The sequence below is a fragment of the Enterovibrio baiacu genome (genome assembly GCF_004120195.1).
Taxonomy (GTDB): domain Bacteria; phylum Pseudomonadota; class Gammaproteobacteria; order Enterobacterales; family Vibrionaceae; genus Enterovibrio; species Enterovibrio baiacui.
This window is the reverse complement of sequence record NZ_SCHN01000008.1, coordinates 288,357-346,027: the sequence shown is the minus strand read 5'-3', so window position 1 is coordinate 346,027 and position 57,671 is coordinate 288,357. Positions and strand designations below refer to the sequence as shown.

Below are 57,671 nucleotides of genomic sequence, written 5' to 3'. Positions count from 1 at the left end.
ATGAACAATGAAGGCAATGTGGAAATGTTCTGGCCGGAGCATTTCTCTACGCGTTCACAAGATTTAGAACCTGCATTCCACGATGCAGGGATGTTCTATTGGGGCAAGCCAAGCGCCTTTGTCTCTGGGTTACCCATTTTTGCTCCGCACTCAAAATCAGTTCAGATCCCACACTTTCGTGTTCAAGATATCGACGAGCCCGACGATTGGGTGCGCGCCGAAATGCTTTATGAAATTCTCTCTCAGCGAGGCGAGCTGTGAACGTCGTTATCCGTGTTGATGCCTCAAACCAAATTGGTACAGGCCATGTGATGCGCTGCTTGGTGTTGGCGAAAAAGCTCCTTGAACGCCACCACACCGTCACCCTGCTGAGTCGCGAGTTAACGGGTAACCTGATTGATTATTGTCGTCAGCAAGGCATCACAGTGATTGCCTTGCCCGCGATAGAAGACGTGGTTAGCCTTGACCGTAATGACTACCAACACTGGCTGGGCGTAAGCCAAGAGGAAGATGCGAATCAGTGTCTTGCTGCTCTAAAAGACACACCTTTTGATTGGGTGGTGTTCGATCACTATGCGCTGGATACCCAGTGGCAATCGTTGGTGAAACGCCAAGGCGCAAACATCTTCGCCATCGATGATCTCGCCAATCGTCAACATAACTGCGATATTCTTTTTGACCACAACCCTTGGCCTGATTTCGAAAATCGCTATCACGCTTTGGTGCCTTCATCGAGCCAGCAATTACTTGGCCCAAAGTTCGCGTTACTGCGCGATAGCTTTGCCTCTCTCAGAGAAACACGCTTAGAAGACATCAAGAACCAAGTTATCGCATTTTTTAGCGGCACGGATCCCACTGGCGAGTGTTTGAAACTTCTCTCGGCTTGCCAACAGATCCCGAGCTTGCCCTTTCGAGTGGTGCTGGTTTACGGCATGTCGAACCCAAGGGAAGCAGAGTTGCTAGAGAAGCCATTACCCGCCTTTGTCACCCTGGTAAAGAGCCTGCCCGACTTTGAAACCGAACTGGCGCATTCTCGCTATGCGTTTGGTGGTGCCGGGGTCAGTGCTATCGAACGCACCTGCTTACGCTTACCAAGTACATTGGTTTCCGTGGCAGAGAACCAGCGTGAAATGGCTGAACACCTTGCGAAATCCGGGCTTTACCGTTACCTCGGTGTCAGCGACGCAACCACAGCTGCGTACTACACCAATGAGCTTGCATGGCTTGCAGAGCATTGGGGAACCTTACCTTGGCGATTGCCCGAATCGGACATTGATGGCGAAGGCGCAAACCGCGTGGTTGATGCCATGGAGGCCACCTCCTCGTGCAGCTAAATACCTCAGCGGCGGTGTCGCTACGCCCCATGACCAAAACCGACCTAGATGTGGTTCGTCAATGGCGAAACGCCCCGGAAACACGCGAGAAGATGTTTACCACTCACGAGATCAAGCCCGATGAGCACGCCGCATGGTTTGAACGCGTGCAGCGTGATGATACGAAGCGCTTTTATGTGGTGAGTATTGACGGTACAGATATCGGCATGGTGTCGTTCACAGACATAAACCAAGAAAACAGGCGCGCAGAATGGGGGTTCTATAAAGCCCCCAATGCGCCTGCAGGCGTTGGGTTTGTCATGCTGCATGCTGCCTTGAACCATGCTTTTGACTCCTTGGGTCTAAAGCAAGTTGATAGTCGCGTGTTAACCATCAATCCGAAAGTGCTCCACTTGCACAACAAACTCGGTTTTAGCAAGATTGGCGAAGCCATTGCATATGACCCAGACGAGAACGCCATTCCCTACGTCGATTTCGCATTAACCATCGATGTGTGGCGTTTACGCGAGCCAAACATCAGACAACAACGCCCATCTAACTCGCAGCAGAGCAAGATACTATGACCCAATTCATTACGATTGATGGACGCAAGATTGGCCCCGACCACAAGCCTTACATCATTGCTGAAATGTCTGCGAACCATAATGGTTCGTTGGAACGCGCCTTTCAAACCCTCGCCATGGCGAAACGCGCTGGGGCGGATGCAGTGAAAATGCAGTCTTACACTGCCGACACCATTACCTTGAATTGCGACGCAGAGGCATTTCAGATTCACGGCGGGCTCTGGGATGGGCGCTCACTGTATGATTTGTACCAAGAAGCCCATACTCCATTTGATTGGCACAAACCGTTGTTTGATAAAGCACGCGAACTGGACATTACGCTGTTTTCCTCGCCGTTCGATTTCACTGCCGTTGATCTGCTCGAAGATCTCAACGCACCTGCCTATAAAATTGCCTCGTTCGAAGCCATCGATTTACCGCTGATCCGTTACGTGGCACAAACGGGCAAGCCCATGATCATTTCAACGGGCATGGCAAACGATCAAGAAATAGCGGAAGCCGTAGCTACAGCAAAGGACAACGGCTGCCAAGAATTGGTGTTGCTGCATTGCATCAGCGCCTACCCTGCGCCAGCATCGCAAAGCCATTTGCGTACCATTCCTGATTTAGCAGAACGCTTTGGTGTAATAACAGGCCTTTCCGATCATACCCTCGGCACAACCGTATCTGTCACTGCCGTTGCGCTAGGGGCTTCGGTGATAGAAAAGCATGTCACCTTGAGCCGCAATGACCCTGGGCCAGACTCAACCTTCTCGTTAGAGCCTGACGAACTCGCAACGTTATGCCGAGATACTGACACCGCTTGGCAAGCGTTAGGCCAAGCAGGTTATCAGCTCAAAGACGCTGAAAAAGGGAATAAGCAGTTTCGCCGCTCTCTGTATGTCAGTCAGCCAATGAAAGCAGGCGACACCTTCACCGCACATAACGTGCGAAGTGTCAGGCCGGGCTTTGGCTTAGCGCCCAAATTCTATGATGACGTTCTTGGCAAGACCGCCAAAACGGACATTCCGTTCGGTACCGCGCTGAACTGGGATTTGATTGATAAGGTGTAATTTGCGTTTAAATGCCAACATCAGCGCGGGCGAAAACCCGCGCTTTTTTGTGCTTACAGCGTATTCATCATCTTTAACGTAATCGCCACAGAATTATCCGCCGTCACTTGCTTCGCCTCTGCATACACCATGTGTGCTGAGCCATCAGCCTTGTCGGAGATGGTGCGGATAACCACCAACGGAACATCAAACATGTCCGTGACCTGAGCAACGGCCGCCCCTTCCATTTCTACCGCCATGGCATCAAACTCTTCGCGTAGCATTTTCACTGCGCCTTTGTCGGCAATGAATTGATCACCTGTTGCAATCACACCAAGGTGCACGCGCTTCTCACCGATCGACGCTTTCGCCGCCTCTAGTGCCAACTTCTGAAGCGTTTCGTCGGCATAAAAGAATCTGTCATCGTAGCCGCTTAGCTGGCCTTTTGGCGCACCAAATACAGTAAGGTCAACGTCGTGCTGCACGAGTGCAGAAGACACCACTACATCGGCCACATTGAGCTCAGGGCTGGCTGCACCTGCAATTCCAGTAAAAATGATTCGGTCAGCGTCAAAGTGATTAATCAGCACGTACGTTGTAATGGCAGCATTCACTTTGCCCACACCCGAGCGGGTTACTACCACAGGTTTTCCTGCAATCTCGCCAGTGTAATACGTATTTGCAGACACAGTGTGTGTCTTACGGTGTTGAATTTCCGGCAATAGTTTTTCAATTTCAGCATCCATTGCGCCCATGATGGCAATAGGCTGAACCGCGAAGGCATTAAGCGAAATCAGGGACAGGAAAAGCGAACACACCAAGGAGAAATTACGCATTTTGGAACATTCCAAGCAGTTGAGAGACGCGCATCATAGCGAAAATGCGGAGAAAGAAAAGCTCAAAGCAATCGTTTGCGCAAGCCTTGTTCAGTTGCATATAGAACGTCACTTCGCATGCAAAAAGGCCCACCTAAGTAAGCCGGTTTTTTCATCTAAATCTCTGTCAGTAGGGCTTAGAGATTTGGGCCCTTCGCAAAGCTCAAAGGATGATTATCTCTGAGCTGCTGCATGCCCTGCGTTAAGCGATAAATCCAAAGCACGATCGCACCAACTGCGAACACCATTCCCACAAAAGGAATGGCATAGGCCAAGCGATCTATCATCGGACTTTGGTACCAGTAATCACTGATGCCCACCAAAATGCCATTCGATGTCGCCACGGTTACCACCAGCACAACGAAGAAGGTAAAGGTCAGAAAGAAGGTGCGAATCAACCCATAGTAATGGGTATTCACCACGTCTGAATCTTCCCCTTTATCTAACCGATACCCGGCATAAACAATGGCGATCACGCCCGAAATCATCAAGGTGAACGGCGTCAGCAAGCTAAGGATATAGGCTACCCATATCCCGTTATGATGCTTAGTCATTGAGCGGCGCTCCTCCAATATTCGGCTTGTGATCAGGCATTGACTTATCCTCATGTTCGGACGAGTGCGACACCTTTTCTCCCGTGAGTTCTTCATACCAAAGATCATGGTGCTCTTTGGCCCAGGTTTCATCCACTTCGCCCGTGACCATGCCTTCGAGCGCGCCTTCCATCCCGAACAAGCCAATATAGATATGGAAAACAAACCCGCAAATCAGGATCAACGCGGAGACCATGTGAACGAGGTTCGACACTTCCATGTCACTGCGCGTTTGACCGAAGATGGGGAAATCCAGAATCAATCCACTCACGGCAGCAATCGCACCAAACACAATCAACAGCCAGTAAATGGCTTTTTCACCACCATTTGAAAAACCCGCCGAAGGGTGCGTGCCTTTGTGTTTGCCCACCATGCCACCAAGCTTCATGAACCAACTCACGTCGGTTTTATTAAACAAAGATTTACGCCACCACTTGAGGAGCACAAAGATCAGCAAAATGAAGAACAATGGGCCGATGTAGTTATGGTATTGCTTCGCCAACATCACGATGCCGCCCCACAAAGCTTCTGGCACATAGGGTTTCAAAAAGTGTTTGCCATACACCAGCATCAAGCCGCTCAACGCAAGCGTGAGGAAGGTAAACGCCATGCTCCAATGCAGCGCTCTGTCCCACCGAGACCAGCGTTTGAGCTTTTTACCGGTTCTGGGTTTGCTGAGCATTAAGGGGCCAACAAACACGTACGCCATGATCACCAATGCAATACTGCCAAAAATGGCGACCGCCGCTGCTGGTGACATCCATTTTTCTTTCAAAATGAACCAGGTTTCGCCAGGGGTATTAATCAGCACACCATGTTCTGGCGATTGCGAGGTGGTATACCCTTCTTCCCCCGCGCGGATCTGACGCCACACATCGGCGCCCACCAATTGCACCATTTCTTTCGACGGCTTCACAGACTCCGCGTCGTCAGCAACACTGGCGGGAACCCAGCAAGTCGCTATCACCATCAACATGGCGAGCAATGTTTTCAACATATCTCCTCCTAAACAGCGACGCATAACGTCACTGCCATGTCGATAATCATTAGCTTTTCGTTGCGTCGTAAGCCAAGTCTTCGCCGTTGGTCCAACCTGCGCCTTTCGCGCCACGCTCAACCACGCGTTGGCGGAAAATGTCAGAGACTTTCGCTGCATCACCCGCTAGCAATGCTTTGGTGGAACAGAACTCGGCACAAAGCGGCAGCTTGCCTTCCGCAATGCGGTTCGCGCCATACAATTCACGTTCAGCTTCCGAGCCATCAGGTTCAGGGCCGCCCGCGCAGAAGGTGCATTTGTCCATTTTACCTCTCTCGCCAAACGCCTCTTCTTTGGGAAATTGAGGCGCACCAAACGGGCACGCAAACAGGCAATACCCGCAGCCTATGCACAAGTCTTTGTTGTGCAGCACAATGCCGTCTTCTGTTCGATAGAAACAGTCAGCAGGGCAAACCGCCATGCAGGGCGCATCGGTACAGTGCATGCAAGCAACCGATATCGAGTTCTCCCCCGGCACACCATCATTCAAGGTCACAACGCGTCGACGCTGCATGCCCCAACCCACCGCTTCCGAATTTGCGTTCTTACACGCAGTGACACAACCGTTACACTCTATGCAGCGCTTGGTATCACACAGAAATTTCATATTCGCCATAACGTGATCTCCTATTACGCCGCGCTGATTTTGCAAAGGGTGACTTTCGTTTCCTGCATCAAAGTAACAGGGTCGTAGCCATAGGTTGTGGCGGTGTTGGCTGCTTCGCCAATCACATACGGGTCGGCACCTTCTGGGTATATCGAGCGCAAGTCTTCACCTTCGAACTTGCCGCCAAAGTGGAATGGCATGAATGCGAGTCCTTCTTTCACGCGGCGCGTCACCATGGCTTTCACTTTCACACGGCCCTGCTCTGCCCCTTCAACCCACACATCCTTACCATCACGAATGCCTAAGTTGTTCGCATCCACGGGGTGAATTTCGACAAACATTTCTTGTTGAAGCTCAGCAAGCCAAGGGTTTGAGCGGGTTTCCTCGCCGCCCCCTTCATATTCCACCAAGCGCCCAGAGGTCAGAATGATGGGGTACTCTTTCGACACATCGTTGTCTTGAATCGACTTGTACAAGGTAGGAAGACGGTAAATATCGGCTTTGTCATTCCATGTTGCATATTCAGGCAACAAGTCACGACGCGGTGTATACAGTGGTTCACGGTGAAGCGGCACGCGATCAGGGAAGGTCCACACAATGGCTCTGGCTTTCGCATTGCCGTAAGGAATGCAGCCATGTTTAATGGCGACACGCTGAATGCCGCCTGACAGATCGGTTTTCCAGTTTTTGCCTTCCGCTGCCGCTTTCTCTTCCGCCGTGAGTTCATCCCACCAGCCAAGCTGCTTGAGCATTTTATCGGTAAACTCTGGGAAGCCATCTTCCAGCTCACAGCCTTTCGAATAGCTATCAACGGCCAGTAAGTTCTTGCCTTCGTATTCCACGCCAAAACGGGCGCGGAAATTACCGCCACCTCTCGCCACTTCTTTGGATGTGTCGTAAAGAATATGGCTGCCCGGGTGCTTCATTTCCGGCGTTCCCCAACATGGCCAAGGCAAGCCATAGGTTTCCCCGCTAACCGGTCCCCCTTCAGCCTCAAGCGTCGTGAAATTGAAGGTATGCCAATTCTGTTGGTGAGTTTTAATGCGTTCTGGGCTTTGGCCGGTATAACCGATCGTCCACATGCCTTTGTTGAATTCTCGGGTGATGTCTTCAATCACAGGCTCATTGTTTTTCACCTCGATATGCTTGAACAATTGATCCGAGAAACCCAGCTTGTTGGAGAGCAAATACATGATGGTGTGATCAGGTTTAGAATCGAACAGCGGTTCAATTACCTGATCGCGCCATTGCAGCGAGCGGTTAGATGCAGTGACAGAGCCAAAGGTCTCAAACTGCGTGGTGGATGGCAGGAGGTAAACGCCATCAGTACGATCGTTCATGACCGCTGCAACCGTTGGATACGGGTCGACAATCACCATCATGTCGAGCTTTTGCATGGCTTTGCGCATTTCAGGCCCGCGAGTCTGAGAGTTCACCGCGTGTCCCCAGTAAAACATGGCGCGAATGTTCTCTTTCTGCGCGATCTTGTCTTTGTCTTCCAGCACACCGTCAATCCATCGAGAAACCGGAATGCCGTTGCTATTAATGGGTTTTGACCCGTTGTATACCGTTGGGTCGAAGCGATCTTGAATCCAAGTTAAATCCACATCCCACACTTGTGACCAGTGCTTCCATGCGCCGTCGGAGAGACCGTAATACCCAGGCAGGGTGTGAGAGAGCACGCCTAAATCGGTCGCACCTTGCACGTTATCGTGACCACGGAAGATGTTTGCACCGCCGCCAGATTTACCCATGTTACCTAGCGCCAGTTCAAGGACGCAGTAGGCACGGGTGTTGTTGTTACCCGTCGTATGTTGCGTGCCGCCCATGCACCACACGACACAGCCCGGACGATTTTCAGAGAGAATTTTCGCGGCTTTGTACATGTCTTCGCGCCCGACACCGGACACGCGTTCGACTTCTTCTGGTGTCCACTTCGCAACTTCTTGGCGGATTTCATCCATACCAAACACGCGCTGGCGAATGAATTCTTTGTCTTCCCACTGATTGTCGAAAATGTGCCAGAGCAGCCCCCAAATGAAGGCGATGTCCGTTCCCGGACGCAATTGCACGAAGTGGTCACCTTTTGCGGCAGTGCGGGTGCGGCGCGGATCGGCGACGACAATTTTGCAGCCGCTCCTTTCTTTCGCGATGAGGATATGCTGCATGGCAACAGGGTGTGCTTCCGCGGGGTTTGAGCCAACAAACAACATGGATTTGCAGTTATGCATGTCATTAAAAGAATTGGTCATGGCGCCGTAGCCCCACGTATTGGCCACACCTGCTACCGTGGTGGAGTGACAAATCCGGGCTTGGTGATCGACATTGTTGGTGCCCCAAAGTGACGCCATTTTGCGGAATAAATATGCCTGTTCATTGCTGTGTTTCGCCGACCCGAGGAAATACACAGAATCGGGTCCCGATTCTTTGCGAATATCCATCACTTTGTCGCCGATTTCGTCGATAGCTTGATCCCACGTAATTTTCTGCCACTTACCATCGACCAGCTTCATCGGGTATTTCAGTCGGCGTTCGCCGTGTCCGTGCTCACGCAACGCTGCACCTTTGGCGCAGTGGCCTCCGGCATTGAAAGGATGATCGAATGCCGGTTCTTGCTCAGTCCATACGCCATCTTGTACGTATGCATAGACGCCACAGCCCACGGAGCAATGCGAGCATATGGTACGTTTCACTTCGACAGGTTTGTTGGGGTCAACGTCTTTGGCAGTTGCTTTTTTCATCATGCCGGGCGCAAACATGCCCGCCGCTGCGATGCCGCCTGCGGTGGCCAAGGTTGAATTGCGCATAAAGGTTCGACGAGATACCCCAAGCTGTTTTTCATCCTTGCTGACTGAGTCAGAGCGTTTGGTTAATTTCATGGTCAAACTCCATCAATCGCAGGGTTATAGGGAATCGTAGTAATCGCGTATATGTTGCGTTTCACGATAGCCAGACTTGGGCTTTTCTTCGGGGCTTACGACCTCCACATCCGCTTGCGCAGACGTACTGACCACAGATGCCGCTGCGCTTGCTGCCGCAGCAACGCCCAATCCTTTGAGGAACTCGCGCCGTTTTTCGTTGGGTTGTGCGCTCTCTTTTTTGTTCTCTGACATGACTTGCTCCTTTGTTCTTATTTCGTCCAACACTTAGCGACCACTGGGTTTTCGCGGGTTCTGCTCACCAAGGGCGTTGGGTAAAGCGTATTTTTTCTATCATCAAAAACTGCTGTGCAAGCTCAGCCACCGCGGTATAAAACACCGCGGCATCTGCGCGTTTAATGTCGGTAAAAAGCGTCTCAAACCACGGGGCGACATGACGGTTAAAGAAGGCGGCTTGTTGCGTTTCATCCCCTTCTTCCACCAACATACCCATGACTTCGAGTAACGCGGCAATGTGGTCTTCAGGCTCTTTGGTTTCTTCTTGACGCTCAAAGCCAAGCTGGCGTAAATCTTGGCGAAGCAGCACGAGCGGCAGCTCCATCAGCGAACCTGTTAAGTACCAAGACCCAAACGGCATCACTTCTCCACGCCCTACGCCAATAAACAGCAATTGATATTCATCTGCTGCTTGCACGGGTCGCGTGGTTTTCGCACTCAATTTCAGTACTGACCACGCCGCAGCCATGCCGGCAGAGTGCTCATCCCCCTCAGATTCCAACGTTGCCAGCCACGTCAAGGTGCTCTCATCGGGAGCTTGTCGCAGCAGATGCGCTAACAGGCTGTAAATGTGGTGGCGAAGCTGGTTCTCTTCATTGCTGATATCGTCGACATTAATCATCTCTTGCATTGCCATCTTCGCCTCCTACGCCTTTATTTGCTGGTCAGGGTTTTCAATCATGTCGGCGACCATGTCGCGCACACGGCAGTCTTCGCACATCGATAAACGTTTAATGGCGTCATCTTGGAAATGGCTGTGATTGCGAAGACGTTCGATCAACATGTTGACCATGGAAACGGGGGCGAAAGGCTTGCCGCAGCTGATGCACTCGGCGGCTTCCTCTTGATGAAGGGTTTGGCGTTGCTGGCGGGATACACTGTCCCAGTTATATCTTGGTGTTAACGAGATAACCGATTCAGGACAGCTTTGTTCACAGAGGCCACATTGCACGCAATCTTGCTCTCTGAATGTCATCCCGGGCGTGGTGCCAATGGATTTCAATGCATCGGTCGGACACACGGTGACACACCCCATGCACAGGGTGCAGCCTGATGTATCGATATCAATGCGACCATACGGGGCATTTTCAGGCACGGCGACAATGGGGGGCAGTATGCCGGTGTGGGCGGCGAGCAAATCTAGCGCGCTAGAGAGTTTTTCTCGTTTGCTGCCTTCTAATTTGGCGCGAGGCGCGTTGTCGCTCGACGTGTCAGATGACATCACATCGCTGTCGAACAAGGTCGCGTAGCCCAATTCAGCGATGGGAAGCATGGCGATACGGTGCGTTTCCAGCCCGAGCGCCTTTAAAAAACGCGCGGCAATGTCCAGTTCTTGCACAAGCACACGGCGTGTTTTCGCATGAAGTTGTGGTGATTCAGCTAACACCACCTGCGTGGCGCCATACACCAAGGCAGAGAACCAGGTATCAATGCCCACGGATGCAAGTTCTTCCAAACGAACAGGAATGACTCGGCTCGGCATTTGTGCGATGGCATTCGCCAATAACGTTTCACCTGCGGGCGCCATGTCGTCGTCAGCATAGAAAAGCACGATCGGTGCGACACCTTCTTTTGCGTGATAGTGCGTCAAAAGCTGGTGGAGAAAATGCTGGGTGTTGTCGGGATCAGGCAATGCATAGCTTATGGCTTCTGTCGGACACGCCGTGGCGCACGATCCCATGCCCTGACACAAATACGGGTTGATAGTGATGGCGCTCTTAACGATATCTAACGCATCGGCAGGACACGCATCAATACAGCGCGTACACCCTTCCAACCCCCGTGATGTATGCGCGCATTTCTCCGTGTCCAAACGGAAAAACTTCGGCTTGTCGAACGTTCCCGTTAAATCAGGGAGCGCCTCAATGGTCTCCTCTTCTGAGCACACACCTCGCCCAACAGCGTAATACCCCAAAGGCGGCAATTCAGCCTGATGAATACCCTGCTCTGTCAAATCCACCACCACATCGAAGTGCGGTTGCCCTGTGGTGATAACAGCAAGGTTTTGCGCGTCATGACCAAGCGAGCCTTTCTCAAGCTTTCCATCGGCTGCCAAACGCTCGCCAATCTGCACATCAAAGGCACCGAGAAACCCATCAATCGCAATATCTTTGGCGTAGAACACTGAAAATTCCGGCGGGGTCACCGCGCCACTGCTAATCCCTTCAGTACAGAGCAACACGGTATTGGTATGCAGTGAGAGTGGTAGCTTTTGCGCAAAGCGGAAAACCGCTGTCGCTGCGCCAGCCACAAGAATACGACCGTGACTTTCGAAGCTCACCGTCGGAGGAATGAGGTTTCCCAACGTCACCGTGCTCTGCAACGCATGTTGTCTTGCAACGCCATTGCGATCAGTGTGTTGTGTAAGAACCTGATTGATTGTTGTTATTGTATTTTCTGTCGACATTGTCTCGTTAGCCATAAACACCTGCTTTCCAAGCTGGTTCAACCCATCCCGCGATATCACGCGTGCTGGTCTGTACTGGCTGTTCTATGCATCCAATCTATTTTTGATTTGTCTATTATTTCAATCACATCATTGGCTGTTGCGACGTTCACTCATCTAGGTATTGCTGGCCTAGGCTGGCAGGTGACGCAGAGGAAAATTCAACAGCAATTCAATTTAAACAATGACTTGTCGCTAGTGGCTTTTTATAGAGCAAGTACTGAACCAGCTGTGAGGGAAGAAAAATAACGAATACGGAGTCAGAATCCGTCTGAATTCTTATCCATGCTTTCAGTTGGGACATTTTGACGCACGCCGTACGACAAATTGTCCCTATTTTTCTCTAGGGTACTTTTTGTCTCACTCGCTAAGGCGAGGTCAGATTCGCCTTCCTCTTCACCCTCATTTCCGTTCGCCTCAGCGTTTGCATGTGGGCGTTCTTTTGAATCAGGCGAAGACGCGGATGCTTCCTCAGCGTTCACGGATGCTTGATCATCACACTCAGTCATCTTCTCGACGTTTTCTTTCGTCCACTGACGCAGATTCGCCGCCACTTCCGCAGCCAGATTTGCGGTGTTGGAATAATCGAGGTCATAGTCATTCATGCCATCCAGCACGTTGTAGGCATCGCTTCGAAACAGCTTGCGCAGCGCTGCTTTTTTCACTTCGGATGACACGCCTTTCGCCAGAAACACGGCGGCTGAATCACCTTCCTGAAGGTTTTCAACGTCGTCCATGGTCGCAGGCGGCGGCAAAGTATCAGCATCTTCACCTTCATGGCTTTCGCCATGTTCGGTGGCATCGGAGAAAGAAGGCTCTGAGGAGAGAAGCTCGCTGTCGGATTGCGTGACGTCTTCGCGGATTTCTTCTGTTTCATCAATCCACTCGCCGCGTTTTTTCGCTGACCAGCGTTGGAGAAAAGAATCAGTTGCCACTTGCCCTCCCCGCGCCTTTGCGTTTTTTCTTGCGGGTTTCCAACAGCTCACCATGGCGACCAATATAGGCTTCCATCCACGCTTGGATCGGCAGCGGCATTGGCTCAGAAAGCACCAGATAGTCGCCATCCATAAAGCTCGCCGCCCCGGTTTGCGATGCCGTGACCTGCAGAGGTTTTAGCGATTCATCCTCTTCCACTTCAAAGATGAAAAACAGGTGAGGGTCACGAGAACTGAGGTTAAATCGGTAGTCAGTGCGTTCATCTTTAAACAGCATCAAAGGCAGCGAATACGCTGATTCTGACAGCGTTTCTTGGTCTTTAGGAAGGTGCAAATTTACCAGCGACCAGCGCGTTGTATTCCAGCGGCCAACCGTGACAATCGTTGTCTCTAAATCGAATTGCAGTAACCATTGTTGTGGGTCTTTAATTATCTCACTCACACATCACTCCTTCGTGTTTCCGCAGCGAAATACGCGCGCGCTGCAGCGGGGTTTGGCGGACCCTCAAGGTGTCTTTGTGCAAAACACATACCAGCGTGGTGCAAAACACATACCAGCGCGCCTTCACCACATTCAAAAAGTCATGCCAACGCTAAATGCTGGAACAGGTTTTGCTTTTTGCTTCCCTAGCGGGCTGGAAAAGGGCGCGCTGTTTTCATTCCCCAACGCAAAGGAAGCGGGTACATGACCCAACCAAAAATCATCAAAACGCAGTCTGATATCCCGCAAACCATTGATGTCACTGTGTTCGACGAATACGGCGAGCCCATGACAAAACAGATTGCCTGCGAGCGCGCACTCACTGTGTATCTGAACTGGCGAGAAATCGTGACCTTGATGACGCTCGGCGCGAGGCCTGACATGTTGGTGTTAGGTTATCTTCGCAACCAAGGCTTGTTGCATGACGTCAATGCCTTAGACTCAGTCATCATCGACTGGGAAACACAATCAGCGGCTGTCGTCACCAACGAGCAAAACGACGACATCGAAGAAACACTTTCCAAGAAAACGGTCACGTCGGGCTGCGGACAAGGCACTATGTTCGGCAATGTGATGAAGAAACTTGATGACTTAGTCCTCCCTACGCCCCACCTGAAACAATCGACGCTTTACGGGTTGCTTGAATCTCTGACGCATCACAATGACACCTACAAAGCGGCAGGGGCGGTGCACGGCTGCGCGGTCTGCAAAGACACTGATATTCTCTCTTTTGTTGAAGACATTGGCCGTCACAATGCGGTCGATACGCTAACCGGAGAAATGTGGCTTCAAGGCCAAACGGGGGGCGACAAAATCTTTTACACCACAGGCCGCCTCACGTCTGAAATGGTCATCAAGGTGGCGCAAATGGGGATTCCAGTGCTGCTATCGCGCTCCGGCGTCACACAGATGGGCTTTGATCTCGCCAAGCAACTTGGCATTACCATGATCGCGCGCGCCAAAGGCCATCGCTTCCAAGTGTTTAACGGCGCAGAGAATATCGACTTTGATATCAAAGGATTGCGGCATGAGTGATTTCCCTGAATTCATGAACGCCCGCCAAGTCGCAGAATACATCGACCTGAATGAAAAGAAGGTCTATAGCCTTGCCAATGATGGCGTGATCCCCGCCACCAAGGTCACTGGGAAATGGCTTTTCCCGAAAAGCTTACTCGACCGTTGGTTGTTAGCATCGAGCCATAATGGGGTGTTCAACGACAGGTTGCTCATCGCGGGCTCTGACGACCCGCTGCTACAACACATCGTGAGTAAAATGGCCGCTACACTCGGCAGCACTGCGCTGGTGGGGTATACCGCCACGGGCACCAAGCAAGGACTGGCCATGCTTGAAAAAGGCCATGTTGATATGTGCGCCATTCATTGGGGAAACGCGGAAGAAGCAAAACTTCGTCATCCCGCTTTGCTGCAACAATATTCGGGGCATAAGAATTGGGTGTTAGTCCACGGTTTCGAGCGACTTCAAGGCTTGATTGTAAGGCCTGAACAGGCAGACAAGCTCAACGACCCTTACCATTTTTCCGACAAACGGTGGCGTTGGGCTGGCCGACAAGATGGCGCAGGCAGTGCGCGCGCCATGGACGAATGGCTGTTTCGCAACGACATGACGCGAGACACGTTAAACACCGTCACCACTTGCTTGAGTGAACGCGAACTCGGTTCCGCAATTGCTCGAGGTTCTGCTGATATAGGCTTTGGCAGTAAAAGTGCGGCGGGAGAATTTGGCTTGGCTTTTCTCCCCATCGCCAACGAAGCGTTCGAACTGGTGATCCCGAAAAACATCTATTTCCGCACCTTGGTGCAGCAGGTCATTCACCATCTGGATGATGAAGAAAGCCGTCAGCAAAGCGAATTGTTTGGTGGCTATGACTTTCAACACACTGGCAAACAGATGTGGTCAGCGAGTTGATGTTTAACGATATCAGACAATAAAAAACACGCCGACGATGGCGTGTTTTTTGTTTCACGCGTCACTCGCTACTCAAGCATTTTCAATGGTGCAATGTCATCATCAGACGGGATTTTCTCTCTGAGATACAGCACGAATGTACTGCCTTTCCCCACTTCTGACTCAACCTTAATCTCGCCCCCCAAACCGCTCACAATACCTTGTGTCACAGACAAGCCTAAGCCAGTTCCTGATCGTCTGGTGGTAAAAAACGGGTCGAACACTTTGGTCAAATTTTCGTTCGCGATACCGCAGCCAAAGTCTTCGACCGCAATAACTGCGCCGATGGTGTCGCCGCGCTCGTCGATCCAATCGTCTGAGCGAACAGTCAGTTTACCTTTGTCGTTCATGGCATGAATGCCATTCATTTGCAGGTTAACCAAGACTTGCAGCAATTGATGACGGTTAATCTCTACGCTGCATTTGGCATTCAACGCCGTCACGATTTCAACGTCTTGTTTCTTGGTTCCTGAACGTACCAAGGTGACGCTTTCTTCTATGACTGGGTTTACACGCTGCCAAGTGATTTCATCTTGCACGCCGCCTTGGCGACTGTATTGCAACAGGCTGCGCGTGATGTTTCGAATACGGTCGATTTGCGCTAAGACTGCCGACATTTCCTCAGACACCAAATCGGCATGCTGTCCGAGTTCATATTCCATGAGCTCGATATTGCCAAGGATCACCGCCGCTGGGTTATTGATTTCGTGGGCAATGCCTGCGGTTAGCTCACCCAAGGCCGCCAGTTTTTCATTGAGTAAGAGTTTGTTTCGTGTCTGCTCTAACAGTTTGATGTGGTAGCCCAGCTGCTCAGTGCGTTCATGCAAGCTCGCCGTGCGCTGGCGCACTTTGTCTTCAAGCTCTAACGCGTTTTGGCGAATCGCATCGTTTTGCTGCTTTAGCTGGTCAAGCATGCTGTCGAACTGACGCGCCAAACTTGCCAGCTCGTGCTCAGGGTCAAGCCCTAGCTTGCCAATCCTGATGTCTTTTTCGAATTGGACGAGGCGTACAGCTCGGTGAATTTTTTCTATCGGGCGGAACAGATCCCGTGCGCCACGGTAGACAAATAACCCGGACACAAGGAGTGTGAGCAACACACCAATGCCCAATTCGACAATGTTGGTCAAATAGCGACTAATAAACGGCCATTCGAGATAGCCAGTGTAAAGCATACCAATCACGCTATTGTTGAAATCTCGAATTGGCATGTATGCCGAAATATACCAAGCGTCATACACATAGGCGCGGTCTACCCACTCCTCCCCTTCCACCAATACCGTTTGCTGCACTTCTTGCGACACGCGCGTACCAATGGCGCGGCCAAATTTGCTCTCACTGTTTAACGGCACATTGGTACTGACGCGAACGTCGTCCAAAAAGAGGGTAACGGTGCCCACACCTGCATCGGGCAGTTTTCCTTCGGGGAAAACAAGGTCGCGGATCCTATCCACCAGTACCGTGCTGTTATTGAGTAAGATACCGCCATCCACGATCCACTCTAGCTCGCCATTGGCATCGAAAAGCGGCAGTAAACTGCGGCTGATCAGCCCACGTTCTTCAAAGGTGTTTTCGTTCAAAAGCGGAATTTCAGCGCGGGCAGGAAGGTCGTTGGTGAGCGATGCTAACTCTATTTCTGACATGACTTGGAAGAAGGTGCGCTGCTGGCCTCTGAGTAACGGAAGACGCAAGGTTTGCGGCAGGCGATCGATATCTTCCGCTGCATACACAGCAAGAAAATCCACATCGTATTTCCCCGCCCGTGATTGCGCCCATGCAGTGAGCCCATCAGGGTCGGTTTGGATTTGCATTTGGAATTCATAGGAATCTGCGATGGCGTGAAGTTGGCGACGTTGCTCTCGCTGCAACACTTCCATGCTGTTGCTCGCCACCGCAAGATCGGCGCGAACCCCCGCCAAAGCGTTGGTCCATGAATACGCCACCGTCCAATACAACGTGAGCCCTATCAAGACGAGTAGCGTCAATAAAATCGGAACTGACGTTAATGCCAACAGACGATAACGCACCGCAGTACGAAATCGTGTTCGCCACTTCGTTAGCCACTTCATCCGCAGCCACCCCATGTAAAGCACGTGCTTGCGTGGCGGCGGGATAAGCACACCATGGTTACAGCCATTCTTTGAACTTGCGCTCTAAGGTCTTTCTCGCCACACCCAGTTGGCGCGCCGCAGCAGATTTATTCCCTTCATGCGCATCGACCACCCGCTCGATGTGCGCACGTTCAACGTCTTTCAACGGCCAACCTAACGGATAACCGTCTTCTTGTACGCCTGCTTCCTCGACGTCACGCTCAACCTCATGCACCGATACGGTCACGCCAGCGTTACCAAGCCACTGCGTGACATCGGGTTTGCCGAGTAATATCGCGCGTTCCACGGTGTTTTTGAGCTCTCGAATGTTACCCGGCCAACCATACTGTTGCATGGCCGCCACTTCGTCATTTGCCCATACCACGGGTTTCATTCCCATGTCTCTGGCGAGCATCTCGGAGAAGTGATTGAGCAAAAGGCCTATGTCTTCAACGCGCTCTCTCAGCGGCGGGATCTCTACCGACAAGACATTCAAGCGGTAGAACAAGTCTTTGCGAAAACGCCCTGCTGCAACTTCTTCATGCAGGTTGCGGTTGGTGGCGGCCACAATGCGCACATCCACATTCACTTCGCGCTCAGCCCCAACAGGACGAATGGTTTTCTGCTCCAAGGTTCGAAGGAGCGAAGCTTGCATCGACAATGGCATTTCGCCGATTTCATCAAGAAACAACGTGCCTTTGTCAGCCACGCGGAACAGGCCATCTTTGCTTTTTCTTGCACCTGTAAATGCGCCTGCCACATGACCAAAGAGCTCGCTTTCCAATAACTCCGGTGCAATCGCCCCACAGTTCAAGGGCACAAAAGGGCCACTTCGGCTGCTTACCGCATGTAACGCACGCGCCACCAACTCTTTGCCTGTGCCAGATTCACCTTCAATCAAGACAGCGGCAGGCGATGGGGCAAGGCGTGAAACCAACTCACGCATCGCCAACGTTTTGGGTGCATCGCCAATGATGTCGACAGGGAAAGATCGCGCGACATCGCGTTGCAATGCGACATTTCGTCGTTCCATCATGCGTTTATCTAAACAGCGCTGAACAGATTGCAGCATTTGTTCGAGATTGAACGGCTTAAGAATAAAATCGGATGCACCCGCTCGCAGCGCTTTGATAGCGGTTTCCAGCTCAGCATAGCCTGTCATGAAGATAATGTCGCTTCGGCGCTCATCGTCATTAAAGGCTTCATGCCAATCAATGCCAGAGCGTCCGGGAAGGTTGATGTCGACAATCAACAAGTCAAAATGGTTTCGCTTTCGCAAGGCTTCCGCTTCTTCAAGAGAAGAGGCGGTTTCTACCTGAGTGAGCTTTTTCGATAGCGCTTTGTTCAGTATCGCGCGCATGCCGGGTTCATCATCAACCACCAAGGCGGAAAACCCAAACTGCTGTAATGCATCTTTCATTTCTTGAATGCCTTTCCTCTCTCAGGTGCCCATATGATACATGGGACATTTTGACTCAGTCCGATAGCAGCATCACTTTTTCATGCACGAACATGACTTACCAATATCCGCATATGAACATTTAACCTCTTATATTTCATAACGATAAGGCAATTCCACCACAAATAGCAAGGTTGGCATTTTTGTTGCTAAGTCTAGGGTCACCAGAGGCTAATTTTCACTGCCAAACGATAAGAAGTGTCGTCAACAACGTCAGGAAGACAAATGACAATCATAAGAAAAACCAAAACCATTGCACTAACAGGCTTACTCCTTTCAATCTGCTTCACCGCCAATGCGGCGGAGGTGATTCGCCTTGCGACCACCACCAGTACTTACCATTCAGGGTTGCTCGATTTTCTTCTTCCAGAATTTAAAAAAGACACGGGGTATGACGTGCAAGTCCTAGCAGCAGGGACAGGTAAAGCCCTAAAGATGGGAGAAAATGGCGATGTGGATGTGGTGATGACCCACGCACCAAACGCCGAAGCCACCTTTGTCGATAAAGGGTTTGGCGTGTTACCCCGCGCCCTGATGTACAACGATTTCGTGCTTGTTGGCCCACAGAGTGACCCTGCCAACATCAAGGGCAGCAAAAGCGTCACACAAGCATTGAGCAAGGTGGCTGAAATGAATCAGACGTTTATTTCTCGTGGTGATGATTCTGGCACCCACAAAAAAGAACGACTGCTTTGGGAAGCGGCGAGCGTACAACCGACATTTTCTGGTTACAAGGCTGTGGGCCAAGGAATGGGCCCTACACTGACGATGGCGAATGAATTACAAGGTTATGCCCTTACCGACAGAGGTACCTGGCTGGCATACCAAAGCAAACTCGACATGGCCGTGTTAGTCGAAGGCGATGACCGTCTGTTTAACCCTTATCAGGTTATCTTGATCAACCCGACTCGCTACCCTGATTTGAACTACCAAGGCGCGAAAAAGTTCAGCGATTGGCTGGTAAACGAAAAAGCCCAACACTTGATTGATAACTTCAAGGTCAGCGGCCAGCAACTCTTTGTGGCGGACGCAAGCTAATGAACTTACTCGACACCACCCAACAAGCGGTTTCCCTGCTGTTTAGCGGCGATACAACGCTATGGGGCATTGTTGGTGTGTCGTTTTCAGTGTCTCTTATCGCTATCGGGCTGGTCTTAATTCCAGCTCTTCTCATCAGCTTCGCCCTTGCGTATTGGCAGGTGCCGGGCAAATGGTTTGTGCTGTCTCTCGTCAATACGCTTCAATCTGTGCCGACCGTGGTGGTGGGATTACTGCTTTATATGATGCTGTCTCGCGCCGGCCCGCTGGGTGATTGGAAGATGCTGTTTACGCAAAAGGCGATGATATTGGGACAGATCCTGATCAGCTTCCCGATCTTGATTTCCATGATGCACGCAGCATTCCAAAACAGTGACCGACGCGCGTGGGAGACGGCCTATACGCTCGGTGCATCCATTCCTCGCGCCATGATGACCTTGATGTGGGAAATCCGTTTCCCTTTGCTTGCCGCTGTGATCACTGCATTCAGCCGCATCATCACAGAGGTTGGGTGCTCCATGATGGTCGGCGGCAACATCCTGTATTACACACGAAATATTCCTACCGCGATTGCGCTAGAAACGTCTAAGGGTGCCTTCGCGCAAGGCATCGCACTCGGCATGGTGTTGCTGTTGTTGGCACTCACCATGAACTTCTTCATTAGCTTTGCCCATGGCAATGGCCACTTGAGAACCTAACTTGAGCGAGAATATGAGTCAGATAATCTTAGAAGCTGTTGATCTCTCAGTGAAATACAAACACCGTTTGTTGTTTCATATTCCCTCATTGAAGCTGTGTCCAGGTGATGCCGTGTACCTCTCAGGTCAAAACGGCATTGGCAAAACAACCCTGCTAAAGGTGCTCGCGGGTATTCAGCGCCCTTCCAGTGGTTCTCTCAACCTTGCTCGCGCCTCTTGGCTACAACGTTTAGCGGGTTTTACGGGGCAAAGTGGTGTGATTTACATGCACCAATCGCCGTATTTGTTCGATGGTTCAGTGATTGAAAACATCGCTTATGGCCTGAAAGGAAAGCATGTCTGTCAAAGAAAACAGCGACAGCTTACAATGCAGGCATTACGTATGATTGGGCTAGAATCGCTGAGTCGCGAGCATATTTCTGTGCTCTCTGGCGGTGAAAAACAGAAAGTGGCCATGGCACGTGCTTGGGCGATTAATCCTTCGATTTTGTTGATGGACGAATCCTGCGCTAACCTCGATGTAGAAGCGATCAACGCACAAAAAATCATGGTCGATGATTTGCGTGACCGCGGCGCGAGTTTAGTGCTGACCAGCCACCACCCAAACACGCTCACCGACGGCTGTAATCAGCAATGGTTACTGGAAAACCAACGCCTCATACACAAACCAAAACTCAATATCATTAACAAGGATAACCATGCCTTCGCATCCTGAAACTACGTGGGTCATTCTTGCCGGCGGACAAGCACGCCGCATGGGCGGCCAAGACAAAGGGCTTGTGACACTCAACGGTAAACCGTTTATTGAATTCGTCCATGAGCGCCTGACAGAGCAAGGCGCAACCATTGCGATTAACGCCAACCGAAACCAAGAAAGGTACGAACAGTACGGCCCGGTTTTTGGTGATGTGTTGGAGGGCTTTCCCGGCCCATTAGGCGGCATGCATGCGGCGATGTCGAACATCGACAGTGAGTGGCTTGGCTTCGTCCCTTGCGATTGCCCTAACCTGCCCCACACCTTGCTGGAAAAGATGTATCACGCCATCAGCGCAGACGCTGAAATCGTGGTTGCTCATGATGGTGAATCGGTACAGCCGGTTGTGACCATGATGAAGCGCAGCATTTTCGAAAGACTGAACACGTTTCTCGCGAACGGTGACCGCAAAATTGTCCTGCTCTACGACCTCTGCAATACCGTCTTTGTGGATTTCAGCGCCGAGCATGATGCCTTCATCAACCTCAACACGCCCGACGAGCTGGTGCGTTACGGAGAGTTGTCATGAGCCTGACCCATTGCTCACTGCCCGTGTTAGGGTTTGCAGCATTTAGTGGAACAGGTAAAACGACCCTGCTGGAAAAACTCATTCCAGCCTTGGTCGAAAAAGGCATTCGCATTGCCATGGTCAAACACGCGCATCATGATTTTGATGTCGATCAACCGGGTAAAGACAGTTATCGCCTGCGCAAAGCGGGGGCGACACAAATGTTGATCAGCTCTCGCTATCGTCACGCATTGATGACAGAAACCCCCGATCACGAATGCACGCTCAATCAATTGCTCGGGCAACTCGATCAGAACAACGCGGATTTGGTGTTAGTGGAAGGCTTTAAACACAACGCTTTCCCCAAAATAGAGCTTCATCGCGCAGCACTCAACAAGCCTTGGCTTCACCCAGATGATCCCAACATTGTGGCGGTCGCCAGCGATGACTCCTCTTCTTCTGCCTCTTCTGCCGAACTTCCATCAACATCCCTGCCTCGTTTAGATATCAATGACATTGCGAGCTTGGTGGCGTTTATTCAACGTTGGATCGAAAGCCATCACGCACAAACTGCGACGTGCGATTCACTGTCGCCAACCATGTTGTCGGTGGACGACGGCCGAGCAAAAATCCTGGAAGCGATTGCGGTGTCCGAACACACCGAAACATGCGATCTGAACGCATTACCTCATCGAGTGTTGGCAATGGATATCATTGCGCCCGTGAACGTGCCCTCTTCGACCAATTCAGCAATGGACGGCTATGCCATCCGCAGTGACGACATTGAGCGCGAAAGCTATCGCCTCGTGGGTGAGGTGTTTGCTGGTCACCACTACGCGGAAACCCTTACGGCGGGAGAATGCGTGCGCATTATGACGGGCGCACCCGTTCCTGAGGGCGCGGATACGGTGATCATGCGCGAACAAGCAAGCGACGATAACGGCACCGTGTCTTTCGACACGACCAAAGGCGGTATCCGAGCAGGGCAAAATGTCCGTCAATCAGGTGAAGACCTTCGAAAAGGCACGACGGTCTTTCATACCGGAAAGCGCATTGGCGCAGCGGAACTCGGGATGATGGCATCGCTCGGTTTTGACAGCGCTGAAGTGTTCAAACCCATCAAGGTAGCCTTGTTCTCAACCGGCGATGAGGTACAAGCGCCAGGCACTGCCGCAAAATCTCACTGCATTTATGATGCGAACCGATACACGCTACGCGCCATGCTCACCAAACTCGGTTGCGAGATCCTCGATTTCGGCATTATTGAAGACACCGAAGCGGCATTACACGCCACGCTCAGTGCTGCAACTGAACAAGCCGACATGGTGATTTCGTCCGGTGGTGTCTCTGTGGGCGATGCTGACTACATCAAAACCGTGTTAGACCAGCTGGGTGACATTAATTTTTGGCGCGTAAACATGCGCCCCGGCAGACCGCTCGCTTTCGGCAAGCTGGGCGATGTTCCGTTCTTTGGGCTGCCAGGCAACCCTGTCGCCGTGATGGTGACGTTCCTACAATTTGTTGAGCCTGCAGTACGAAAAATGCAGGGAGACGTTTATTGGCAGCCTGAAACGCTATCGGCGATGACACAAGAACGTATTCGCTCGCGCCGCGGACGCACTGAATATACTCGCGGTATATACAGCATCAGCGCCAATGGCCAGCTAGAAGTCAGATCAACGGGCTCACAAGGTTCAGGTATTTTACGTTCAATGAGTGAGGCCAATTGCTTAATTGAAGTCGCGCCGGACGTGGACAATGCGGAAGTGGGCGATCGTGTCACCATCATTCCACTGGCATCTCGACTGTAGCGTTTCGTCTGTCCCACACAGCCAAAGCGTATTCAGGCACAAAAAAAGCGGCGATAATCGCCGCTTTTTAGATTTATTTTGAAACGTGACTGTGCCTGTTGCTATTCGTTTCAGCCACTGTCGTTTCAGCTGCGCTTATTTACCCAGCGCTTCTTTGTAATGCACACGGCAGACCGATTCGTATCTGTCATTGCCGCCAATCACAACCTGATCACCATCAGCAATCGCGTTGCCATCAGCATCAGTACGAATAACCATGTTTGCTTTACGTCCGCAGTGACAAATGGTTTTTAGCTCAACCAATTTGTCTGCCCACGCCAACAGGTATTTCGACCCTTCGAACAATTCACCAAGAAAGTCAGTGCGAAGGCCGTAACACAGCGCAGGAATACGCAATTTATCGACCACTTCGGTAATTTGATGCACCTGTTCTTTCGTCAAAAACTGGCACTCGTCCACCAACAAACAATCGACTTTTTGATTGCTGTTGATGTCGCTCACCGCAGCAAAAATGTTGTCTTCAGGTGAGAATAATTGCGCGTCGGCTTGAAGGCCAATACGTGAACTGACTTTGCCCAACCCATAGCGATCATCAATGGCAGCGGTGAAGATAAGCGGATTCATGCCGCGCTCTTGGTAATTGAATGACGATTGAAGCAGTGTCGTCGACTTACCCGCATTCATTGCAGAGTAATAGAAGTACAGCTGGGCCATTAAGCTCTCCCGAGGAAAAAATACGGTGGCATGCTACCGAAAAACGAGGATCGGTAAAAGCGGTGCTGGCCGCGAAAATACAATTAAGAAAAATAAACAAAGCGTTAAAGAAACAAAAAAGCCTCCCAAGGGGAGGCTCCTCTCATTAAGCCAGTTTACCGGGACGTCGCGACAACCACATGAGGAACATGCACACCAAGGTAAACACAAAGAAACCCGTCACCAGAGATAACGTCAGTGAATCTGTGAAACCCAATACAAGGTAAGAGAATGCCGCAACCACAGCGCCCGCTAACGCATAAGGCAGCTGGCTTGATACGTGATCAATGTGCCCACATCGTGCACCCGTCGCAGACAAGATTGTGGTATCTGAAATCGGTGAACAATGGTCACCAAATACCGCGCCGGCTAGCACAGCAGAAAGCATAGGCAACATCAGTGCAATTTCAGTTGCTGCTGACAGGTCACCTGCAATTGGCAGCATGATGCCGAACGTACCCCAAGAAGTACCGGTGGAGAACGCCATTGCTGCTGACAATACGAACAAAATCACAGGTAATAGTTGAGGTGGCAAATTCCCTTGAATCAAGGTGGACAGGAATTTACCCGTCTCCATGTCACTAATAACGCTACCGATGGTCCATGCGAAGAAAAGAATTAAGATTGCGCCGAACATCGACTTTGCACCGATCCACATGGTGCGACCAATTTCAGGCACTGGCATACGTTGTTTGAACACAGTGAACAATGCCGAAATTAAGCCCATGCCACTACCATAAAGCAGTGATGTACCCACATCAGTATTTTCAAATGCACCCAGCACAGAGAAAGCTTTACCGCTTTCTTCCAACGTTTGCGCGCCGGTGAAAATCATCAGAGAAATGGTCGCAACGATCAGCACAATGATCGGCACAACAAGGTCAGAGACATTGCCTTTGCTGCTTTCTTCAATGCCTAGCTCATCGTCTAACGATGGACCACCACATTCTTCGTCGCCCAAACGGCTGCCCGTTGACGCTTGGTATTCGAAGCGACGCATTGGGCCAACATCCATTTGGAACCAAGCAACCGCAAATACCATCAGCAATGCAAAGATTGCGTAGAAGTTCATTGGGATCATGTGTGCAAACGCACTCAGCGGGCTGTATTCCGTCACGCCATGGCTCACCAAAATGCCGCCAATCACAGTAATGATGTAAGCACCCCAGCTTGACGCTGGCATGATCACACACATAGGTGCTGCCGTTGAATCAAGAATGTAAGCGAGTTTTGCTCGAGATACGTGGAAACGATCGGTCACTGGACGGCTGATTGCACCAACAGCCAAACTGTTGAAGTAATCATCAATAAAGATGAACACACCTAAAAAGGCAGCCAGTAGCTTCGCACCACGTTTACTTTTAACGCGTGATTGCGCCCATTCTGCAAATGCGCGGGTACCACCGGATAAAGTAATCAGTGCGGTAATCATACCGACAAGAATAAGGAACGCGACGATACTCATCTTGCCAAAGTTAATGGCCCCCTCTTCAACAAATAAGCTCAATGCCAAAGAAGAAAGATAAGAAGTGGATGCAGACAAGGAGAAATCGTTCAGCAGCAACGCGCCGGAAACAATACCTAAACCTAATGAAAGCAAAACGCGACGCGTAATAATGGCGAGGCCCAGCGCCAAGATGGCGGGCAACACCGATAAAGAAGAAGAAGAAAAATCGACTAAATTCATGATCTCTATATCAACCTGTTAGGTTGGAGATCTACTGCAGAAATGGAAAACCAGATATTTCGAAACAATGGTTATACACATTGATAGAAACTACAGTAGCGCTCCATAGCTAAATCCCAATACTATGGCAGTGTTGTGTCTATTCGAGCACAACCCCAGCAGAAGGGTTTGATTAACCGATTTCTACTTCGGCGCTATTTCCTTTCACATATCCTCAACGGAATCACCCTAAGACATGTTACTGATAAACCGCGCACCTCTACGTGCATAAAGCCATCGTATTGTATGTAACCTTGGAAACTTTGCAATAAGCAGACAAATGGTTTTACACAGCACACCACAAGCGTTAACAAACACAAAACATTTACTTGGATTTTGGCACCGGAGTAGCATAGCTTATCGAGCATCCATGACAGATTTGCCAGACAGCGCTAAAGAAATTGAACCTATAAGTATGAAAAACGTCTTTATTTATTATTTTGAATTTGCACTTTCAATAAAATAGTTATCTAATAATGGAGAAATTAATTCAGCTGACATTGCAAAGATTTAATTATTCTTGCTACTCTTATTTCAGCTATTAATTATTACATAACGAGAGAATAGGATAGGCATAATGTCTGATGCACTAAAAGTATTGCTAAACCTGCGCAGCCTTCGTGCCGTGGCGCGTGAACTTACCCTTGAACAACTACAAGAAGCCCTAGAAAAACTTCAAGCAGTTGTGACCGAGCGTGAAGAATCGGAAGCAGAAGCACACGAAGCTGAAAAAGAACGCCTTGAGAAAATGGAAAAATACCGCGAAATGCTGATTCAAGACGGTATCGATCCAGAAGAACTATTGGCATCACTAAGCGGTGCTAAACCAAAATCAAAGCGTGCTGCTCGCCCTGCGAAATACAAGTACACCGATGTTGATGGTTCAGAAAAAACATGGACTGGCCAAGGTCGTACTCCTAAAGCAATCAAAGACGCCCTAGACGGCGGCGCGAAAATCGAAGATTTCCTTCTTTAATTGCTAATGGCTTTAATGTTCAGTATCGCTTGAATCGACATAAAGATTCGCCCTTATTTGATACCTATAGAGCACAAAAAAGAGACGGTTTACCGTCTCTTTTTTTATGCCTGAAAAACAGTCTCGCTGTTTCTCTTGTCGGCTAATTTACGCGCAAGTGCGTGTGTTTGCATCTGGCCCTCTTTCTACAGCGCGCCTCATGCAAACAGTAGAAATAGAAAAGCCGAGCGAGAGGCAATTCTCACTCGGCTTTAGCAGACAATCCGGTATTTTAATTAACCAAATTTAATACGGTCTGCGAGATGGCTGACAGCGATTGCAAAGTAATGCGAACGGTTCCATCTCATCAAACTTTGGTAATTCCCATACACCAGGTAGGCACGACCAAATTCATCGTCAGGCTGAATTAACCACGCATTTATATCAACATCAGGCAATGCACTCTTATTCATCGTTCGCACGCCTAATGATTGCCATTCCGCTAAAGATTTAGCTTTATCCTGACCTAACCCTAACAATTGAGAATTAAGACCTTTTGGTAAAACAACTTGTCTGCCCCAAGTATAACCATCATCCCACCCTGCATTTTTCAAATAATTGGCGGATGACGCGAAAACATCAGGCTTCGAATTCCAAATGTCTTTCTTTCCATCATTATTCCCATCAGCGGCAAATGATAAGAAAGAGCTTGGCATAAATTGGCATTGTCCCATTGCACCAGCCCAAGAGCCTTTCATGGAATCAACATCAATATGGCCTTCTTGCAAAATACTTAGAGCAGAAAATACTTCGCCTCTAAAAAAGGCTTCACGCCGTCCGTCGTACGCCAATGTGGTGAGCGCTTCCACGACATCGTATTTTCCGGTAAACGCGCCGAAATTACTTTCTACGCCCCAAAGCGCGACAAGGAACCTTGGCTGCACACCATAAATATCGCCGATGCGTTTTAAATCATCGTAATGCTCATCATATAAGCGGCGTGCTTTTTTCACTTTCCAATCAGGCACGGCGCGTGGAATATACTCATCCAGCGTTAATCTTTTTTCCGGCTGATTGCGGTCCGCTTTTACTGCCCTTTCACGATAACGAATACCGTCAAACGCACTATCGAGAAGCGCAGCATCTATGCCTTTATTTAGTCCTTCCTGTTTAAGCCCGGCAACATAGCTTTCAAAACTTGGCTTTTCCGCCATCGCTGGCACTGACAGAGACAGCGCAGCACCGATGAAGATACCAACTAATCCTTTACGCATAGCGCTCCTTTACAATTTCGTGTTTTTATTTCGAATGTGTTGCAGTGCAGCATCGGGTTGTGGCGGCATCTGCAAGAAAAAACCATCTGTTTTCAGACTATCACGAACCTTAGAGATATCTGCTAATGCTAACTTATCTCTCTTCTCTAAGTTGACCATCATGACGAACTGAGGGTTCCCGAAAGTTGCTAATAATTGTTCAGGAACATCAGAAAAATCGTCCTTTCGATTAATATATAGATAAGTTGCCGCTTTTTTACCGCTCTTATAAATCGCGCAATGCATGTTGTACCTCTTCGTCATGCTTTTAAGATCACTGACTCAATGACCTTATCACCTCTATCCCAATTTAGAGAAATGGCTTAGAAAAATGTCACGAAATAGACGATTAATCCGTCACATTTCGTGTTGGCGCTTGCCGCAATGTTTTCAGGAATATACCATGCAGAGCACTGTCTGATAATGCACGAATGCCGCTTTATTCTTGGAGTGTGTTAATGACAATGTTAGCGACAACACGATGAACTTTTCTTTGCGCCCCTTGCTCTAAAACGAGAGAGAAACGCAAGCAAGAGGTGTACTCGAATCCGCTTTAGAAAGTCACGACACACTTTGCTCTATTTCCCAAAAGAAGCCTGTGCCAGCTGGATTACCCTTAATGACTAAAAATGCTGAACTCAAAGGCAGTTCATTTACACTTTCTGTGCTTCATTTGCTCGACGACGATCTTGATGGCGCAATGAATGTTTTATTGGAAAAGGTGAACCAAGCGCCTGCCTTTTTCGATGGTGCGCCGGTGGTTGTCGATATTTCCCGACTTCACCGCCAACCTGATTTTAATGCGCTAAAAGCAACCATCGCCTACATGGGCATGTTGGTGGTCGGTATTACGGGCTGTAAGTTGAATTCAACCCGAGAAGCGGCAAAGCTCGCTGGACTTGCCATCATGGCACCTGCCAAGCAAAGCCGTATCAACGACCCCATTCAAACCCCGACCAAAGTGGTTACCACGCCAATTCGCTCGGGTCAGCAAGTGTATGCGAAAAATGCTGACTTGGTGATCTTGAATCACGTGAGTGCTGGCGCTGAAATCATAGCCGACGGCAGTATCCATATCTATGGCGTACTTCGTGGTCGAGCGATTGCGGGCGCGAGTGGACAAAAAGAAGCCCATATCTTTTGCCAAAACCTGCAATCAGAACTCGTCTCTATCGCGGGCACTTATTGGCTCAGTGAAACCATTCCTGACGAATATGCATCTCGTCCTGTGAAGGTATCACTGCAAAATGACTCATTAAATATTGAACCCCTCACACTCTAACTATCCAAAGGATTGAGGAATGACACGAATTATCGTTATTACGTCCGGCAAAGGCGGTGTTGGTAAAACCACATCGAGTGCTGCGATTGCGACTGGCCTTGCTCAGTCAGGAAAGAAAACTGCAGTTATCGACTTCGATATCGGCTTGCGTAACCTTGACCTGATCATGGGTTGTGAACGTCGCGTTGTTTATGATTTCGTTAACGTGATCAACGGTGAAGCGAACCTGCACCAAGCACTGATCAAAGACAAACGCATCGAGAACCTTTTCGTACTGCCAGCCTCACAAACACGCGACAAAGACGCACTGACGAAAGACGGTGTTGCACGTGTGCTTGACGATTTGAAAGCGATGGATTTCGACTTCATCATTTGTGATTCACCCGCAGGCATCGAAGCAGGCGCTCTGATGGCCCTTTACTTCGCCGATGAAGCCATCGTTACCACGAACCCAGAAGTCTCTTCAGTACGCGATTCAGACCGTATTTTGGGCATCTTGGATTCAAAATCTCGTCGCGCGGAAAATGGAGAAGAGCCTGTTAAAACTCACCTTCTTTTGACCCGTTACAACCCTGCGCGCGTAACCCGTGGTGAAATGCTAAGTGTGGCGGATGTCGAAGAAATTCTTCGTATACCGCTGTTGAGTGTGATCCCTGAAAGCCCTTCCGTACTGCACGCTTCAAACAAAGGTGAACCTGTTATCCTTGATGAAGAGTCTGATGCAGGCCAAGCCTATGGTGATGCGATTCGCCGTCTGCTTGGTGAAGAATGCCCTTACCGCTTCCTTGAGGAAGAGAAAAAAGGGTTCCTAAAACGCTTGTTTGGAGGATAAGTTATGGCACTGCTGGAGTTTTTCCGTCCGAGCAAGAAATCGTCTGCGTCATTGGCGAAGGAACGTCTGCAAATTATTGTTGCAGAGCGCCGTCGCGCAGGGAGTCCTGAGCCTACGTACCTACCCCAGCTTAAGCAGGATATCCTGAACGTTATCCGCAAGTACGTAGATATCTCGCCAGAACAAGTGTCTGTGGGTCTTGAGCAGCGTGATGACGACATTTCAGTCCTAGAACTGAATGTCACCCTTCCTGAGGAAGACAAATAAGCTGACGCCCGATTCTGAGCGTTAATAAAAAACCGGCCATGAAAGCCGGTTTTTTTGTTTCTACTTACTGATTGATGAAGCCCTAGGTCACCCAAAGATTCATCGCTGCAGCGGCGTTATTTACGCAGTAGCGGTAGGACTTTTTCTTCCAGGTAAGGCTTGCGCCAGCCCGACAGCAAGTCAGGCATTTTTTCTGGATTGCACGCGTTGATCCACGCCCATTTCAGCATTTGGTGAATCTGCTTTTTAGACCCAACAAACTCAGGTACCACACCGAGTTGTTCTGCCACCGCATTGGTTTGGTCTTTAATGTTCTTCACTGTCTGCTTGTAACTCGGCATATCAACCAAGCGCGCAATCGGTTCTGGGTAATGCGCTTCCGGTGTTTTGTCCGCTTCTAACGCCATGGCGATCAGGCGTTTACCGTGACGCTCCAGTTCAAAGCGATCAAAGCCTTCATCCGCCATTTTTTCGAGCGAACGAATCTCAAAGCGTGCCACTTTCCAAAGGTTTAACTCTTTCACGACAAAGTTTAACGCAAGGTCACGACGCTGCGCTTCTTTCAAACGCCAGCTGGCTAACTTCTGCAGCACCGCCAGTTGTTTAGGGCGAAGTTGCCATGCATTTTTGATGTCTAAGTATGCTTTGTCAGGATCAGGCGTTTTTCCACGCTTACTCATCATCAAGGCACACTCTTGCTTCACTGCCTCACCCCAACCTGTTTGCTCAACGCGTTCCGCCAAAATTTCGTAAAGAGGAAGCAAGTAGTGAACATCGGCTGCGGCGTATTCAAGCTGCTTGTCACTCAATGGACGTGCACACCAATCGGTACGTGCTTCGCCTTTGTCGAGTGCGACACCAAGGTACTCATCCACCAGCGCAGCAAAGCCTGTAGACAAGCCGTGACCTAAAAATGCCGCCATGATTTGGGTATCAATCATCGGGGTTGGCATCACACCTGCGTAGTGGTGAAACACCTCAAGGTCTTCACTGCACGCGTGCAATACCTTGATGACAGATTCGTCCGACAGCACCGCCCAAAGTGGCGAAAGATCATCAAGCTCAATCGGGTCAATCAGCGACAGCGTCTCGCCATCAAACATTTGAATCAGACCCAATCTTGGGTACAAGGTGCGTGTACGGACAAATTCGGTATCCAGCATCACGGCAGGAACGTTTCGCGCTTGCTGGCAAACACGTTCAAGGTGGGATAGTTCAGTTACAATTTCAAAATTCACACTATCTTCCATTTTTTGGTTTTTGCCGCGATGAGCGACGCGCCCATCAATCTACAGGGCAATAAAAACAAACATGCCGGCCTAAGCCAGCATGTTTTTAATTGGCGATTCGCCTCTATTGTACGCGCTACTTATTCAGTTAGCACGAGACCTGAGACTCATTCCGCGCTTGCAGCTTTTGCTTCTTGCTCTTCACGCAGTGCGCGACGCAGGATTTTACCCACGTTGGTTTTCGGCAATTCTTCGCGGAATTCGACAATTTTTGGCACTTTGTAGCCAGTGAGGTGTTCACGGCAGTGCGCCAGTAGCTCGTCTTTGGTCAGGCTTGGATCGCGTTTCACGACACACACCTTCACGATTTCGCCAGACGTTTCGTGTGGCTGACCAATCGCGGCCACTTCCAACACTTTGCCGTGTAACGCGACGACGTCTTCAATTTCGTTCGGGTAAACGTTAAAGCCAGACACCAAAATCATGTCTTTCTTACGGTCAACGATGTGCAGGAAGCCATCTTCATCAAACTTCACAACATCGCCCGTTGAGAGCCAACCGTCATCAGTCAGCACTTCTTTTGTCGCTTCAGGACGCTGCCAGTAACCTTGCATCACCTGCGGCCCCTTCACTTGAAGCTCACCGATTTGGTCGTTTGGCAGCACGTTACCTTCGTCATCAACAATGCGAACATCGGTAGATGGTACTGGCAAGCCGATGGAACCGTTGTACTCAACAAGGTCATACGGATAAGCCGCAACAAGCGGTGAACACTCTGTCAGGCCATAACCTTCCAATAGGTGTTTACCTGTCAGCTTCACCCAGCCTTCCGCAACTGCGCGTTGCACGGCCATGCCGCCACCCACGGTTAGGCTAAGGTTTGAGAAATCCAACTCGTGGAAATCTTCGTTATTCAACAAGGCATTAAACAAGGTATTCACGCCGGTGATCGCCGTGAATGGGTGCTGTTTAAGCTCTTTGATGAAGGCTGGAATATCACGCGGGTTGGTGATCAACAGGTTTTGGCCGCCAAGCTCAATGAACAACAGGCAGTTAACCGTTAGTGCAAAGACGTGATACAGCGGTAACGCAGTAACCACCAATTCACGGCCTTCAACCAAGACAGGCGAATACGTGCCTTTGGCTTGGTAAACGTTAGCGAGCATGTTGCGGTGTGAGAGCACGGCACCTTTTGCTACGCCTGTTGTACCGCCCGTATATTGCAGGAAGGCAATATCATCGCCCGTCATGAACGGTTTCACGTACTGCATACGACGGCCTTTCTTCAGAGCAAGGCGCATAGATGTCGCATGTGGCAGGCTGTACTTAGGCACCATCTTCTTGATGTATTTCACCACGAAATTAACAATAGTACCTTTGGCTCGTGGAAGCTGATCGCCCAAGCTCGTCAAAATCACGTGACGTACGCCGGTATTATCGACCACTTTCTCAAGGGTATGCGCAAAATTCGACACAATAACGATGGCTTTCGCGCCAGAATCGTTCAATTGGTGCTCAAGCTCACGTGGTGTGTAAAGTGGGTTTACGTTCACCACCACACAACCTGCACGCAGAATACCGAACAGCGCAATCGGGTATTGCAGCAAGTTAGGCATCATCACGGCAACGCGGTCGCCTTTCTTAAGCTTTAGATCGTTTTGCAAGTAAGCGGCAAATGCACGGCTGCGTTCTTCCAGCTTACGGAAGGTCATCACCTGCCCCATATTGATGAAGGCAGTCTGATCGGCATACTTTTGTACCGACTTCTCGAACATTTCTACCAATGACGGGTATTTATCCGGTGAGATTTCCGCTGGTACATCTGATGGGTAGCGGTTAAGCCAAACCTTATCCACTTGAACTCTCCTATTATTATTCGCGGGTATTTTTCACGGGTATATCCCCGTGCCAGACGCAAAAAAGTTAAACGAGCGTTTTAATACTCAATTAGACCATGAGTAACAATCAATTAACATCCTCATACTCAATGAGGTGTAGCTTGGTCACAAAATCGTTAATCAACGCCGCGGTATCTGCCTGACTTTGTAGGTGACAATGATGGGTTCCTGTCACCGTTTCGATGGTCAGATCGTTAAACCATGCCGCACGTTGTTGGGCCATAGGGCCCCGTAATTCTGGGTAGCCGTCATCACCAATAATGGCGAGCACCGGACAACGAATGCCACGAATCAAATGCTCGGCATGATGCGTTGACATTCGATACACGGATTCGGTTTTTAATTTCGCGTCGTGTCGCCACTGCCACACACCGCCTCGTTGTTCTATGCCACGTCGCACCAAAGGCGCGAGATCATCCATCGGCACTTTGTTGATGCCTCGACGCAGTTTTAACGCCGCTTCAAACGACGGTAAATCACGAGGTTGCTTGAGTGTTTCTCGGCTTAACACGCCACTTCTCAATCGCTCAACCACTTTATCGTCTCGCTCGGACATGGGCCCAAGCGCTTCAATCATGATGAGTCCCTTTGCCCTTTCAGGAAACGCCGCGCACCAACAAGACGCCACTAAGCCACCCAGTGAGTGCCCAACCAAGTACAGAGCGCGATCACCCAACTGCAAGATAAGCTGGTGAAGATCATCAACATAGTCAAAGAAAGGATAGAAGCTATCGGGACCTTTGTGATCAGACAAACCGTGTCCCGGCCAATCGGGTAACACGAGGTCAAATCGTTCGGTAAGCAGTGGCACAAGTGGTTCGAAGCTACCACTGTTATCTTGCCAGCCGTGCAACATGAGAAGCACTGGCTTATTGCTGTCAGTAAGACAGACTTGCGCCGCGAGATCACCATGCCTCACGGCGAATTTTCCTTCTTGTAATGTCATCATGCGCAGAAAACCAACGAGCAATTGAACAGCGTGAGCGCCGCGCTGGGGACGAGCGCGCGCAGCCTAACACAGTAATGTGCAGGGAAGAATATACGGCTTAAGTGGTACGAGGAGTTAAAACGAACCGATTTAGACAAAGATATCAACACCGAATAAGGCCGCCAACTCTTCGCGTCTTGCTTGGTTCTTTATGTCCATGTAAGACGCGAGGGCATGTCGACTTTTGCCATCCGGCAAATCGTAATGAATTTGCTGATGGGCTTCTTGTGCCAGTTCAGGGTTTCGAATACCAAGAGAGACTGCAGTAGCAACAACCGACGGCTTGGCCGTATTCTCACTGGGTGAGGCGTTATCACTTTTCTTGCGCCGCGTGGTGGACGGGCGCTGAATGGGCTGCGGTAATCCTTGAATCGAAACCATGGCTGACCTTATTGATGGTAATTAGGCGTTATTCGCGACCTGGCAGCTTTTTCCACGCTACCGTGTCTCGCAAATACACAGGGCTGGCGTGCTCCGCATCCACAGCTTCACCACGCAACAACGCATGATGAGCAAGCACTAACATGTCTTCTGATTCTGGATACAGAACGCCACTTTCCGTTACGGATAAGTGTAGTTGGCTTGCCAAATCTGGGTAGGCTGGCCAACCTGTTCCCGCGATCGCCCATGCATTTTCTGTGCTGACCGCAGCATTTTCACTGAGCTGCGCTGCGAGCATTTCAGGTGGAAGCACGGCTTCTTCATGGACGGTTTCCCAATCGCCGTTTTCAAGGCGCTGGTAACCACCGAAGTAAATTTCATTCATACGCGCATCAATCGCTGACAATACCTGTGTTGATTGATTACGGCGGTAAGCCTGTTGCGCCATGGCTGCCATGGTGGAAACGCCCACCATAGGAATGTCTGCACCAAACGCCAATCCTTGCGCAATACCAATACCGATACGTACTCCAGTGAAACTGCCCGGTCCACGGCCAAAAGCCAGCGCATCGAGTTCTCGCAAGGTCAAACCCGCTTCCGCCAAAACGCTATCAACCATTGGCAGAATTTTAACCGTGTGCTCGCGGGGTGCCATTTCACAGCGCGCAATCGTGTCGTTGCCGATTTTTAGCGCTACAGAGCAGTTTTCAGTCGCCGTGTCGACGGCAAGAATTTTAGATGTCATTTACACCTCAGGCGTTGCTGGAACTTCAGCATCATCGTTGTTATGTGTGTCTATAGCGGCGAGAAACTCGCTCACTTTCTCTAAATCCCGTGTACGTGGGATTGGAGGTAAACTGCGAAGGAATGTTTCCCCATAGCGTCTGCTCACCAAGCGATTATCACAAATGATCAATGCGCCGTGGTCTCGTCCGTCTCGAATAAGACGTCCTACCCCTTGCTTGAGCGTGATAACAGCATCTGGAATTTGGACTTGGGAAAACGGATCGCCCCCTTGCAGTCTGCAATCTTCGATTCGCGCTTTTAAAAGCGGATCGTCCGGTGCAGTAAAAGGCAATTTATCAATAATAACACAGCTCAGGGCTTGGCCTCTAACGTCAATCCCTTCCCAGAAAGCCCCCGTCGCCACCAATAACGCATTTCCAAGCTCAAGGAATTCCGCCAACAATTTCTGTTTCGACATTTCGCCCTGCACAAGCACGGGCAAATCAAAACGCTCTCGAAAGCCCTCCGATAAATCACGCACCATTTGGTGAGACGTGCAAAGGAAAAAACAGCGGCCGCCATTTTGCTCAATCACAGGCGCGAGCATGTCTACCAGTTTGTCCGCCAACCCGTAGCTATTCGGTTCAGGTAGAAAACGGGGTACGCACAAAATCGCTTGAGACGCATAGTCAAACGGGCTTGGTAACGTAAATTGCTCTGCAGGCTCTAAGCCTAAACGGTGGCTGAAATGGCTGAAGTCGTCGTTTACCGCCAACGTCGCAGACGTGAAGATCCACGCGCCTTGCTGCATCTGAATTTGTTCACGGAATTTTTCTGCGACAGAAAGCGGCGTGATGTTCAAACTGAAATGGTGACGACTGCACTCATACCAATACGAATAACCGGGAATTGACGTGTCGCTCAGTCGCTCCAATCGCGCCTTGAGTATGGTTGTGCGTTCAAACGCCGCATCTAACAATTGGCTGCGCCCTAGCGACAGTTTGATCACGTCATAGGCGAGCGTGAGTGCATCTGACAATCTCACTAATTCACGCGCCACTGCGGGTGACGCGCTGATTTCTCGCCAGTTACCGCGAAAGCCCGGCTCGCCGAGAACAATACGCAAATCCGACGCCGAATGAGACAAACGATCCGCCACTTTATCAAGCTGCTTGGTGTCTCGCAGTTCCGTTCGGTATGCAATGTGAATGTCTTTGGCGAGCTCTTGAATCTGGCGGCTAGATAAGCTTTGACCGAAGTATTGGCTGGCAATGTCTGGAATTTGGTGGGCCTCATCGAAAATGAACACTTCCGCCTCGGGGATCAACTCACCGAATCCGGTTTCCTTTATGGCCAAATCCGCCAAGAAAAGATGGTGGTTCACCACGACAAGATCAGCATCCATTGCTTTCTTGCGCGCTTTGACGACAAAGCATTCTTTATAACTTGGGCATTCTTTTCCAAGGCAATTGTCGTTCGTTGACGTGATGGTAGGAATGATGGGGCTGTCTTCTGCCAAATCATCGCACTCGCCCAAATCCCCGCTTTTGGTTTCAGATGACCAACCGCGTACTTTCACAAGTTGCGTGAGCAAGGTAGGATCGGCTTGACCGTCATGACTTTCAATCAACTGACGCCCCAAACGCTCTGGACAAAGGTAGTTGGATCGCCCTTTTAACAGCGCAACGCGCCCCGTGAAACCCAGCGTATTCATCATCAACGGCAAGTCACGATGAAAAAGCTGCTCTTGAAGGTTTTTCGACCCTGTACTGACAATGGTTTTCTTGCCACTAAGCAGCGCAGGCGCAAGATAGGCATAGGTTTTACCCGTACCCGTTCCCGCTTCTACCACCAGCTGGGAGCTGTCTTTTATCGCGCGCTCAACAGCCATCGCCATGTCCGTTTGCGGTTGACGTGGTTGAAAGCCTTTAATGGCTTTCGCGAGCGCACCTGTTGTGGAGAAAACCTTCGAAATCATTGGTCATATATACAGTGTTAGAAAGGACTGCATTATGCCAACAATCCCACCGACCTGCCATTCATCAAATGGGAAAGGTGTGATAGTGAGAGTATGACGGTGAAAAAACAGCGCTATTCAGCCCATCTATCTCGAATTTTTGACCTATTGGAAAATTCAGCGTAAAACAAATGGAAAACGTATCTGCTTTACAGCACCACTTTGACTTCGCGAGATTCACGCTTCTATGGAAAGAAAGACTCTGCTGACGGATTGTCCTGACGCGCAAGGCCTCATCGCCAAAATCACCAACATTTGTTACAAGCATCAGCTCAACATTATCCATAACAACGAATACGTTGATCACAGCACTGGGCAGTTCTTCATGCGCACAGAGCTTGAAGGCATCTTTAATGATGAAACCTTCTTGATGGATATCGACCAAGCACTGCCTGCAGGCAGCCATCGCAGCCTCGTTGATGCCAAGCGTCGCAAGCGCATAGTGATTCTCGTCACGAAGGAATCGCACTGCTTGGGTGACATTTTGATGAAAGCGTATGATGGCTCGTTGGATGTTGATATTGCTGCCGTCATTGGTAACCACAATACCCTTGCGGCATTGACGGAGAAGTTTGATATTCCATTCCACTTCGTTAGCCACGAGAACGTCGAACGCGAAGCACACGAGAATCAGGTTATTGAGATTATCGATTCTTACTCACCGGATTACATTGTGCTGGCCAAGTTCATGCGTGTGCTCACGCCAAACTTTGTTGCCCGCTTCCCGCGTCAAATCATCAACATTCACCACAGTTTCTTGCCAGCCTTCATTGGTGCGCGCCCGTACCATCAGGCATACCAACGCGGTGTGAAAATAACGGGGGCAACGGCGCACTTCGTCACCAATGATCTTGATGAAGGCCCAATCATCGACCAGAACATCAAGCATGTTGACCATACATTTAGTGCTGAAGACATGGTGAAAGCAGGGCGAGATGTCGAGAAAACAGTGCTAAGTAATGCACTCAGTTTGGTGCTTGAAGACAAGGTCTTCGTTTACGGTAACAAGACCGTGATTTTGTAGGCACAACTGCAAAAATAAACGCAAACAGGCCGAGTTAATCGGCCTGTTTTTTGTCTTTGCATTGGTTTCAATTAAAAGGAAACACTGCCCCCCACCGACCAACTGTAACCTGTATTGTCGCCATACATGCGAAATGCAGTGCCTTTGATGTAAGGCGAAACCTTCCACACTTGATTCCATCCCAACGTCAGCTCCAGTTCATTGCTTCGATAATCACTGTCGCTATCACCCCACATTTCATCGTCATACTGTCTCAATGAATGCGTATAGGTTGCCGAGGCATACCACTTTTCAAAATATCGGCTGTAGCCTGTGTAGAGCGCTTGTTTATCGCCTGCTTCAAACTCCCAGCCACTGTCATCAATCAGTTCGTATTTACCCCCAAACTTAATCGAAGACGCAGGGAAAAATTTAGTCACCGAAAGATCGATGAGATGGCTGTTTGTTCGCACACCAAAGTCACCTAGCAACACGTTATCCCATTGGGAATATTCGTAATAACCCGAGAGTCGAACATAGTTATCAAACATGTAGGCATGGCCATAACCAACCGCAAACCAGTTGGCTGAATCCGCCCCCAAATACAGATACGAATCATCCTTGATATCCACCGAGTATCCCAACTCTAAAATGTTGTCTGAATAGCTCACGTTCATATTGGCAGATGCCATTGCTGGTGACAGTAACAAGCTCATAAGCAGGATGTTTTTTATCATAGTGTGTGGGCGCGTCTCGTGGCTTTTGGGATAAGAAGAAAAAATGGCTCCGGGTAACCGGAGCCGAAAAGGAATTACTGGCTAATACGGTGACGAATTTCGCTGCGCACTCTGTCGCGGTCGATGTTTCGCGCAGGGGCATTTATCTGCATCGGCTGCGGGTTGTTTTTGATGTGATCTTCAATCTTGCCTTTTACATTGTCCCAGCCGTGACGCTGAATATTACGGATCAATGCGATGGTGTAGCGGTTCCCTTCATTGCCAGACACACCAAGGCGAGAGAGCATATCTTGTCCGTGACGATACACCCCTTCGTAAACACTTTGGATGCTGTCATGTTCAGTGCCTAGGTAATCATTGATACTGCGCAGCACCGCTTGTTTGTCTGAGTCAGCCACGTTTTTATCAATGTGCTTTAGTGCATCAACCACAATCGAGTGAGCAATCGATACATTGCCATTGAATGAGAATGCTAACGCGCCAAGTTTGTGTTGAAGATCGAGATCCGCATCTGTCGTTAGGTAGTAAGCCACCACAGTGAATGCAGCTTGCTCCATCTTGGCTTGGTCGTAATGAATACCAGATCCGTATTTAAGATACTCGCCGATCAGATCATCTTGGTTATATGCTTTGATGATTTCTTTTTGCAGATTGAGTACCGCAGTAATATCGTCTTTGGCGACGTAATCAAGATTCGAGTCAACACCAAAGTCGTAATCTGGGGTGAAAGCAAAACGGGTAATATTGAAAAAATAAACCTGCTGTTTATAAATCACACCAATGGTGCCATCTCCCATAATTCTTGCTGCGACAGCCTCACCGTCTTTATCAACAAGAGCAAATTCTTTCGTCATCTCATCATAACCAGTGATTTGGTATTCCTGCCCCTCAAAGCGCACTAGCCCATCGTTATCAACATGAATATCGCCAATTACACCGCCCCAGTCGGGTGTATCTCCAATATCCAGCCCCCAGTCCGGTGTCTCGTCAAAATCAGGGATAACAGGTGCTGCTGGAATCCCAAAATTGGGATCAGCCGGCTCAGGGCGATCAACTGTCGGTGGATCTATACCGAAGCTCGGATCTGTCGGTTCTGGGCGGTCAACAACATGATCGTTGTTACCATGGTTTGATGAAGAGCATCCTGCCACGACAAAAGTTGAGCCTAGAATGAGGGCCAATAGCGTTTTCTTCATAATCGTCACCTGTAAGTTGAGTACGCGAGTAAGGTAACGAGATTGCTGAAGATGCTCTAATTGTCAGTCCTTATGGTGATCATAAGCAGAGCTAATGAGGCAAATTTTAGCTCTGCGAAGTGAGGAGGAATGGGACTTTTGCGGTTACTGCTCGCTCTCAATCACTTGTTCTAACGTGACCGGATGGAGCTTGATACAAACACCTTTAGCCTTGAACGCGACCGTAGGGTTCGCCAACCGCTCCCCTTCTCCAGACGGTGAACTGAGTTTGACCTTCACGCCCTTCTCTTCCAATGTGTCCCATTCACTTTTTAGGGCTGGAAATAAAGCGAACACATCTTCAAGCAAGGCTTCTGGCGTGGTGGCGAGAGAAGGAATAACCCACTCCGCATGTTCCCAACCCTCTTCTGGGTAAGCTTTATCGCCAGGATAAGGCAATTCCACACAGTGTGTTTTCCAACCACCAAACATGAGCGCTGCATGTGTTTTTACCACCACGATTGGGCGCCCGTTGATCATGTTGTTTGAAATTTCATCGCCGTGTGCCAACCATGCTTGATGCAATTGTTTGGCTTGCTCTGCGTCATTCACGCGAAGGGCAATGTGGTCAGTGTCATAAGGCGAAAGATCAAGCCCGAGCGTGTCAATCAACCCTTGTAAACGCTGGCTAAACGGCAGCAGTGAGGAGAAAAGGTGCTCAACAGTAAGTGATGACATGAATATCTCTTTAATCGTCATGGAAAACACTCTTAGTATCCCATCCCAAGAACGGCATTAACAATAGCCTATCGAACGCGTGAATTTTCTCCAGAATCCTGTTGTAAAGAAATGAACAAAGCGCGGCGACAATGAAATCAAGGTATTTCACCGCATTTGGGTTTCAAACCGCAGCTATTTGTGGGTATTATTACGCCTATCTATCTGCACCCGTATTCTGTGCCGAACGCTTGGTATTAAAGCCGTCAACCATGCCCTGCAATGAACATTTATCATTGGGTATCGTTGACGGATTTTTGCTTTAGTACCATGACAAGTAAGCCCATCGTCGTGATCCAATATCACGCGGTGTCAGTCGGGTAATAAAATTAAGGTAAGCACGTGAATATTCAAGCCCTTCTCAATGACAAAGTATCGGCAGCGATGGTTGCAGCCGGTGCACCAGAAGGCAGCCCAGCTGCAGTTCGTCAATCAGCAAAACCACAATTTGGTGACTATCAAGCAAACGGCATCATGGGCATTGCTAAAAAACTTGGCGGCAACCCACGCGATTTCGCGCAAAAAGTGTTGGATGTACTGGATCTCGATGGCATTGCTTCGAAAACTGAAATTGCGGGTCCAGGCTTTATTAATATCTTCCTTGATACAGAATGGTTAGCAGCACAAGCTGATGCAGCCCTTTCTGACAGCCGCCTAGGTGTGGCAGAAGCTGACAAACAAAACATCGTTGTTGACTACTCAGCACCAAACGTAGCGAAAGAAATGCACGTTGGTCACCTGCGTTCAACCATCATTGGTGATGCCGTTGTTCGTACCCTTGAGTTCTTGGGCCACAACGTGACACGTGCTAACCACCTTGGTGATTGGGGCACGCAGTTCGGTATGCTCATCGCGAACCTTGAGCGTCACGAAGCGGAAGGCGGTGACATCTCGATGGACCTGAGCGACATCGAAGGCTTCTACCGCGAATCTAAAAAGTTGTATGACGAAGACGAAGCGTTCGCGAAAACGGCACGTAACTACGTTGTTCGCCTACAAAGCGGCGACGAGTACTGCAAAGAAAAATGGAAAACGCTGGTTAAAATCACCCTTGAGCAAAACCAACGTAACTACGATCGCCTAAACGTTTCGTTGACTGACAAAGACGTGATGGGTGAAAGCATGTACAACAGCATGCTTGCAGGCATCGTTGAAGACCTTAAAGCACAAGGCTTGGCGGTTGAAGATGACGGCGCAATGGTTGTGTTCCTTGATGAGTTCAAGAACAAAGATGGCGAAGCGATGGGTGTTATCATCCAAAAACGCGACGGCGGCTTCTTGTACACCACCACGGATATCGCGTGTGCGAAATACCGCTACGAAACCTTCAATGCAGACCGCGTGTTGTACTTCATTGATTCACGTCAGCACCAGCACCTGATGCAAGCGTGGACCATCGTACGTAAAGCAGGATACGTTCCTGAGTCTGTGAGCCTAGAACACCATGCATTCGGCATGATGCTGGGTAAAGACGGTCGTCCATTTAAAACTCGCGCAGGCGGTACGGTACGTTTGGCTGACCTGCTTGATGAAGCGGAAGTGCGTGCGAAGAAACTGATCGAAGAGAAAAACCCTGACTTGTCTGCTGAAGAGAAAGCAAACATCGCAGAAACTGTTGCCATGGCTGCGGTGAAATACTCAGATCTGTCTAAGCACCGTACCACTGACTACATCTTCGACTGGGACAACATGCTGGCATTCGAAGGTAACACTGCACCGTACATGCAGTATGCTTACACCCGTGTAGCATCTATCTTCAACAAAGCAGGTATCGATCCTAACGCTATCGACGGTAAGATCTTGATTGCAGACGACAAAGAGAAAGCACTTGTGTCTAAGCTGCTTCAATTCGAAGAAGCAGTACAGTCTGTTGCGCGTGAAGGCCAACCCCACATTATGTGTGGTTACCTCTTCGAATTGGCGGGCACTTTCTCTAGCTTCTATGAAGCTTGCCCAGTGCTAAATGCTGAAGGCGAAACGAAGCAAAGTCGTTTGAAACTGGCTGCGCTGACGTCGAAAACTATCAAACAAGGTCTTGATCTACTTGGTATTAAAACGCTAGAGCGTATGTAAACCAAAAGCTGAACCTTGTTCACAAAATGAGAGCCCCGATTGTAAAGATCGGGGCTTTTTTCGTTCTCAACTAACACAGCGTACGGTTTGTGCATATCATTACTGATAGCTTTGACATGGAAGTGAGAATCAGGAATGAATGAATATGCTTTGATTGAAGCCACAAGGGTGTTTAAACGCGCAGTGCCTTTGATGGTGAAATATAAAGTGCCAACCACACCACACTACTTTTCGCTGTGGTATGCCTATTGTGCTGGCACCCACCCAGCCCTTAACCGCGCCCTTGATGCCATCGTTAAAAAAGAGGGACTTTGCACCGTCGAACACTGTGACGATTTTATCGAAACGTATTTGCTTGACGACGCAACAAAAGAACTCGATACCTTCCGCCAGAAAGTACAAGACTTAGCCGCCGATCTTGGCAGCAGCATGGATACGACCATGTCCAACACTGAAGAGTTTCAGGACATTCTGAACTCATCCGTGACCAAGCTAGAAGACGTGAAGAACCGCGAACTTCAAGGCAAAGAAAGCAAAAAAATCACCCACGATCTTTTACAAGGTTCGCAAGATTTGCTGGCCGCGACCGAGCAGTATCAACTGCATGTTAAAGCACAACGTACCGAGATCGACCAACTCAAACAGCAGTTGGAAGACTACCGTAAACAAGCCTCCCATGACGCCTTAACAGGCTGCCTCAATAGGCGCGCCTTTGATCTGGCACTCGCTGAGCACGTTCACAATAACAATGGCGTGTGTCTTATCATGGTCGATATCGATCACTTCAAGCTGTTCAATGACGAGTTTGGCCACCAAATGGGCGACAGTGTCCTCAAGATTGTGGCGAATAAGCTCGAACAAAATATGCAGGAAGTGGCGACTGTTTATCGATATGGCGGCGAAGAGTTTTCCGTGCTGGTTACGGATGTTTCGATTAAAGGGGCTTGGTTAATTGCGGAGAAAACACGCAAAGCCTTGGAGCGACTGTCTGTCACAGACAAGCGTTCTGGCCAGAAAATAAACTCCATTACTGCATCATTTGGTATTGCTGCTTTAGGGGAAGGTGAAGAAAGCGCTTCTTTATTGGCAAGAGCAGATGAGCAGTTATATAAAGCGAAAGAAAATGGGCGAAACCGTGTCATGCCCGGTTTTCGTTAACAATTGAATGTAAATCAGATATCGAGGTTTGGCGAGCGCATCACTACTGTCCAAACCTCGCGCCACCATCTGCCAACCATTGGATTTCATCTTCTGTCGACAAACGTCCTAGCGATGCATTTCGGTGTGGGAAACGCCCAAATCGCTTCACGATGTCATGGTGAATTCGCGCGTGGCGATAGAAATGTTCGAACATTCCCTCAAGTCCAGGCCCTGCACTTTCACACAATTGGCTGTACCGAAAAAGCGCTTCTTCTTGATCTTCCAGATGCTCTGAATGCTGCAAAGGCATGTAGAAAAACGCGCGTTGAATCAACGGAAGCTGTTCATCTTGCGCACTTGCAAGCCCACGCTTACACAGCGCTAACGCAAACTCATCATAACGAAATGCAGCACTCAATCCGCGGTAAATATTGCGGCTAAACTGATCTAAAAGAATGATATTGGCTAATGAGCCCTCGGGAGAATCAAGCCACTGCGCAAAACGCCCTTCCCCTGCCATGCTCACGTAGGGTAAGAATCGCTCTCGGATAATATTGTCCGTTTCACCCTTTCCTCGGAACCACAGCGACTGGCGTTCATCATCGGATTGAGGCGCATCTGCATCCCCAAACCAAAAATCTAAAACCTCTATATAATCCATCCCCGTACCTCGTGATTATTCACGCCCAATGCCGATATTTTTAGCCTAATAGCTAATCAAACAGCTCGGTGTGTAATTGCCAACACAAGGTTACGTTTTGTGATTGTTACAAGACAATTACGCAAGATGACGTAACGCGCGACGACGATAGTTTTATCTGAGTCATCGGTTTACATTACTGGTAATCCCAAGTAGCTTTTTGAACAATCCTTCATTTAAGAGAAAACAACATGGCATTCGAATTACACCCACGTCTTGCTGCAGATACCAGTTGGATTGGCGACTTCCCTCTTTGCCGTCTTTTACTGATTAAAGAAGCTATTGGTCCTTGGTTTATCCTCGTTCCGAAAATCGCTGAACTGCGAGAAATTCACCACCTCAGTGATGCTGACCAACAGCAACTTATGCGTGAATCGAGCTTGCTGGCCAGCATCATCGAAAAAGAAACGAACCCAGAAAAAATGAACGTGGCAGCGCTTGGGAACATGGTGCCTCAGCTTCACATTCACCATATCGCACGATTCACGACAGACGCAGCGTGGCCAAGTCCTGTTTGGGGGAATACACCGGGTAACTTGCGTTCTGAGGAAGAACAATCAGCGGAAGTCGAGAAATGGCTAGCAATTTTCGCGTCTCATCCAGAGTTTACTGCCGCATAATGTGGTTATTCGCGGAACATGACGCCGCGAAGCATAAGACACAAAAAAAGCGCGGTTTCCCGCGCTTTTTTGTCATTGGATAACGGTGATCCCAAACTCGTCATTGGCTAACCAGATATACCGTCGCTCTGATTTACCTTGTCGGTCCGATACGATGGTCTTCACCCTGCCTTTTTTCACCCAAACAGACAGCATGGCATCAACACCATCCTCTGAAAGGTTAAAGGCTTTCGCCAATTCAGCTTGGCTACATTTAGGGTGTGCCTCAATGTACTGTTTAAGATCAGTCAGAATCATAGTGTTGCCCAGCGCTGTGTTTTCTCACGCTTGGCATAAACGCCTAATCCAACAATGCTCAGTAGCATCACAGCAATGCTTGCCGCTATCCACAACATGCTGGTCACCGGCGACAATGAGAAAGCAAGCACTTGGTAGCACAAGGTAGCTGCAACAACCGCTAGCAACATCGTCCAACTAGCAATGAAAGCAGAGAACGCACGACCAAATTCGCGAACATAAGCACCCATTGCGGCAACACATGGTGTGTAGAGCAGAATGAACACGAGGTAAGCGAAAGCGCCAGCCGCAGAGAAGTTCACGTTCAAGTTAGCAAAGATGCTCAAATCTACGCCTTGATCTTCCGCGACTGTCTCTTGGTCGGGCAAATCACCCACATCAATGCCCAATGGGTCTGCAAAGTTAATTCCTAACAAGTTTTCAGGAATGCTTTGCACGGCTTCTTGAAGGCTGCCCGCAAGATCATACTCAGCACTTTCTTCATCAGACGGTGAGGCATACAGGTTGTTCAACGTACCTACCACGGCTTCTTTCGCAAAAATGCCCGTGATAATACCCACCGTTGCTGGCCAGTTATCTTCTTGAATACCAATAGGTGCAAAAATAGGTGTAACGATTTTCGCGGCTTCCGACAACACTGACTGTTCTGAATCTTGGTTACCAAAGCTTCCATCTGTACCAATCGAGTTGAAGAAACTCAGAATGGTGACCACGACCACGATGGTTTTACCCGCACCAAGAACAAAGCGCTTGAGTTTGTGCCATGTTTTGAGCATCACATCTTTTAAGCGTGGTAACTCATAGCGTGGCATTTCCATGATCAAGGCTTCGCTATCACCTGGGAACAATGTACGGCGTAACACCATGCCCGTAAAAATGGCTGCTGCAATACCCATAAGGTACAGAAGGAAGACTATGTTTTGACCTTGTTCAGGGAAGAACGCGGCTGCAAACAACGCATAAACAGGAAGCCTTGCGCCGCAAGACATGAAGGGAGCCATTGCGGCTGCAAGTCGACGTTCCCTTTCTTGATCAAGGGTTCGGGTTGCCATGATGGCTGGCACATTACAGCCAAAACCCAACACCAATGGCACGAACGCTTTACCCGGAAGACCGACTTTCTGCATGAATTTGTCGAGTACAAAGGCCGCACGCGCCATGTAACCAGAGCTTTCTAGCAAAGACATGAACAGGTACAAACACGCAATGACAGGAATGAAGGTGGCGACCGTTTGAATACCGCCGCCAACACCATCAGCAATGATAGTCACCAACCAAACAGGCAGATGGTTATCGAGCAGGTAATGTCCACCATCCACCAACACTGCGCCAGTACTGATATCGAAGAAATCAATAAATGCGCTGCCGATATTAATAGAGAACATAAACATCAGGTACATCACCACAAAGAAGAGTGGCAACCCTAACCAACGGTTCAGCAATACATTGTCGATGGCATCCGTCACGCGTTCCGTTAACGGGAGATCTTGCTGTTTACACTGATGACAAATATCCGCAACGCGCGAATAACGCACGTCTGCGATGACCAAATCCGTATCTGACTTTCGGCTTGCTTCAGTGGTAATGTGCTTCACGTTTGCTTGAGCATCAGCCAAAAGCTGATTCAACAAAATAGCATCACCTGCAAGCAAACGAATCGCTGCCGCGCGCTGATACGCAATCTCGGTGTCTTTTAGAGATGCTGCAATCGCCGAGATGGCAGATTCGATATCGCCGCCATATTGAATAGACAGTGGTGAACACGCTTGGGCTGGTTGAATTTGTTTTGGTAGTGCCTGTTTGAACGATTCAACATCATCCATCGAGGTTGCCGTCACGGTAAGAACAGGGCAGCCAATCGCTTCAGATAACACATCAGTATTGATGGAGAAGCCTTGCTGCTGCACAACATCCATTTTATTCAACACCACCACCATTGGGCGGCCAAGCTCTCTCAGCTGAAGCGTTAAATAGAGGCTGCGTTCTAAACTGCTGGCATCAAGAACATTGACGATAAGATCGCTTGGGTGCGAGAAAAGTGCGGTGATCGCAATGGATTCATCAAGACTGTTTTCACCGTCAGCGTTATCTAATGTGTAGATACCTGGCAAATCGGTGATCAGAAAACTTTCTTCACCTATGTGTGCTTGCCCTGTTTTTTTATCTACTGTCACCCCAGCCCAGTTACCAATTTCTTGGCGACCACCGGTCAAGCGGTTAAACAGCGTCGTTTTACCCGAGTTAGGGTTGCCGACAGTGAGTAGTTGCTTACTTTGCATCGTTCAATACCTCAATATTCTCTGCAAGGCTTAAACGAAGCGCGATATCGCAGCCACGAACTCGAACCTGAATAGGGTCACCCATAGGGGCGATGCGCACCACGGTCACTTGTGTATCAGGCAATAACCCCATCGCCATCAGTTTTTTTCGCGGAATGACCGGCACGTTCGCAAGCGACGTTACGCGACCCGAGAATCCCGGTTTGAGCTCAGCTAGCTTCATAATCACAACCAAAATGAGAATCATATACATTTGCGACTAAAGTATTGCAAAATGTTTCTTATATAAAGTTGTTTTTGATCAACAAACGAACCGTTTAGAGAGATAAGCCAAAGACAACAAACGTTAAAATCGTCAAATTCATGTCATTCAAACCCGTAAAACTGTCAGAAAAACGGACACTTGAGTGAGATTTTGTTTCCACAATCTTTCGATGGATTACGTTGTTTTCCGTTAATTTCGTTAAAAACCAGAGAAATGCATCCATTAAGCCCCCTAAAAATTTAGAGGCGCCACAAAAAAAACTAAGCTTTTTAATCGGAATGAAATAATGGCGGGAAATTACTATCTGCGGGGAAGGGGAAACCGCTTTAATGGATTCATCTAATCGAAACAAATTCCAGACGGTGTGTGGTTACCCACACACCTCCGGCAGCAAGCGAAGGTGTCTTTGACACCCGTGGTATAGCTTGGCGGCTATACCACGCTCTTTTTTTTCTCTATCCCTTCTTTATTTTTATCTTCTTTGAACTGCGAAGGTGTGCAGTTGTATTTTGCTTTAAACGATTTGGCAAAATAAGATGGCTCATTGAAACCACATGCAACAGCAACATCAGAAATCTTATCTCCCTGGAGCAACATGCAACTTGCCTGTTCCAGTCGCGTCGCGATTAACGCTTCCTTAAACGTACACCCAAACTCTACTTTAAAGCGCCGTTGAAGACTTCGCTCTGAGATAAATAGCGCTTTTGAAAGGATAGACGGTGAATATTCGGGATCATGGAAGTGGCTGCCAATATGCTCACTCACTGATGCTCGCCATTCGCGGGACTCATCGAGCTGATCTTCATGATGTTCCGTTCCTCCCTCCTGCTCGTCCAACAACGCAGCTTCCTCAAGCGACGGCAGCATTTGCGGCAAAGGGAGATGACAATATTCTTCTCTGCGTGGCGGTGTTACCTCAACAAAGTGCTGCTGCTTTGCAATTGTCGCCACTTTCTTATGCACCGTCTCTCTGAGTTGCCTATTTTGCGCCTTAATAATCATTGTACGTTTTCGAGCAAAAAGGTAACCAACGCCCCCCATCAACAGCATAAAGCTAATGTAATACCACGGGTTATAGAACCAAGGAGAGTTGATTGAAAAGGACAACAAGGTCACTTCACGTTCAGGATCTGTGCGCGTAGGACTTTTAATAATAAGGGCATAACGCCCGGGCTCGAGAGAATCAAAGACCAAACGTTGATCTTGCGTACTGTACCAGTTACCAGCACCACGCCCGTCGAGGCGATATTGGAGCTCCTTCCGGTTTCCGAATGGCATTAGGCCAACGTCCACCATCAATGCACTTTTGCTTGAAAATGCTAAGGGTTCACTATGTTTAGACCCTAAACGCCAAGGTTTTCCATCAACAAACAACGCACCGATACTCGCTTCAAACACTTCCCGTTCAAACAAATCGCCCATTGTCTGAAGATCAAATGAAAACACCCCCCAATCACCAGCAAGCGCGAGAGTGTCATCACTGAAATAGCAATGGTGTGGCAGTGTTGACGTTTGATTGAACTGGTTTGCGTTGTAAGAAACAGCAGCAGTACCCGTTAACGTCGGCAGTTTTCGTAACCCCTTACTGGTCACCAATAGCGCTGCATCGTCGGTGAGCGAAAGACACCGTGTTCGCTCTTCAGCACTATTAAACATGACAGGTTCAATACCCACGGCAGATGGCTTATGCAAACGACGATAAACGCCTCGATTCGACAATACCCACAGATAACCATTGCCGTCAGCCTCCAAGCTTTGAACAGCACCAATTTGTTCGCGGGACACTACTTTATTAAAAGCACCATCATAGAAATGAAAAATACCGTTGGTCGTGCCTAGCCAGATTCCCTCATCATCCAAGTCAACCAATGCATGTAGACGTGTATTTTCGTCACTTGCCCATTCATTCCCGTAATTAACGATGGTTTCTGTTTTTGGCCAATAGCGATAAACACTGTTTCCCACAGTGACCCATAGCGAATGAGAATCTGCAATCACGCTATCAATTGGCTGACGAGTAAACATCGACGGCACGCGCCAACGCTCTTCTTCAAAAGTGGCTGATGAATACGCATAGAGACCCGATGATGCAGCTACCCAAAGGGTGCTATCGAGTCTATCCATACTTTCGACGACAATGTTTAATGTGGCAACACGCTGCTTTTCAAGTGTGCTAGAAGACAGCGCAATCAGTGTATTTCTTACGCTCATTAAATAACTGTCATTGTCTCTTTCTAAGCCACTTACACGGTCTTCACCCATTGCTTCACGTATATCATGGAGCGGAAACCGCGCAATGTTGATGGCAATGATAGAACGATAGTTTAGCGCCTGATCAGTCGCGACCCATAAGTCGCCATTGTCGGCGATTTCAATGTCGTAAACGTTTTGCCCAGCAAAGCCGTAAATGTCGTCCGGGTTATTCTCGATTTTTTTAAATTGAGCCGATGAGTAGTCAAGTTGTTGGCTCAGGCGTAAGCCATCTCGCCCTCCAACCCAAACGCCTTCTTCGTTTACATTGATGCTCGAAATGGCTAAATCGCTAAGCAGCTTTCCTGCCAAATGCCAAGGTTGCGATGCTTTACCCTTTGCAGCCGTTAGTTCATTGTGGTGCAAAACGAACACACCTTCACGGGTACCCACCCATATGGCGTCATCAACATTTTGTACGGCCGTCATTGACGTATGTGAAAACAAGGACGTGGACATGTTGTCAGCAAAATAGAGTTCGTGATCTTTTAGAAAATACGTGCGCGTTTGCGTGGTGAAAATTCTTGATACGGGTTGGCTAAGCATCGTTTCTGGCAATCGCTGGCCTGCTTGAAAAGCAACAACGGCGTTATCCGTGGAAACCCAAAGGCGTTGTTTAGTCGCGATGATTTGGGCAGGACCATCAATGTCATGCTTTGTTAGGGTGTTTTCATTTTGATTGTATTCGTACAATTCACCGTCTGCGACTAACCACAACCCGCCATCAAAGACTTCAATACAAGACACAGGCTTAGATAACGCTGGGACAAACGCTTCAAGTAAATGAAAGTGGACGCCATCGTAATAGCTGACCTTTCCTGCCGTATCGAGCAACCACATCCCTGAGTCGCCAACCGATTTAATGGATTCAACGGAGGTCGTATCGTTCGGTTGCTGAAAAGGAAATGCATAAAAAATAGGATCAGCGAACGATACACGCGCAGCAATCAGCAGCATGAACGCAATAAAGTACCTGAAAAAAGTTCGAGCAAGCAAAAGGCGAGGCATTGAGACTACACCACTGTAAAGACGTGATTTTGGTACGTTAGATTTTCTCAGTTTTTATTTACCGCCAATTGAAGGTGATTCATTATTGCAACAACGATCACATAAACAAAACAGCATTGACCGCTATTTAAATGACGTTGGTGTGTAAGAAGTGATGCAACGATCTAAGGATCGCTGTCGTTGAGGTAGGATGGCTAAAGTGAAAATAAAAAAGCGCCAAACTCTCGGTGTTCGGCGCCTTCATAGACAGAGCGATTTTGTGCCTCAAAGAACAAAATGAATCAGTGCTGGAAACACGCCAAATAACTCGAGCCAAGAGACAGTAGAAAGTCTTTGTAACCTTGCGTCGCCAAGTCAATGTCTTGCGCCATCGGATCAAGTTCTACCAATTTAACCCCAGTTCCTTTGGTCACACTCTTTATGAGTGAAGGATTAAACTGAGGTTCAGTAAAAACACACTGTGCTTCTTTGTTCTGCAGTGTTGTGCGAATGGTCACCAAGGTTCTTGCCCCCGGTTTACGCTCAGGATCGACGGTAAAGTGCCCTGTTGGAGAGAGACCGAACGCACTTTCAAAGTACCCATAAGCATCGTGGAAAAGAAAATAACCTTTGTTTTCAATCGATGCAAAGTCATCCGTTAATGCCTGCTGTGTTTGGGATACTTCAGCTACAAATTTGTCGTAGTTGTTTTTGTATTCAGCGGCGTTTTTCGGATCTTTTTGCGACAAATCTTCCAGAACCGCAGTTGCAATCACTTTACTTTGTTCTGGGCCCAACCAGATATGTCCATCGACACCTGAGTGATCATGGCCATGATGAGCGTCATGGTCATCATGTCCTTCTTCGTCACCATAATACATGACGGGCATGCCTTCATAATTGGTTAGCTGAAGCGCGCTCTTTTGCGTTAATAGCATTTTTTCTAGGAACAATTCGAGCTCAGGCCCCACCCAAACCACCATATCCGCCGTTTTCAGTTTTTTAATGTCGGAAGGCTTCAACGCATAGTCATGTGGCGACGCATTCGATGGCAACAGAACATCAACGTTGGCTTTATCACCAGCAATATCGTTCACGATCAAGGCTAGCGGTTTAATGGTAGTAACAATGGATAATGGGGATGCTGAAACAGCACAAGTAACAACCAAGCTAGCGATAGCGAGGAGGCGGGGAAGATTTAATCTCATAATTGTTCCGACGGTTGGTGATTTGATCGTGACGCAAAGTGTTATAATATAACACTTCCTTTTAAACATCATGTCGAATTTATGTCCGCACCTCTTGTTACACTCGATAACGTTTCCGTCGTGTTTGATGGCAGAAGCGTTCTGGACAGGGTTACGTTTTCCCTATACAGAGACAAAATCACCACGCTTATTGGTCCCAATGGTGCAGGAAAGTCGACACTGGTCAAAACGGTTATAGGCCTAAACAAACCCACGGAAGGTAGTGTTGATCGCAGCCGCAATGTGAAGATTGGTTATGTTCCTCAGAAACTTCACCTTAACGATGCGCTGCCGCTTCGCGTAGAGCGCTTTCTAAAACTAAACCCTTATGCAACATCCACGTCGATTAACGAGGCATTGTCGCTCGTGGGCGCAACCAAGTTGCTCAATGCAAACATGCACACGCTGTCCGGCGGTGAAACGCAACGCGTTTTGCTGGCGAATGCCGTGCTCAAAAAGCCTGATTTACTGGTGCTTGATGAGCCGGTACAAGGTGTTGATGTCACCGGGCAGCTCGCACTATACAGCCTGATAGCCAAGCTAAAAGCCAAACTGCATTGTGGCATTTTAATGGTCTCTCATGACCTGCATCTTGTGATGGCAAAAACCGATGAGGTTATTTGCTTGCAGCACCATATTTGCTGCTCAGGTGCGCCTGATTCAATATCATCACACCCAGAATATGTTGCAATGTTTGGTCGCCAAGAAAGCGAACAGCTCGCCTTGTATCACCACCACCATAATCACGACCACGATCTATCAGGCAACCCTGTTGGTCCTTGCCAGCACGGAGACCACTAAGATGCTTGAGTTTTTAACCATCCCGATTCTTGCGGGCATTTTGATTGCAGCCGCTGTCGGCCCGCTTGGCTCATTCGTTGTTTGGCGCAAAATGGCATACTTCGGCGATACCTTAGCGCATGCCTCTCTTTTGGGCTTATCACTGGGGTTCATTTTTCAAGTGAATTTGAATGTCGCCCTAATTGCTAGCTGCTTACTGATCGCCATGTTGCTGGTTGGCTTGCAGCGAAAAAGCAGCGTATCGACCGATACGCTCCTTGGCATTATCGCGCATACTTCTCTCTCTTTAGGCTTGGTCTCTATCAGCTTGGTCGATGATTTACGCGTCGATCTCATGGCTTATCTATTCGGTGATTTGCTGTCTGTTTCGAGCACCGATTTAGGCTGGATCGCCCTTGGCTGCGGATTGGTCACGCTTACGCTGATCAAGATGTGGCGCCCGCTTCTCGCTATTACCGTTAATGAAGAGCTTGCGCGCGTGGACGGATACAATGTGGATCGACTACGCCTAATCCTGATGCTCATGGTCGGATTGGTCATTGCCATTGCGATGAAGTTCGTGGGGGCGCTGATCATCACTTCCTTGATGATTATCCCAGCAGCGACCGCGAGGCGTTTCTCCACCAGCCCTGAAAAAATGGCGATGCTTGCCAGCGTAATCGGCGTGCTCTCCGTCCTTGGTGGTATCTCACTGTCTTGGCTTGAGGACACCCCTGCAGGGCCTTCAGTGGTGGTGTTTGCTGGTTTACTGTTTTTTCTTAGCCAATTCCGCCGACAAGTGGAATAAGCCAACACGTCCTATTAAGCACATAAAAAAACCGCTCATGAGAGCGGTTTTTTATTTCTCAGCGTATCCGAAGACAGCGCGTTAGCTGTATTACCAGCCCGTGCTCTCGCGAAGTGCTTTGCCGATGTCAGCAAGGCTCTTAACGGTTTTCACGCCAGCAGCTTCTAGTGCCGCAAATTTGTCTTCCGCAGTACCTTTACCACCAGAGATGATCGCACCTGCGTGACCCATACGCTTACCTGGAGGTGCTGTAACACCTGCAATGTAAGAAACGACAGGCTTAGTGACGTTCTCTTTGATGTATGCAGCCGCTTCTTCTTCTGCAGTACCACCGATTTCACCGATCATGACGATCGCTTCAGTCGCAGGATCTTTCTCGAACATTTCTAGAACGTCGATGAAGTTTGAACCTGGGATTGGGTCACCACCGATACCTACACAAGTAGATTGGCCGAAACCTTCGTCAGTTGTTTGCTTAACAGCTTCGTAAGTCAAGGTACCTGAACGCGATACAATACCTACTTTACCTGGCTTGTGAATGTGGCCTGGCATGATACCGATCTTACACTCGCCTGGAGTGATAACACCTGGGCAGTTAGGACCGATCATGCGAACGCCAGCTTCGTCTAGCTTCACTTTCACTTCTAGCATGTCCAGTGTTGGAATGCCTTCAGTAATGGTGACGATAAGCTCAACGCCTGCATCGATAGCTTCTAGGATTGCATCTTTACAGAATGGTGCTGGTACGTAGATAACTGATGCCGTTGCACCCGTTGCTTCTACCGCTTCAGCCACTGTGTTGAACACAGGAAGGCCGAGGTGTGTTGTGCCGCCTTTACCAGGAGAAACACCACCTACCATTTGCGTACCATACTCAAGCGCTTGCTCAGAGTGGAACGTACCTTGGCCACCGGTAAAACCTTGGCAAATAACTTTAGTATCTTTATTGATCAAAACAGACATTATTTGCCCTCCGCTGCAGCAACAACTTTATCAGCTGCTTCAGTCAGTGAGGTCGCAGCGATAATGTTCAGGCCGCTATCGGCCAATTTTTGAGTTCCAAGTTCTGCGTTGTTACCTTCTAGGCGAACAACAACAGGTACCTTAACGCCTACCTCTTCAACCGCACCAATGATGCCGTCTGCAATGAGGTCACAACGTACGATACCGCCGAAGATGTTCACCAAAACGGCTTTTACATTATCGTCAGATAGGATGATTTTGAATGCTTCGGTTACACGCTCTTTTGTCGCGCCGCCACCAACATCCAAGAAGTTTGCCGGGCTGCCACCATGCAGGTTAACGATATCCATAGTACCCATTGCAAGGCCAGCACCGTTAACCATGCAGCCAATGCTTCCGTCTAGAGCAACGTAGTTCAGTTCCCACTGAGCTGCGTGCGCTTCACGTGCATCATCTTGGCTAGGATCGTGCATTTCACGCACTTTTGGCTGACGGTAAACTGCATTGCTGTCGATAGTCAGTTTTGCATCTAGGCAGTGCAAGTTGCCTTGGTCAGTGATAACCAATGGGTTAACTTCTACAAGTGCAACATCACGCTCGATGAACAACTTAGCGATGCCCATAAAGATCTTGGTGAATTGCTTGATCTGGTCGCCTTGCAAGCCAAGTTTGAATGCAAGTTGACGACCTTGGTATGGCTGAGGGCCTACCAATGGATCAATCGCTGCTTTGTGGATCAGTTCCGGCGTTTCTTCCGCAACTTTTTCGATTTCCACACCACCTTCCGTTGATGCCATGAAGACAACGCGACGCGTGCCACGGTCAACAACCGCACCAAGGTAAAGTTCCTTCGCGATGTCAGTGCAATCTTCAACCAAGATTTTGCTTACCGGCTGACCGTTTGCATCCGTTTGGTAAGTCACCAGGTTTTTGCCCAACCAGTTTTGAGCAAACTCTTTGATTTCTTCTTTTGTGCTAACAAGCTTTACGCCGCCCGCTTTACCGCGACCACCAGCGTGTACTTGGCATTTTACAACCCACTTGTTGCCGCCAAGCTTGTCTGCAGCTTCCGCTGCTTCTTGAGGAGTGTCACAAGCATACCCTTCTGATACAGGCAGCCCGTATTCAGCAAACAGCTGTTTTGACTGATATTCGTGCAGATTCATGATGTTCTATCCGTGTCTGTTTTCCATTTTATAGGTCTAATTTGCTTTCCACACAGGGGACGTCATGCCCCCTGTTACCGACAGAAGCCGGACTACTTATACGTCAAGCAGCAAACGCGTTGGGTCTTCTAAAAGCTCTTTGATGGTAACCAAGAAACCCACAGACTCGCGTCCATCGATTAAACGGTGATCATAAGAAAGAGCAAGGTACATCATTGGTAGAATCTCAACCTTGCCATCCACTGCCATTGGACGCTCTTGGATCTTGTGCATACCAAGAATTGCAGCTTGTGGTGGGTTGATGATTGGCGTCGACATCAATGAACCAAAAACGCCGCCATTGGTGATAGTAAAGTTACCACCGGTTAGATCATCAACGGTTAACTTACCGTCACGACCTTTAAGTGCCAATTCTTTGATGCCCTTTTCAACGTCTGCCAAACCAAGACGGTCGCAGTCGCGAAGCACTGGCGTTACCAAACCACGTGGGGTTGAAACGGCCATGCTTACATCAAAGAAGTTGTGATAAACGATATCATCACCATCGATAGATGCATTCACCTCAGGATAACGTTTCAGCGCTTCTACAACGGCTTTCACGTAGAAAGACATAAAGCCCAAGCGGATACCATGACGCTCTTCAAACACATCTTTGTATTG

At 49.1% G+C, this 57,671-nt stretch carries 54 protein-coding genes, 1 pseudogene and 1 riboswitch (2 of these 56 cut by a window edge); of the genes and pseudogenes, 21 read left to right on the top strand and 34 right to left on the bottom strand.

Going from position 1 to position 57,671, the window contains the following annotated elements; all coding sequences use genetic code 11:
• The 4 genes in view from pseF to pseI are tightly spaced (each overlapping or abutting the next) and all read left to right on the top strand, a layout consistent with a single transcriptional unit that may run on beyond the window.
• On the top strand, positions 1–261 hold the final stretch of the coding sequence (pseF, locus tag EQP46_RS08470) for a pseudaminic acid cytidylyltransferase (protein WP_129493225.1). Its footprint begins 441 nt before the window's first position; the window shows 261 of its 702 coding nt (coding positions 442–702); its start codon lies off the left edge, out of view; its stop codon occupies positions 259–261.
• On the top strand, positions 258–1,334 hold the full coding sequence (gene pseG, locus EQP46_RS08465) for a UDP-2,4-diacetamido-2,4,6-trideoxy-beta-L-altropyranose hydrolase (RefSeq protein ID WP_129493224.1): 1,077 nt from the start codon (positions 258–260) through the stop codon (positions 1,332–1,334). Before pseF ends, pseG begins: the two co-directional genes overlap by 4 nt.
• Positions 1,325–1,897 carry a UDP-4-amino-4,6-dideoxy-N-acetyl-beta-L-altrosamine N-acetyltransferase gene (gene pseH, locus EQP46_RS08460; protein WP_240671686.1) on the top strand — a complete coding sequence of 191 codons (573 nt, stop codon included), beginning with the start codon at positions 1,325–1,327 and terminating at the stop codon, positions 1,895–1,897. Before pseG ends, pseH begins: the two co-directional genes overlap by 10 nt.
• Positions 1,894–2,949, top strand: a complete 1,056-nt coding sequence (gene pseI, locus EQP46_RS08455; RefSeq protein ID WP_129493223.1) for a pseudaminic acid synthase — start codon at positions 1,894–1,896, stop codon at positions 2,947–2,949. Before pseH ends, pseI begins: the two co-directional genes overlap by 4 nt.
• 53 nt (positions 2,950–3,002) lie before the next feature.
• Here the strand turns inward: pseI and EQP46_RS08450 are convergent, their stop codons facing one another.
• The 10 genes and pseudogenes from EQP46_RS08450 to EQP46_RS08405 all read right to left on the bottom strand — a co-directional run bounded on the left by EQP46_RS08450 (position 3,003) and on the right by EQP46_RS08405 (position 13,017).
• Entirely contained in the window at positions 3,003–3,764 is a 762-nt protein-coding gene (locus tag EQP46_RS08450; protein WP_129493222.1) for a 5'-methylthioadenosine/adenosylhomocysteine nucleosidase, read from the bottom strand.
• A 176-nt stretch (positions 3,765–3,940) separates the two neighbouring features.
• Positions 3,941–4,357 (bottom strand): hypothetical protein, encoded by a 417-nt coding sequence (locus EQP46_RS08445; protein ID WP_017014082.1) that lies wholly within the window; start codon positions 4,355–4,357, stop codon positions 3,941–3,943.
• Positions 4,350–5,303 (bottom strand): annotated as a pseudogene (locus EQP46_RS08440) (formate dehydrogenase subunit gamma); the annotation flags it as partial. The pseudogene EQP46_RS08440 and the gene EQP46_RS08445, both read right to left, overlap by 8 nt.
• 139 nt (positions 5,304–5,442) lie before the next feature.
• On the bottom strand, positions 5,443–6,048 hold the full coding sequence (gene fdh3B, locus EQP46_RS08435) for a formate dehydrogenase FDH3 subunit beta (RefSeq protein WP_102391883.1): 606 nt from the start codon (positions 6,046–6,048) through the stop codon (positions 5,443–5,445).
• A gap of 14 nt (positions 6,049–6,062) precedes the next feature.
• Positions 6,063–8,918, bottom strand: a complete 2,856-nt coding sequence (locus EQP46_RS08430; protein WP_129493220.1) for a formate dehydrogenase subunit alpha — start codon at positions 8,916–8,918, stop codon at positions 6,063–6,065.
• A gap of 24 nt (positions 8,919–8,942) precedes the next feature.
• Complete coding sequence (locus EQP46_RS08425; protein ID WP_129493219.1) at positions 8,943–9,152, bottom strand: twin-arginine translocation signal domain-containing protein; 210 nt, start codon at positions 9,150–9,152, stop codon at positions 8,943–8,945.
• Positions 9,153–9,216: 64 nt separating this feature from the next.
• Entirely contained in the window at positions 9,217–9,831 is a 615-nt protein-coding gene (locus EQP46_RS08420) for a TorD/DmsD family molecular chaperone (protein ID WP_129493218.1), read from the bottom strand.
• A gap of 9 nt (positions 9,832–9,840) precedes the next feature.
• Positions 9,841–11,601, bottom strand: coding sequence for a 4Fe-4S dicluster domain-containing protein (locus EQP46_RS08415; protein ID WP_129493409.1), 1,761 nt, complete (start codon positions 11,599–11,601; stop codon positions 9,841–9,843).
• 299 nt (positions 11,602–11,900) lie between these two features.
• Entirely contained in the window at positions 11,901–12,575 is a 675-nt protein-coding gene (locus tag EQP46_RS08410) for a DUF3306 domain-containing protein (RefSeq protein WP_129493217.1), read from the bottom strand.
• The gene (locus EQP46_RS08405; protein ID WP_017017805.1) at positions 12,565–13,017 is read right to left on the bottom strand and encodes a DUF3305 domain-containing protein; all 453 of its coding nucleotides are present in this window, start codon (positions 13,015–13,017) and stop codon (positions 12,565–12,567) included. Before EQP46_RS08405 ends, EQP46_RS08410 begins: the two co-directional genes overlap by 11 nt.
• 243 nt (positions 13,018–13,260) lie before the next feature.
• On the opposite strand from EQP46_RS08405, the gene EQP46_RS08400 reads away from it, so the two are divergent.
• Both EQP46_RS08400 and EQP46_RS08395 read left to right on the top strand, forming a co-directional pair.
• Entirely contained in the window at positions 13,261–14,091 is an 831-nt protein-coding gene (locus EQP46_RS08400) for a formate dehydrogenase accessory sulfurtransferase FdhD (RefSeq protein WP_129493216.1), read from the top strand.
• Complete coding sequence (locus EQP46_RS08395; RefSeq protein ID WP_129493215.1) at positions 14,084–14,983, top strand: helix-turn-helix transcriptional regulator; 900 nt, start codon at positions 14,084–14,086, stop codon at positions 14,981–14,983. Before EQP46_RS08400 ends, EQP46_RS08395 begins: the two co-directional genes overlap by 8 nt.
• 68 nt (positions 14,984–15,051) lie before the next feature.
• On the opposite strand, the gene EQP46_RS08390 is transcribed toward EQP46_RS08395, so the two are convergent.
• Together EQP46_RS08390 and EQP46_RS08385 are read right to left on the bottom strand one after the other, a co-directional pair.
• Complete coding sequence (locus tag EQP46_RS08390) at positions 15,052–17,088, bottom strand: sensor histidine kinase (RefSeq protein ID WP_129493214.1); 2,037 nt, start codon at positions 17,086–17,088, stop codon at positions 15,052–15,054.
• Between the two features lie 58 nt (positions 17,089–17,146).
• Positions 17,147–18,529 (bottom strand): sigma-54-dependent transcriptional regulator, encoded by a 1,383-nt coding sequence (locus EQP46_RS08385; RefSeq protein ID WP_129493213.1) that lies wholly within the window; start codon positions 18,527–18,529, stop codon positions 17,147–17,149.
• Positions 18,530–18,793: 264 nt separating this feature from the next.
• Between EQP46_RS08385 and EQP46_RS08380 the strand changes: the two genes are divergently transcribed.
• From EQP46_RS08380 to EQP46_RS08360, 5 genes are read left to right on the top strand one after another with little or no spacing between them, the layout of a single operon-like run.
• Positions 18,794–19,606, top strand: a complete 813-nt coding sequence (locus tag EQP46_RS08380; protein WP_129493212.1) for an ABC transporter substrate-binding protein — start codon at positions 18,794–18,796, stop codon at positions 19,604–19,606.
• Complete coding sequence (locus EQP46_RS08375; protein ID WP_129493211.1) at positions 19,606–20,304, top strand: ABC transporter permease; 699 nt, start codon at positions 19,606–19,608, stop codon at positions 20,302–20,304. Before EQP46_RS08380 ends, EQP46_RS08375 begins: the two co-directional genes overlap by 1 nt.
• A gap of 13 nt (positions 20,305–20,317) precedes the next feature.
• Positions 20,318–21,019: an ATP-binding cassette domain-containing protein gene (locus EQP46_RS08370; RefSeq protein ID WP_129493210.1), complete on the top strand. Its 702-nt coding sequence runs from the start codon at positions 20,318–20,320 to the stop codon at positions 21,017–21,019.
• Positions 21,003–21,587: a molybdenum cofactor guanylyltransferase MobA gene (mobA, locus tag EQP46_RS08365; protein WP_129493209.1), complete on the top strand. Its 585-nt coding sequence runs from the start codon at positions 21,003–21,005 to the stop codon at positions 21,585–21,587. The genes EQP46_RS08370 and mobA overlap by 17 nt, the downstream gene beginning before the upstream one ends.
• Positions 21,584–23,377, top strand: coding sequence for a bifunctional molybdopterin-guanine dinucleotide biosynthesis adaptor protein MobB/molybdopterin molybdotransferase MoeA (locus EQP46_RS08360; protein WP_129493208.1), 1,794 nt, complete (start codon positions 21,584–21,586; stop codon positions 23,375–23,377). Before mobA ends, EQP46_RS08360 begins: the two co-directional genes overlap by 4 nt.
• Positions 23,378–23,512: 135 nt before the next feature.
• Here EQP46_RS08360 and EQP46_RS08355 read toward each other — a convergent pair whose 3' ends face one another.
• Positions 23,513–24,091 (bottom strand): thymidine kinase, encoded by a 579-nt coding sequence (locus EQP46_RS08355; protein WP_017008861.1) that lies wholly within the window; start codon positions 24,089–24,091, stop codon positions 23,513–23,515.
• Positions 24,092–24,236: 145 nt separating this feature from the next.
• Entirely contained in the window at positions 24,237–25,817 is a 1,581-nt protein-coding gene (locus tag EQP46_RS08350; RefSeq protein ID WP_129493207.1) for a Na+/H+ antiporter NhaC family protein, read from the bottom strand.
• Between the two features lie 88 nt (positions 25,818–25,905).
• A riboswitch (Lysine riboswitch) is annotated at positions 25,906–26,087 on the bottom strand.
• A gap of 346 nt (positions 26,088–26,433) precedes the next feature.
• On the opposite strand from EQP46_RS08350, the gene EQP46_RS08345 reads away from it, so the two are divergent.
• A complete protein-coding gene (locus tag EQP46_RS08345) occupies positions 26,434–26,832 on the top strand; it encodes an H-NS family histone-like protein (protein WP_129493206.1) in 399 nt (132 codons plus the stop codon).
• A gap of 275 nt (positions 26,833–27,107) precedes the next feature.
• Here EQP46_RS08345 and EQP46_RS08340 read toward each other — a convergent pair whose 3' ends face one another.
• Positions 27,108–28,085, bottom strand: coding sequence for a lytic murein transglycosylase (locus EQP46_RS08340; RefSeq protein ID WP_129493205.1), 978 nt, complete (start codon positions 28,083–28,085; stop codon positions 27,108–27,110).
• Positions 28,086–28,094: 9 nt separating this feature from the next.
• Complete coding sequence (locus tag EQP46_RS08335) at positions 28,095–28,370, bottom strand: YcgL domain-containing protein (protein WP_129493204.1); 276 nt, start codon at positions 28,368–28,370, stop codon at positions 28,095–28,097.
• 373 nt (positions 28,371–28,743) lie between these two features.
• Between EQP46_RS08335 and minC the strand changes: the two genes are divergently transcribed.
• From minC to minE, 3 genes are read left to right on the top strand one after another with little or no spacing between them, the layout of a single operon-like run.
• Positions 28,744–29,406 (top strand): septum site-determining protein MinC, encoded by a 663-nt coding sequence (minC, locus tag EQP46_RS08330; RefSeq protein WP_129493203.1) that lies wholly within the window; start codon positions 28,744–28,746, stop codon positions 29,404–29,406.
• Between the two features lie 19 nt (positions 29,407–29,425).
• The gene (gene minD / locus EQP46_RS08325) at positions 29,426–30,238 is read left to right on the top strand and encodes a septum site-determining protein MinD (protein WP_129493202.1); all 813 of its coding nucleotides are present in this window, start codon (positions 29,426–29,428) and stop codon (positions 30,236–30,238) included.
• Between the two features lie 3 nt (positions 30,239–30,241).
• Complete coding sequence (gene minE, locus EQP46_RS08320; RefSeq protein ID WP_129493201.1) at positions 30,242–30,505, top strand: cell division topological specificity factor MinE; 264 nt, start codon at positions 30,242–30,244, stop codon at positions 30,503–30,505.
• Positions 30,506–30,621: 116 nt separating this feature from the next.
• Here the strand turns inward: minE and rnd are convergent, their stop codons facing one another.
• The 6 genes from rnd to EQP46_RS08290 all read right to left on the bottom strand — a co-directional run bounded on the left by rnd (position 30,622) and on the right by EQP46_RS08290 (position 37,705).
• Positions 30,622–31,743: a ribonuclease D gene (gene rnd, locus EQP46_RS08315; protein ID WP_129493200.1), complete on the bottom strand. Its 1,122-nt coding sequence runs from the start codon at positions 31,741–31,743 to the stop codon at positions 30,622–30,624.
• Between the two features lie 158 nt (positions 31,744–31,901).
• Positions 31,902–33,590 (bottom strand): long-chain-fatty-acid--CoA ligase FadD, encoded by a 1,689-nt coding sequence (fadD, locus tag EQP46_RS08310; RefSeq protein ID WP_129493199.1) that lies wholly within the window; start codon positions 33,588–33,590, stop codon positions 31,902–31,904.
• 109 nt (positions 33,591–33,699) lie between these two features.
• Positions 33,700–34,581, bottom strand: a complete 882-nt coding sequence (locus EQP46_RS08305; RefSeq protein ID WP_129493198.1) for an alpha/beta fold hydrolase — start codon at positions 34,579–34,581, stop codon at positions 33,700–33,702.
• 129 nt (positions 34,582–34,710) lie between these two features.
• Positions 34,711–35,001 (bottom strand): chromosome segregation ATPase, encoded by a 291-nt coding sequence (locus EQP46_RS08300; RefSeq protein WP_129493197.1) that lies wholly within the window; start codon positions 34,999–35,001, stop codon positions 34,711–34,713.
• 28 nt (positions 35,002–35,029) lie between these two features.
• A complete protein-coding gene (tsaB, locus tag EQP46_RS08295) occupies positions 35,030–35,746 on the bottom strand; it encodes a tRNA (adenosine(37)-N6)-threonylcarbamoyltransferase complex dimerization subunit type 1 TsaB (protein ID WP_129493196.1) in 717 nt (238 codons plus the stop codon).
• Complete coding sequence (locus tag EQP46_RS08290; protein ID WP_129493195.1) at positions 35,747–37,705, bottom strand: DNA repair helicase YoaA; 1,959 nt, start codon at positions 37,703–37,705, stop codon at positions 35,747–35,749.
• Between the two features lie 226 nt (positions 37,706–37,931).
• On the opposite strand from EQP46_RS08290, the gene purU reads away from it, so the two are divergent.
• On the top strand, positions 37,932–38,768 hold the full coding sequence (gene purU / locus EQP46_RS08285) for a formyltetrahydrofolate deformylase (RefSeq protein WP_129493194.1): 837 nt from the start codon (positions 37,932–37,934) through the stop codon (positions 38,766–38,768).
• Positions 38,769–38,839: 71 nt separating this feature from the next.
• Here the strand turns inward: purU and EQP46_RS08280 are convergent, their stop codons facing one another.
• The 3 genes from EQP46_RS08280 to EQP46_RS08270 all read right to left on the bottom strand — a co-directional run bounded on the left by EQP46_RS08280 (position 38,840) and on the right by EQP46_RS08270 (position 41,397).
• Positions 38,840–39,463, bottom strand: coding sequence for a hypothetical protein (locus tag EQP46_RS08280; RefSeq protein ID WP_240671685.1), 624 nt, complete (start codon positions 39,461–39,463; stop codon positions 38,840–38,842).
• A 95-nt stretch (positions 39,464–39,558) separates the two neighbouring features.
• Positions 39,559–40,680 carry a hypothetical protein gene (locus EQP46_RS08275; RefSeq protein WP_129493192.1) on the bottom strand — a complete coding sequence of 374 codons (1,122 nt, stop codon included), beginning with the start codon at positions 40,678–40,680 and terminating at the stop codon, positions 39,559–39,561.
• Positions 40,681–40,824: 144 nt separating this feature from the next.
• A complete protein-coding gene (locus EQP46_RS08270; protein WP_129493191.1) occupies positions 40,825–41,397 on the bottom strand; it encodes a VOC family protein in 573 nt (190 codons plus the stop codon).
• A gap of 381 nt (positions 41,398–41,778) precedes the next feature.
• Between EQP46_RS08270 and argS the strand changes: the two genes are divergently transcribed.
• Together argS and EQP46_RS08260 are read left to right on the top strand one after the other, a co-directional pair.
• On the top strand, positions 41,779–43,509 hold the full coding sequence (argS, locus tag EQP46_RS08265) for an arginine--tRNA ligase (protein WP_129493190.1): 1,731 nt from the start codon (positions 41,779–41,781) through the stop codon (positions 43,507–43,509).
• A gap of 135 nt (positions 43,510–43,644) precedes the next feature.
• Entirely contained in the window at positions 43,645–44,667 is a 1,023-nt protein-coding gene (locus tag EQP46_RS08260; protein WP_129493189.1) for a GGDEF domain-containing protein, read from the top strand.
• 43 nt (positions 44,668–44,710) lie between these two features.
• On the opposite strand, the gene EQP46_RS08255 is transcribed toward EQP46_RS08260, so the two are convergent.
• Complete coding sequence (locus tag EQP46_RS08255; RefSeq protein WP_129493188.1) at positions 44,711–45,310, bottom strand: DUF924 family protein; 600 nt, start codon at positions 45,308–45,310, stop codon at positions 44,711–44,713.
• Between the two features lie 230 nt (positions 45,311–45,540).
• Here EQP46_RS08255 and EQP46_RS08250 point away from each other — a divergent pair, with 230 nt between their 5' ends.
• The gene (locus EQP46_RS08250; RefSeq protein ID WP_129493187.1) at positions 45,541–45,969 is read left to right on the top strand and encodes an HIT domain-containing protein; all 429 of its coding nucleotides are present in this window, start codon (positions 45,541–45,543) and stop codon (positions 45,967–45,969) included.
• A gap of 72 nt (positions 45,970–46,041) precedes the next feature.
• Here the strand turns inward: EQP46_RS08250 and EQP46_RS08245 are convergent, their stop codons facing one another.
• The 5 genes from EQP46_RS08245 to znuA all read right to left on the bottom strand — a co-directional run bounded on the left by EQP46_RS08245 (position 46,042) and on the right by znuA (position 53,255).
• Positions 46,042–46,266 (bottom strand): FeoC-like transcriptional regulator, encoded by a 225-nt coding sequence (locus EQP46_RS08245; RefSeq protein ID WP_129493186.1) that lies wholly within the window; start codon positions 46,264–46,266, stop codon positions 46,042–46,044.
• Entirely contained in the window at positions 46,263–48,545 is a 2,283-nt protein-coding gene (gene feoB / locus EQP46_RS08240) for a Fe(2+) transporter permease subunit FeoB (RefSeq protein ID WP_129493185.1), read from the bottom strand. The genes EQP46_RS08245 and feoB overlap by 4 nt, the downstream gene beginning before the upstream one ends.
• Entirely contained in the window at positions 48,535–48,768 is a 234-nt protein-coding gene (locus EQP46_RS08235) for a FeoA family protein (RefSeq protein ID WP_192545488.1), read from the bottom strand. Before EQP46_RS08235 ends, feoB begins: the two co-directional genes overlap by 11 nt.
• A gap of 474 nt (positions 48,769–49,242) precedes the next feature.
• On the bottom strand, positions 49,243–52,017 hold the full coding sequence (locus EQP46_RS08230; protein WP_240671684.1) for an AraC family transcriptional regulator: 2,775 nt from the start codon (positions 52,015–52,017) through the stop codon (positions 49,243–49,245).
• A 332-nt stretch (positions 52,018–52,349) separates the two neighbouring features.
• A complete protein-coding gene (gene znuA / locus EQP46_RS08225) occupies positions 52,350–53,255 on the bottom strand; it encodes a zinc ABC transporter substrate-binding protein ZnuA (protein ID WP_129493182.1) in 906 nt (301 codons plus the stop codon).
• An 81-nt stretch (positions 53,256–53,336) separates the two neighbouring features.
• Here znuA and znuC point away from each other — a divergent pair, with 81 nt between their 5' ends.
• Together znuC and znuB are read left to right on the top strand one after the other, a co-directional pair.
• Entirely contained in the window at positions 53,337–54,095 is a 759-nt protein-coding gene (gene znuC, locus EQP46_RS08220; RefSeq protein ID WP_129493181.1) for a zinc ABC transporter ATP-binding protein ZnuC, read from the top strand.
• Position 54,096: 1 nt separating this feature from the next.
• Complete coding sequence (znuB, locus tag EQP46_RS08215) at positions 54,097–54,882, top strand: zinc ABC transporter permease subunit ZnuB (RefSeq protein WP_129493180.1); 786 nt, start codon at positions 54,097–54,099, stop codon at positions 54,880–54,882.
• 90 nt (positions 54,883–54,972) lie between these two features.
• Here the strand turns inward: znuB and sucD are convergent, their stop codons facing one another.
• The 3 genes from sucD to odhB all read right to left on the bottom strand — a co-directional run.
• Complete coding sequence (gene sucD / locus EQP46_RS08210) at positions 54,973–55,845, bottom strand: succinate--CoA ligase subunit alpha (protein ID WP_102258744.1); 873 nt, start codon at positions 55,843–55,845, stop codon at positions 54,973–54,975.
• Positions 55,845–57,011, bottom strand: coding sequence for an ADP-forming succinate--CoA ligase subunit beta (gene sucC / locus EQP46_RS08205; protein ID WP_129493179.1), 1,167 nt, complete (start codon positions 57,009–57,011; stop codon positions 55,845–55,847). The genes sucD and sucC overlap by 1 nt, the downstream gene beginning before the upstream one ends.
• Before the next feature lie 96 nt (positions 57,012–57,107).
• Positions 57,108–57,671, bottom strand: the end of a protein-coding gene (gene odhB, locus EQP46_RS08200; protein WP_129493178.1) for a 2-oxoglutarate dehydrogenase complex dihydrolipoyllysine-residue succinyltransferase. The gene runs 651 nt beyond the window's last position; 564 of the gene's 1,215 nt are visible here — the last part of the coding sequence; its start codon lies off the right edge, out of view — the gene reads right to left on this strand; its stop codon occupies positions 57,108–57,110.

Coding starts and splice junctions, on each gene's coding strand:
- pseI (WP_129493223.1), top strand. CDS start 1,894: ATGACCCAATTCATTACGATTGATGGACGCAAGATTGGCCCCGACCAC.
- EQP46_RS08450 (WP_129493222.1), bottom strand. CDS start 3,764: ATGCGTAATTTCTCCTTGGTGTGTTCGCTTTTCCTGTCCCTGATTTCG.
- EQP46_RS08445 (WP_017014082.1), bottom strand. CDS start 4,357: ATGACTAAGCATCATAACGGGATATGGGTAGCCTATATCCTTAGCTTG.
- fdh3B (WP_102391883.1), bottom strand. CDS start 6,048: ATGGCGAATATGAAATTTCTGTGTGATACCAAGCGCTGCATAGAGTGT.
- EQP46_RS08430 (WP_129493220.1), bottom strand. CDS start 8,918: ATGAAATTAACCAAACGCTCTGACTCAGTCAGCAAGGATGAAAAACAG.
- EQP46_RS08425 (WP_129493219.1), bottom strand. CDS start 9,152: ATGTCAGAGAACAAAAAAGAGAGCGCACAACCCAACGAAAAACGGCGC.
- EQP46_RS08420 (WP_129493218.1), bottom strand. CDS start 9,831: ATGGCAATGCAAGAGATGATTAATGTCGACGATATCAGCAATGAAGAG.
- EQP46_RS08415 (WP_129493409.1), bottom strand. CDS start 11,601: ATGTCGACAGAAAATACAATAACAACAATCAATCAGGTTCTTACACAA.
- EQP46_RS08400 (WP_129493216.1), top strand. CDS start 13,261: ATGACCCAACCAAAAATCATCAAAACGCAGTCTGATATCCCGCAAACC.
- EQP46_RS08395 (WP_129493215.1), top strand. CDS start 14,084: ATGAGTGATTTCCCTGAATTCATGAACGCCCGCCAAGTCGCAGAATAC.
- EQP46_RS08390 (WP_129493214.1), bottom strand. CDS start 17,088: ATGAAGTGGCTAACGAAGTGGCGAACACGATTTCGTACTGCGGTGCGT.
- EQP46_RS08385 (WP_129493213.1), bottom strand. CDS start 18,529: ATGAAAGATGCATTACAGCAGTTTGGGTTTTCCGCCTTGGTGGTTGAT.
- EQP46_RS08380 (WP_129493212.1), top strand. CDS start 18,794: ATGACAATCATAAGAAAAACCAAAACCATTGCACTAACAGGCTTACTC.
- EQP46_RS08375 (WP_129493211.1), top strand. CDS start 19,606: ATGAACTTACTCGACACCACCCAACAAGCGGTTTCCCTGCTGTTTAGC.
- EQP46_RS08370 (WP_129493210.1), top strand. CDS start 20,318: ATGAGTCAGATAATCTTAGAAGCTGTTGATCTCTCAGTGAAATACAAA.
- mobA (WP_129493209.1), top strand. CDS start 21,003: ATGCCTTCGCATCCTGAAACTACGTGGGTCATTCTTGCCGGCGGACAA.
- EQP46_RS08360 (WP_129493208.1), top strand. CDS start 21,584: ATGAGCCTGACCCATTGCTCACTGCCCGTGTTAGGGTTTGCAGCATTT.
- EQP46_RS08355 (WP_017008861.1), bottom strand. CDS start 24,091: ATGGCCCAGCTGTACTTCTATTACTCTGCAATGAATGCGGGTAAGTCG.
- EQP46_RS08350 (WP_129493207.1), bottom strand. CDS start 25,817: ATGAATTTAGTCGATTTTTCTTCTTCTTCTTTATCGGTGTTGCCCGCC.
- EQP46_RS08345 (WP_129493206.1), top strand. CDS start 26,434: ATGTCTGATGCACTAAAAGTATTGCTAAACCTGCGCAGCCTTCGTGCC.
- EQP46_RS08340 (WP_129493205.1), bottom strand. CDS start 28,085: ATGCGTAAAGGATTAGTTGGTATCTTCATCGGTGCTGCGCTGTCTCTG.
- EQP46_RS08335 (WP_129493204.1), bottom strand. CDS start 28,370: ATGCATTGCGCGATTTATAAGAGCGGTAAAAAAGCGGCAACTTATCTA.
- minC (WP_129493203.1), top strand. CDS start 28,744: ATGACTAAAAATGCTGAACTCAAAGGCAGTTCATTTACACTTTCTGTG.
- minD (WP_129493202.1), top strand. CDS start 29,426: ATGACACGAATTATCGTTATTACGTCCGGCAAAGGCGGTGTTGGTAAA.
- minE (WP_129493201.1), top strand. CDS start 30,242: ATGGCACTGCTGGAGTTTTTCCGTCCGAGCAAGAAATCGTCTGCGTCA.
- EQP46_RS08305 (WP_129493198.1), bottom strand. CDS start 34,581: ATGATGACATTACAAGAAGGAAAATTCGCCGTGAGGCATGGTGATCTC.
- EQP46_RS08300 (WP_129493197.1), bottom strand. CDS start 35,001: ATGGTTTCGATTCAAGGATTACCGCAGCCCATTCAGCGCCCGTCCACC.
- tsaB (WP_129493196.1), bottom strand. CDS start 35,746: ATGACATCTAAAATTCTTGCCGTCGACACGGCGACTGAAAACTGCTCT.
- EQP46_RS08290 (WP_129493195.1), bottom strand. CDS start 37,705: ATGATTTCGAAGGTTTTCTCCACAACAGGTGCGCTCGCGAAAGCCATT.
- purU (WP_129493194.1), top strand. CDS start 37,932: ATGGAAAGAAAGACTCTGCTGACGGATTGTCCTGACGCGCAAGGCCTC.
- EQP46_RS08280 (WP_240671685.1), bottom strand. CDS start 39,463: ATGAGCTTGTTACTGTCACCAGCAATGGCATCTGCCAATATGAACGTG.
- EQP46_RS08275 (WP_129493192.1), bottom strand. CDS start 40,680: ATGAAGAAAACGCTATTGGCCCTCATTCTAGGCTCAACTTTTGTCGTG.
- EQP46_RS08270 (WP_129493191.1), bottom strand. CDS start 41,397: ATGTCATCACTTACTGTTGAGCACCTTTTCTCCTCACTGCTGCCGTTT.
- EQP46_RS08260 (WP_129493189.1), top strand. CDS start 43,645: ATGAATGAATATGCTTTGATTGAAGCCACAAGGGTGTTTAAACGCGCA.
- EQP46_RS08255 (WP_129493188.1), bottom strand. CDS start 45,310: ATGGATTATATAGAGGTTTTAGATTTTTGGTTTGGGGATGCAGATGCG.
- EQP46_RS08250 (WP_129493187.1), top strand. CDS start 45,541: ATGGCATTCGAATTACACCCACGTCTTGCTGCAGATACCAGTTGGATT.
- EQP46_RS08245 (WP_129493186.1), bottom strand. CDS start 46,266: ATGATTCTGACTGATCTTAAACAGTACATTGAGGCACACCCTAAATGT.
- feoB (WP_129493185.1), bottom strand. CDS start 48,545: ATGCAAAGTAAGCAACTACTCACTGTCGGCAACCCTAACTCGGGTAAA.
- EQP46_RS08235 (WP_192545488.1), bottom strand. CDS start 48,768: ATGAAGCTAGCTGAGCTCAAACCGGGATTCTCGGGTCGCGTAACGTCG.
- EQP46_RS08230 (WP_240671684.1), bottom strand. CDS start 52,017: ATGCTGCTGATTGCTGCGCGTGTATCGTTCGCTGATCCTATTTTTTAT.
- znuA (WP_129493182.1), bottom strand. CDS start 53,255: ATGAGATTAAATCTTCCCCGCCTCCTCGCTATCGCTAGCTTGGTTGTT.
- znuC (WP_129493181.1), top strand. CDS start 53,337: ATGTCCGCACCTCTTGTTACACTCGATAACGTTTCCGTCGTGTTTGAT.
- znuB (WP_129493180.1), top strand. CDS start 54,097: ATGCTTGAGTTTTTAACCATCCCGATTCTTGCGGGCATTTTGATTGCA.
- sucD (WP_102258744.1), bottom strand. CDS start 55,845: ATGTCTGTTTTGATCAATAAAGATACTAAAGTTATTTGCCAAGGTTTT.
- sucC (WP_129493179.1), bottom strand. CDS start 57,011: ATGAATCTGCACGAATATCAGTCAAAACAGCTGTTTGCTGAATACGGG.